The sequence below is a fragment of the Pseudomonas canadensis genome (assembly GCF_000503215.1).
In the GTDB taxonomy this organism is placed as follows: Bacteria; Pseudomonadota; Gammaproteobacteria; order Pseudomonadales; family Pseudomonadaceae; genus Aquipseudomonas; species Aquipseudomonas canadensis.
Window position 1 is genome coordinate 574,824 of record NZ_AYTD01000001.1, and the last position, 47,325, is coordinate 622,148.

Annotated in this window: 46 protein-coding genes (1 of these 46 cut by a window edge); 19 read left to right on the top strand and 27 right to left on the bottom strand. The window is 61.0% G+C overall.

Annotated features, from left to right (window positions below):
• The 6 genes from pbpC to U367_RS0102485 all read left to right on the top strand — a co-directional run.
• Window positions 1-1,193, top strand: the 3' portion of a protein-coding gene (gene pbpC, locus U367_RS0102460) for a peptidoglycan glycosyltransferase PbpC (RefSeq protein ID WP_050587824.1). The gene continues 1,138 nt to the left of window position 1, outside the view; the window shows 1,193 of its 2,331 coding nt (coding positions 1,139-2,331); the start codon falls outside the window, past its left edge; it ends in the stop codon at window positions 1,191-1,193.
• Window positions 1,194-1,334: 141 nt separating this feature from the next.
• Complete coding sequence (locus U367_RS0102465; RefSeq protein WP_016977009.1) at window positions 1,335-1,643, top strand: MazG-like family protein; 309 nt, start codon at window positions 1,335-1,337, stop codon at window positions 1,641-1,643.
• Window positions 1,636-2,385: a methyltransferase gene (locus U367_RS0102470; protein WP_010213471.1), complete on the top strand. Its 750-nt coding sequence runs from the start codon at window positions 1,636-1,638 to the stop codon at window positions 2,383-2,385. The genes U367_RS0102465 and U367_RS0102470 overlap by 8 nt, the downstream gene beginning before the upstream one ends.
• 24 nt (window positions 2,386-2,409) lie before the next feature.
• Window positions 2,410-3,012 carry a DUF4136 domain-containing protein gene (locus U367_RS0102475; RefSeq protein ID WP_016977011.1) on the top strand — a complete coding sequence of 201 codons (603 nt, stop codon included), beginning with the start codon at window positions 2,410-2,412 and terminating at the stop codon, window positions 3,010-3,012.
• Between the two features lie 44 nt (window positions 3,013-3,056).
• Window positions 3,057-3,614, top strand: a complete 558-nt coding sequence (locus U367_RS0102480; protein ID WP_028615587.1) for a DUF4136 domain-containing protein — start codon at window positions 3,057-3,059, stop codon at window positions 3,612-3,614.
• Window positions 3,615-3,718: 104 nt separating this feature from the next.
• Window positions 3,719-5,665, top strand: a complete 1,947-nt coding sequence (locus tag U367_RS0102485) for a pilus assembly protein TadG-related protein (RefSeq protein ID WP_028615588.1) — start codon at window positions 3,719-3,721, stop codon at window positions 5,663-5,665.
• On the opposite strand, the gene U367_RS0102490 is transcribed toward U367_RS0102485, so the two are convergent.
• Both U367_RS0102490 and U367_RS0102495 read right to left on the bottom strand, forming a co-directional pair.
• The gene (locus U367_RS0102490) at window positions 5,662-8,379 is read right to left on the bottom strand and encodes a PAS domain-containing sensor histidine kinase (protein WP_028615589.1); all 2,718 of its coding nucleotides are present in this window, start codon (window positions 8,377-8,379) and stop codon (window positions 5,662-5,664) included. The genes U367_RS0102485 and U367_RS0102490 overlap by 4 nt on opposite strands.
• Window positions 8,376-8,825 carry a TadE/TadG family type IV pilus assembly protein gene (locus U367_RS0102495; protein WP_028615590.1) on the bottom strand — a complete coding sequence of 150 codons (450 nt, stop codon included), beginning with the start codon at window positions 8,823-8,825 and terminating at the stop codon, window positions 8,376-8,378. The genes U367_RS0102490 and U367_RS0102495 overlap by 4 nt, the downstream gene beginning before the upstream one ends.
• Before the next feature lie 72 nt (window positions 8,826-8,897).
• Between U367_RS0102495 and U367_RS0102500 the strand changes: the two genes are divergently transcribed.
• Window positions 8,898-9,347: a prepilin peptidase gene (locus tag U367_RS0102500; protein ID WP_028615591.1), complete on the top strand. Its 450-nt coding sequence runs from the start codon at window positions 8,898-8,900 to the stop codon at window positions 9,345-9,347.
• A gap of 126 nt (window positions 9,348-9,473) precedes the next feature.
• Window positions 9,474-10,262 carry a response regulator transcription factor gene (locus U367_RS0102505; RefSeq protein ID WP_028615592.1) on the top strand — a complete coding sequence of 263 codons (789 nt, stop codon included), beginning with the start codon at window positions 9,474-9,476 and terminating at the stop codon, window positions 10,260-10,262.
• 12 nt (window positions 10,263-10,274) lie between these two features.
• Here U367_RS0102505 and U367_RS0102510 read toward each other — a convergent pair whose 3' ends face one another.
• Genes U367_RS0102510 through cpaB form a run of 8 tightly spaced genes read right to left on the bottom strand, consistent with a single transcriptional unit; the run spans window position 10,275 to window position 17,696 of the window.
• Window positions 10,275-10,544 carry a DUF3613 domain-containing protein gene (locus U367_RS0102510; protein WP_028615593.1) on the bottom strand — a complete coding sequence of 90 codons (270 nt, stop codon included), beginning with the start codon at window positions 10,542-10,544 and terminating at the stop codon, window positions 10,275-10,277.
• 10 nt (window positions 10,545-10,554) lie between these two features.
• Entirely contained in the window at window positions 10,555-11,265 is a 711-nt protein-coding gene (locus U367_RS0102515) for a tetratricopeptide repeat protein (RefSeq protein ID WP_028615594.1), read from the bottom strand.
• Between the two features lie 10 nt (window positions 11,266-11,275).
• Window positions 11,276-12,163 (bottom strand): type II secretion system F family protein, encoded by an 888-nt coding sequence (locus U367_RS0102520; protein ID WP_028615595.1) that lies wholly within the window; start codon window positions 12,161-12,163, stop codon window positions 11,276-11,278.
• Window position 12,164: 1 nt separating this feature from the next.
• On the bottom strand, window positions 12,165-13,046 hold the full coding sequence (locus U367_RS0102525) for a type II secretion system F family protein (protein WP_028615596.1): 882 nt from the start codon (window positions 13,044-13,046) through the stop codon (window positions 12,165-12,167).
• Window positions 13,047-13,056: 10 nt separating this feature from the next.
• Window positions 13,057-14,328, bottom strand: a complete 1,272-nt coding sequence (locus U367_RS0102530) for a CpaF family protein (RefSeq protein WP_028615597.1) — start codon at window positions 14,326-14,328, stop codon at window positions 13,057-13,059.
• Window positions 14,325-15,518 carry a pilus assembly protein gene (locus U367_RS0102535; RefSeq protein ID WP_028615598.1) on the bottom strand — a complete coding sequence of 398 codons (1,194 nt, stop codon included), beginning with the start codon at window positions 15,516-15,518 and terminating at the stop codon, window positions 14,325-14,327. Before U367_RS0102535 ends, U367_RS0102530 begins: the two co-directional genes overlap by 4 nt.
• Window positions 15,515-16,732, bottom strand: coding sequence for a type II and III secretion system protein family protein (locus U367_RS0102540; RefSeq protein WP_028615599.1), 1,218 nt, complete (start codon window positions 16,730-16,732; stop codon window positions 15,515-15,517). Before U367_RS0102540 ends, U367_RS0102535 begins: the two co-directional genes overlap by 4 nt.
• A gap of 19 nt (window positions 16,733-16,751) precedes the next feature.
• Complete coding sequence (cpaB, locus tag U367_RS0102545; RefSeq protein WP_028615600.1) at window positions 16,752-17,696, bottom strand: Flp pilus assembly protein CpaB; 945 nt, start codon at window positions 17,694-17,696, stop codon at window positions 16,752-16,754.
• A gap of 332 nt (window positions 17,697-18,028) precedes the next feature.
• Between cpaB and U367_RS0102550 the strand changes: the two genes are divergently transcribed.
• Both U367_RS0102550 and U367_RS0102555 read left to right on the top strand, forming a co-directional pair.
• Entirely contained in the window at window positions 18,029-18,226 is a 198-nt protein-coding gene (locus U367_RS0102550; RefSeq protein WP_016977026.1) for a Flp family type IVb pilin, read from the top strand.
• Between the two features lie 47 nt (window positions 18,227-18,273).
• Window positions 18,274-18,672, top strand: coding sequence for a response regulator (locus tag U367_RS0102555; protein ID WP_016977027.1), 399 nt, complete (start codon window positions 18,274-18,276; stop codon window positions 18,670-18,672).
• A 28-nt stretch (window positions 18,673-18,700) separates the two neighbouring features.
• Here the strand turns inward: U367_RS0102555 and U367_RS0102560 are convergent, their stop codons facing one another.
• From U367_RS0102560 to U367_RS0102575, 4 genes are all read right to left on the bottom strand, one after another.
• Window positions 18,701-20,383 carry a ShlB/FhaC/HecB family hemolysin secretion/activation protein gene (locus U367_RS0102560; RefSeq protein WP_028615601.1) on the bottom strand — a complete coding sequence of 561 codons (1,683 nt, stop codon included), beginning with the start codon at window positions 20,381-20,383 and terminating at the stop codon, window positions 18,701-18,703.
• A gap of 173 nt (window positions 20,384-20,556) precedes the next feature.
• Window positions 20,557-22,239 (bottom strand): collagen-like triple helix repeat-containing protein, encoded by a 1,683-nt coding sequence (locus tag U367_RS0102565; protein WP_028615602.1) that lies wholly within the window; start codon window positions 22,237-22,239, stop codon window positions 20,557-20,559.
• 301 nt (window positions 22,240-22,540) lie between these two features.
• Window positions 22,541-23,389, bottom strand: coding sequence for a MaoC family dehydratase (locus tag U367_RS0102570; RefSeq protein ID WP_028615603.1), 849 nt, complete (start codon window positions 23,387-23,389; stop codon window positions 22,541-22,543).
• 2 nt (window positions 23,390-23,391) lie between these two features.
• Window positions 23,392-24,735 carry a 3-oxoacyl-ACP reductase gene (locus U367_RS0102575; protein WP_028615604.1) on the bottom strand — a complete coding sequence of 448 codons (1,344 nt, stop codon included), beginning with the start codon at window positions 24,733-24,735 and terminating at the stop codon, window positions 23,392-23,394.
• 114 nt (window positions 24,736-24,849) lie between these two features.
• Between U367_RS0102575 and U367_RS0102580 the strand changes: the two genes are divergently transcribed.
• Window positions 24,850-26,127, top strand: coding sequence for an acetyl-CoA C-acetyltransferase (locus tag U367_RS0102580; RefSeq protein ID WP_028615605.1), 1,278 nt, complete (start codon window positions 24,850-24,852; stop codon window positions 26,125-26,127).
• A 124-nt stretch (window positions 26,128-26,251) separates the two neighbouring features.
• Complete coding sequence (locus U367_RS0102585; protein ID WP_028615606.1) at window positions 26,252-27,151, top strand: PA4780 family RIO1-like protein kinase; 900 nt, start codon at window positions 26,252-26,254, stop codon at window positions 27,149-27,151.
• A 146-nt stretch (window positions 27,152-27,297) separates the two neighbouring features.
• Here U367_RS0102585 and cueR read toward each other — a convergent pair whose 3' ends face one another.
• The 3 genes from cueR to U367_RS0102600 form a co-directional block, all read right to left on the bottom strand.
• On the bottom strand, window positions 27,298-27,699 hold the full coding sequence (gene cueR, locus U367_RS0102590) for a Cu(I)-responsive transcriptional regulator (RefSeq protein WP_028615607.1): 402 nt from the start codon (window positions 27,697-27,699) through the stop codon (window positions 27,298-27,300).
• Window positions 27,696-29,897, bottom strand: a complete 2,202-nt coding sequence (locus tag U367_RS0102595; RefSeq protein ID WP_028615608.1) for a heavy metal translocating P-type ATPase — start codon at window positions 29,895-29,897, stop codon at window positions 27,696-27,698. The genes cueR and U367_RS0102595 overlap by 4 nt, the downstream gene beginning before the upstream one ends.
• A 66-nt stretch (window positions 29,898-29,963) precedes the next feature.
• Complete coding sequence (locus U367_RS0102600) at window positions 29,964-30,344, bottom strand: hypothetical protein (protein ID WP_028615609.1); 381 nt, start codon at window positions 30,342-30,344, stop codon at window positions 29,964-29,966.
• 147 nt (window positions 30,345-30,491) lie between these two features.
• On the opposite strand from U367_RS0102600, the gene U367_RS0102605 reads away from it, so the two are divergent.
• Window positions 30,492-30,689, top strand: a complete 198-nt coding sequence (locus U367_RS0102605) for a heavy-metal-associated domain-containing protein (RefSeq protein WP_016977037.1) — start codon at window positions 30,492-30,494, stop codon at window positions 30,687-30,689.
• An 85-nt stretch (window positions 30,690-30,774) separates the two neighbouring features.
• Window positions 30,775-31,968 carry a multidrug effflux MFS transporter gene (locus U367_RS0102610; RefSeq protein ID WP_028615610.1) on the top strand — a complete coding sequence of 398 codons (1,194 nt, stop codon included), beginning with the start codon at window positions 30,775-30,777 and terminating at the stop codon, window positions 31,966-31,968.
• Window positions 31,969-31,976: 8 nt separating this feature from the next.
• On the opposite strand, the gene U367_RS0102615 is transcribed toward U367_RS0102610, so the two are convergent.
• From U367_RS0102615 to U367_RS0102625, 3 genes are all read right to left on the bottom strand, one after another.
• Window positions 31,977-32,159 (bottom strand): hypothetical protein, encoded by a 183-nt coding sequence (locus tag U367_RS0102615; protein ID WP_016977039.1) that lies wholly within the window; start codon window positions 32,157-32,159, stop codon window positions 31,977-31,979.
• 146 nt (window positions 32,160-32,305) lie between these two features.
• The gene (locus tag U367_RS0102620; RefSeq protein ID WP_028615611.1) at window positions 32,306-33,319 is read right to left on the bottom strand and encodes a zinc-binding alcohol dehydrogenase family protein; all 1,014 of its coding nucleotides are present in this window, start codon (window positions 33,317-33,319) and stop codon (window positions 32,306-32,308) included.
• A 22-nt stretch (window positions 33,320-33,341) separates the two neighbouring features.
• Entirely contained in the window at window positions 33,342-33,635 is a 294-nt protein-coding gene (locus tag U367_RS0102625) for a putative quinol monooxygenase (protein WP_028615612.1), read from the bottom strand.
• 117 nt (window positions 33,636-33,752) lie between these two features.
• Between U367_RS0102625 and U367_RS0102630 the strand changes: the two genes are divergently transcribed.
• Both U367_RS0102630 and U367_RS0102635 read left to right on the top strand, forming a co-directional pair.
• Window positions 33,753-34,679 carry a LysR family transcriptional regulator gene (locus tag U367_RS0102630; protein ID WP_028615613.1) on the top strand — a complete coding sequence of 309 codons (927 nt, stop codon included), beginning with the start codon at window positions 33,753-33,755 and terminating at the stop codon, window positions 34,677-34,679.
• Window positions 34,680-34,816: 137 nt separating this feature from the next.
• Complete coding sequence (locus U367_RS0102635) at window positions 34,817-35,506, top strand: ArsR/SmtB family transcription factor (protein ID WP_028615614.1); 690 nt, start codon at window positions 34,817-34,819, stop codon at window positions 35,504-35,506.
• Window positions 35,507-35,530: 24 nt separating this feature from the next.
• Here the strand turns inward: U367_RS0102635 and U367_RS0102640 are convergent, their stop codons facing one another.
• Window positions 35,531-36,484, bottom strand: coding sequence for an adenosine deaminase (locus U367_RS0102640; protein ID WP_028615615.1), 954 nt, complete (start codon window positions 36,482-36,484; stop codon window positions 35,531-35,533).
• A 194-nt stretch (window positions 36,485-36,678) separates the two neighbouring features.
• Here U367_RS0102640 and U367_RS0102645 point away from each other — a divergent pair, with 194 nt between their 5' ends.
• Window positions 36,679-37,770: a calcium:proton antiporter gene (locus U367_RS0102645; protein WP_016977045.1), complete on the top strand. Its 1,092-nt coding sequence runs from the start codon at window positions 36,679-36,681 to the stop codon at window positions 37,768-37,770.
• Here U367_RS0102645 and U367_RS0102650 read toward each other — a convergent pair whose 3' ends face one another.
• The 6 genes from U367_RS0102650 to U367_RS0102675 form a co-directional block, all read right to left on the bottom strand.
• Window positions 37,771-39,126 carry an 8-oxoguanine deaminase gene (locus U367_RS0102650; protein WP_028615616.1) on the bottom strand — a complete coding sequence of 452 codons (1,356 nt, stop codon included), beginning with the start codon at window positions 39,124-39,126 and terminating at the stop codon, window positions 37,771-37,773. It lies immediately after the preceding gene.
• 145 nt (window positions 39,127-39,271) lie between these two features.
• On the bottom strand, window positions 39,272-39,958 hold the full coding sequence (locus U367_RS0102655; RefSeq protein ID WP_028615617.1) for an SDR family oxidoreductase: 687 nt from the start codon (window positions 39,956-39,958) through the stop codon (window positions 39,272-39,274).
• 35 nt (window positions 39,959-39,993) lie between these two features.
• Window positions 39,994-40,575 (bottom strand): IMPACT family protein, encoded by a 582-nt coding sequence (locus U367_RS0102660; RefSeq protein ID WP_028615618.1) that lies wholly within the window; start codon window positions 40,573-40,575, stop codon window positions 39,994-39,996.
• A 12-nt stretch (window positions 40,576-40,587) separates the two neighbouring features.
• Window positions 40,588-41,247: a TetR/AcrR family transcriptional regulator gene (locus U367_RS0102665; protein ID WP_028615619.1), complete on the bottom strand. Its 660-nt coding sequence runs from the start codon at window positions 41,245-41,247 to the stop codon at window positions 40,588-40,590.
• A gap of 87 nt (window positions 41,248-41,334) precedes the next feature.
• Window positions 41,335-42,729, bottom strand: coding sequence for a uracil-xanthine permease family protein (locus U367_RS0102670; RefSeq protein ID WP_028615620.1), 1,395 nt, complete (start codon window positions 42,727-42,729; stop codon window positions 41,335-41,337).
• A gap of 80 nt (window positions 42,730-42,809) precedes the next feature.
• Entirely contained in the window at window positions 42,810-43,730 is a 921-nt protein-coding gene (locus tag U367_RS0102675) for a LysR family transcriptional regulator (RefSeq protein WP_028615621.1), read from the bottom strand.
• Between the two features lie 125 nt (window positions 43,731-43,855).
• Here U367_RS0102675 and U367_RS0102680 point away from each other — a divergent pair, with 125 nt between their 5' ends.
• Both U367_RS0102680 and U367_RS0102685 read left to right on the top strand, forming a co-directional pair.
• Window positions 43,856-45,205, top strand: a complete 1,350-nt coding sequence (locus U367_RS0102680) for an aspartate aminotransferase family protein (protein WP_028615622.1) — start codon at window positions 43,856-43,858, stop codon at window positions 45,203-45,205.
• Between the two features lie 39 nt (window positions 45,206-45,244).
• Window positions 45,245-46,741, top strand: a complete 1,497-nt coding sequence (locus U367_RS0102685; protein ID WP_028615623.1) for a CoA-acylating methylmalonate-semialdehyde dehydrogenase — start codon at window positions 45,245-45,247, stop codon at window positions 46,739-46,741.
• Window positions 46,742-47,325: the final 584 nt, after the last annotated feature.

Below are 47,325 nucleotides of genomic sequence, written 5' to 3' on the forward strand. Positions count from 1 at the left end.
CTGGCGCGGTGCCGGCGAGTACGGCGCTGTCGAGTTCGCTCAACCTGCCGGCGGTGCAGTTGCTCGAGGCCTATGGGCCCAAGCGCTTTGCCGCCGAAATGCGCATCGGCGGCGTGCCTCTGGCGCTGCCGGCGTTGGCCGAACCGAACCTGGCACTGATCCTGGGCGGTGCAGGCAGTCGTCTCGAAGACCTGGTAAGCGGCTACAGCGCCTTCGCACGGGACGGCAGGAGCGCCGCTATTCGATTACAGCCGGACGATACGCTCAGGGAACGACCCTTACTGTCGCCAGGGTCCGCCTGGATTGTGCGGCGTATCCTCAGCGGCCAGGCGCGGCCCGACCGTGACCCGCGTGCCGAACTGGTGCAACGCCCGGTGCTGGCCTGGAAGACTGGCACCAGCTACGGTTTTCGCGATGCCTGGGCCATTGGCGTGGGCCCGCGTTATCTGATCGGCGTGTGGATCGGCCGCCCGGACGGCACGCCAGTGCCGGGCCAGTTCGGCCTGGCCTCGGCAGCGCCGTTGATGTTGCAGGTGCACGACGTGCTGACTAACCGCGACAGCCAGCGCGGTATCAGCGCGCCCGTGAAACCGGTGCCGGCCAATGTCGGCGTGGCGGCGATCTGTTGGCCGCTGGGCCAGCCCATGAGCCGCAGTGACCCCAATTGCCGCCGCCAGCGTTTTGCCTGGACCCTGGATAACACCACGCCGCCGACGTTGCAGGCACTGGATCAGCCGTTGAGCGTGGGCTTGATGGAAAGCGTGTGGGTCAATGCCAAGGGCCTGCGGGTCGACGCCCATTGCCCCGGCGCCGAGCCGAAAAACATCGCCTTGTGGCCCGCACCGCTGGAACCCTGGCTGCCACGGGCCGAACGCCGCGAAGCGCGCATCCCGGCCGCCGACCCCGATTGCCCGCCTCCGGCATTGGCCGCGTCGTCACCGCTGTCGATTGTCGGCGTGCGCGAAGGTGACCAATTGCGCCTGCCCGCCGCCAGCCAACAGGCCCTGCGCCTGAAAATCTCCGCCTTGGGAGGGAGTGGGCGGCGCTGGTGGTTCCTTAATGGTGCGCCGTTGGGGGACAGCGCCAACCAGGACTTTATCAACGCCAGTTTCGAGCGCCTGGGCCGCTACCAGCTCAGCGTCCTCGATGAAGCCGGGCAAACGGCCCGGCTTGAGTTCAGCGTCGTCGATTGAATCGCTATCGCCGGCAAGCCGGCTCCTACAAGGGAACGCATTCCAGACTGTAGGAGCCGGCTTGCCGGCGATAGCGGCCTAAAGGTTCACTTGCCTTCAAGGCTAATCCCCCCGAAGCTATCCACCTTCAGGAGCCCCCGCATGAACCTCGAACACCTCACCGAACGCCTGCACCGCATCCGCGATAACAATGACTGGAAGCAGTTCCACAGCCCGAAAAACCTGGCCATGGCCGCCAGCGTGGAAATGGCCGAACTGGTGGAAATCTTCCAATGGCTGACCGAAGACCAGTCGCGCCAGTTGCCGGCCGACACACTCGCCCATGCCGGGCAGGAAGTCGGCGATATCGTGTTGTACCTGCTGTTGCTGTGCAGCGAGTTGGGTCTGGACATGAACGAGGTGGTGCGCGCCAAGTTGGCCGACAGTGAACGGCGGTTTGCCCATGAGTGATCGTCATTTCGACCAACTGGCTACGCGTTTCGCCGAAAAAATCTACGGCGGTGCCAAAGGCGCGATCCGCCTGGCGGTGCTCCAGGCCGACCTGACCGAAGCGCTGCCGAAACGCCCTTTGCGCGTGCTGGATATCGGCGCGGGCCTGGGCCATATGTCGCTGTGGTTGGCCGAACAAGGCCATGAGGTCACCCTGGCCGAGCCCGCTGAGCCGATGTTGGAAGGCGCCCGTCAACGTTTCGCGGATGCCGGGCAAACCGCCACCTTTATTCATGCGCCGTGGCAAGACCTGCTCGGCCAACTCACCGAACCCTATGACTTGGTGTTGTGCCATGCCGTACTGGAATGGCTGGCCGAGCCCCATGCAATCCTGCCGGTTTTGCACCAACTCACGGTACCTGGCGGCTGGCTGTCGCTGGCCTTCTACAACCGCGATGCGCTGATTTACCGCAACCTGCTCAAAGGCCACTTCCGCAAAATGCGCAAGAATGACATGGCCGGCGAAAAGCAGAGCCTGACGCCGCAACAACCCCTCGATCCCCGTGAGTTGGCGGCGCAACTCGAAGGCCTTTGGCAGGTCGAAAGCCAAAGCGGCGTGCGGGTGTTCCACGACTATATGCCGGTAGAATTCCAGGCCCGCGCCGATTTGCAGGACCTTTTGGAGATGGAACTCGCTCACCGTCGTCACCCAAGCTTTGCCGGACTTGGGCGTTATTTGCACTGGATTTGCCGTCCGGTTTAAGCGGCCCAGTCTGCGGAGGTCGAAATGCGTCGTCTCTGTTTGATCCTGTTGTCCCTGGGTTTGGGCGCGTGTTCCAGCCCAAACCCCTATGTTGCCGCTTCGGCGCCGATTCCTCCGGCGCCGCCCCAGGCGGCCAACACCTTTGATGCCAGCGCCTACCCGGCGCCCGTGCGCGACTACGGCGCCTACCGCAATTGGGCCTGGCGCAACGGCCAGTTGCCGGCGGGCACGGCCTGGGCGGATTCGGCGCAGATTGCCGAAGCGGTCAGCGGTGCCCTTGATCAACGCGGGCTGCGCCCGTTGCATGACAATCGCCCGGCAGACCTTTTTGTCAGCGCCGATGTGCGCCTGGAGAAGCGCCTCAAGCAGGTCCAGGATGACTACGGCTACGGTTATGGCGGCTACAACCGCTATGGCAATGGTTACGGCATGTACAACTCGGTGCCGATCGTGCGCACCTATGAAGTGCAGGTCGTGGTGGTTCGCGTCAATCTGTTCGATGCCCGCACCGGCCAGCCGGTGTGGAGTGCCAGTGCGGAAACCGGCAGCCAGGGAAGCCTCAGTGAGCGGGGAGATGCCTTGCGCCAGGCGGTGCAAAAGGCAATGACGGCGTATCCTCCCAGTTAACAGCTATTCTCATCTTTAGCGCGGTCGCTCTTTGGAGAAAAACCATGTTTCGTCGTATCGCTACGCTTGCTCTTGTAGTGCTGCTGGGCGGTTGCCAGACCAGCCAGGTCAACCACGATTTCGACGCCAGCCGGGATTTTGGTGCCTACCGCAGTTGGGCCTGGAAAGACCCGGCGTTGCAATATCGTCCGGATGATCCGCGCATCAAGAGCGACCTGACCGAACAGCGCATCCGCCAGGCCGTGGGTGAACAACTCGACCAGCGCGGCCTGCGCCCAGCGGCGCCGGGCAGCAAGGCTGACCTGAACGTGCAGGCCTACCTGATCGTGGAGGACCGCCAGCAGCAAGTCACCACCAACTACGGCGGCGCCTGGGGCGGCCCATGGAACGGCTATTGGGGCGCGCCGATGTACAACGAGACGCGCAACATCACCTACAAAGTCGCCACCATCCAGATCGACCTGCTCGACGGCAAGGACGGCAAATTGGTGTGGCGCGGCAGCGACGAACAGATGATGGCCACTTCGCCCAACCCCCAGGACCGTGACAAAGCCATCCGCACCACCGTCACCCGCGTCCTCTCCAGCTACCCTCCACACTAGAAATACCTTCCGCCAGTCGTCAATGTGGCGACTGGCCAGCGCACACCTGAAGCCTTGTCTACACTCCAATTCAATTACGGAGAGTAAGCGCTAAGGAGTGCCTGATGTCTCCCCGACTTGGTTCCCGGCAGCGTGGTGCGATTGGCTTGATGGCGGCAGGCACCTTGGCGGTGGCCATGGTGTTCATGCTGTTGGCGCTGGACAGCGGTCGCCTGTACCTGGAAAAGCGCAGGTTGCAGTCCATCGCCGACACAGCGGCGTTGGAAGCCGCCGGTCGTGGCGGCCAGTGCACGCCCACTTCCACGGCCAATGACTACGCCAAGGAAAACGCCGCGCGCAACGGCTTTACCGTGGTCGCCGGCGACAACAGCCGGGGCCTGGCCGTGACCTGCGGCACCTTGCCCACCAATGCCAGCAATATCCGTGTGTTCGTCGCCGACGCGACCAAGAACGACGCCGTGCGCGTGGTCGCAACGCGCAGTGTGATGACCAGTCTCGCCAACGGCATCTGGAACATGTTCAGCGGTGCACCGGTTGCCGCCCAGACGATATTGAGTGCCACCGCCGTGGCTGCGGCTGCGCCCCCGGTAGCGCAACTGACCATTCGCAGCGGCCTGGCCTCCGTGAATTCGGCCAATTCCCCGTTGCTGAACATGGTTGTCGGCAATCTATTGGGCGGCAGCCTGTCCCTGACGGCCGCAGGCTGGAATGGCTTGCTGACGACGAACGTGAACCTGCTCAGTTATCTGGATCAGTTGGCGATTCAGTTGAACGTGAAGGCGGGTGACTACGACGCACTGCTGAGTACCGCCGTTTCCGCCAGCCAGTTGCTCGACGCCGCCGTGAAGGTCCTGCAAAAAAACGGCGCGGTCGCCACGGCGGTCATCAACGATCTGATTAGCGTGAAAGCCATCGCGCCGAATACCCAGCTCTTGACGGTTGGAGACTTGCTGAAAGTCGCCACCGGAACGCCGGCGGCGGCCTTGAATACCAGTGTGCAGTTGTTTCAGTTGCTGGAGACCGTGGCGCAGCTCTCCAGCAGCAAAAGTGCGGTCAGTGCGGCAGCCCAGGTGAATATTCCGCTGGTAGGCACTGTCTCGATCCAGACCAAAGTCATTGAACCCCCGCAATTGTCGGCGATTGGCAATCCACTAAAGGCCAAGGCGGGGCTGTTGAATAATCCGCCGACGGATCAGATTTTTGTTCGAACCGCCCAGGTACGCACCTTGGTCACGATTGATGCGCCGATCATCAAGGTGGTGTCGGGGGTTTCATCGATTCTGAGCGGGCTTGCGACGCCGGTATCCAAGGTGGTCGGTGGTTTATTGAACTTGAATCTTCTGGATGTGGTGGCCGGTGTCGTGTGCTTAGTGGGGTGTAATGTCGCTGACGTGGATATCACCCAGACCTTGTCCATCTATATCGAGGCGGCCAGTGCAGAGAGCCACGTCACAGACTTCAGTTGCGCCACGCCGGCCACCAAGTCGTTGACGGTGCAGGCCACCACTTCACTCGCCACCTTGGGCGTGGGTTATGTTGATCCGGTGTCGGCATTTTCATCGTCTGCGCCAGTGAATGTGCAGCCGGTGAGGCTGATCGACTTTGGCCAACGCTTTTGCCTGCTGACGTTGGTGTGTGGTCCGCGCACACCCGGCGTTGGCGGCGGCCTGAATCTGAGAGCGTTGTCCACCATAGGCGCGCAAACCAATACGTTGGTGTTTAATCCGGTGAATGACATCAACGCGGCAACGATCTACAAAAAACCACCCGGCACTGCCGATATCCTGTTTAGCCTGGGCAATACCCTGAACGGTCTGCAGGTCACCTACGTGCCGCCCAGCGGCAGTACACCCAACCCGGCGAATGGCACCGTTACCAGCGCGCTGGCGACCATCACCAGTTCGGTGGTGGGCCTTGTCCAAAACGTCCTGTCGCCGATACTCGATCCCATCGTCAACACACTGCTCTCGGCGTTGGGCATCAGCCTGGGCAACGCCGAAGTCGGCGCCAATCTCAGTTGCCACATGGGTCGCGCCTATCTGGTGATCTAACCCACCGGCAACTCCACACAAAACCTCGCGCCGTGCTCGCCATTGGCGACGCTGAGGCGTCCGCCCATGTTTTCGACGATCCCATAGCTCACCGACAAGCCCAACCCCGTGCCCACGCCGATGGGCTTGGTGGTGAAAAACGGCTCGAAAATCCGCTCCAGCAACCGTGGGTCAATGCCGCCACCGTTATCTTCAACCCAGATGCGCACATGCCGGCTGTCATGCTCGCAGTGCAGGGCGATCCACGGGCGGAACCCGGGATCCTTTTCGCGCTTGCTCAACAGCGCATCACGGGCGTTGACCATCAGGTTGATCAGCACTTGCTCAAGCTGGTCGACATGCCCTTTGACCTGCACCTTGAAGTCCGCAGGTGTGATGCGCAGCTCCACGCCCTTGCCGCGCAGGCCTTCACCGAGCAGCGACAAGGTGCCTTCCACTGCCTGCGACGGGTCGAAGGGCTGTTGTTCGATTTCCGAGCGGCGGCCGAACACGCGCATGTGGTCCACCACCCGCGCCGCGCGCTGGACCTGGGTGTCGATGCGCTGGAGCTTTTCGGTGAGGTAGTCGACTTGCGCATCGCCGTTGCTCAGGCGCTTGAGCACATTGACGATGGCCATGCGCATCACGTTCAGCGGCTGGTTGATCTCATGGGCCAGGCCGGTGGCCATTTCGCCAAGGGTGGCCATCTTGGCGCTTTGGGTCAGTTGCTGCTGGGAGCGGCGCACTTCGGTGTTGTCGCGGCCCACCGCTTGCACCTCCACCAGTGTGCCCTGTTCGTCGAACACGCCACGGTCCGACCACACCCACCAGGCATGTTCGCGGCCGGGCAATTCCAGGCTGATCTCGGCGGTGCTGACCGGGAATTCCGGGGTCAGTTGTTCGATGCGCTGTACAAAGGCCTGGCGTTGTTCGTCCGACAGCCAGTGCCCCAGGTTCAGCCCCGGTAATTGCGCCGGCAGGCATTCCAGGTAGTTGGCCAGCGGTGTATTGCCGAAGGTCAGGGTCAGGTCAGGGCGATAGCGACAGATCATCGCCGGAGAGTCCTCGACCAGGATGCGGTAGCGTTCTTCGCTCTGTTTGATCTGCTCGGCCGCCAGGGTCGCCTCGGTCACATCCAGCCATAAACCGACGGCTTCGACCGGCAGGCCGAGGTCGTCGCGCAACAGCTTGGCTTCGTCCAGCAGCCAATGGTAATGGTCTTGTTTATCACGCAGACGGTAGCGGCTGCGTACGCTGCCTTCGCGCAGGAGTTGGCGGCTGCGCTCGAAGTACAGCTCGCGGTCTTCGGGGTGGATCAGTGATGCCAGGTTGTCAGGGGTGCAGTCGGCCAGGGTCCAACCCAGCAGCGGCAGCAAGCTGTCGCTGAAGAACGCCGGGAGCAGGGCGCCGCTGACATAACGTTGCACGTAGATCACCGCCGGCGAGCTGGCGATCAGGTTGTCCAGGCGCGCATGGGCGGCGTCGGCTTGCAGTTGCTGGTTCTTGATGTCGCTGATGTCGAGCATGAAGCCGATCCAGCGCCGGTTGTCACCCACGCCCAACACCTGGCCCTGGACGCGATACCACAGGGGGTTGTGCTCGGCGTCGGTACGCTGCAGGCGCACGCTGGTCAGCAAGGGTTTGCCCAAGGCTTGCAGGTCGTGCAGGCGGCTGTTGAGCGCCTGGCGGTCGGCGGGATGGATCAGTTCAAGCCACTGGTCCAGCGGCTGGCGGGTCGGGCCGTCTTCCAGGCTGAGATTGTGCAGCAACTGCGGGGCCAACTGGATCTCCTGAGTGGCCGGCAGCAGTTCCCACCAGCCGGTGCCTAGCAGGCCTTGCAGGGCTTCCATGCGGTCAAGCTGTTGGTGGTTGCGTTGCTCGCGCAGGCGACTCAGCAGCGGGGCGGCGAGGGCGGCGGTGAGGTTCAACCAGTCCCGTTCGCTAGTGTGTTGCTGGCCGCTGTAGAACCCGCAGAGCAACCACGCGGCGACGCCCTGGCTGTCACGATAAGGCACCAGGAATCCATCGGCATTCCCGAAAATACTCTGCAGCCGCGGGTTGTCACTGCGCTCCTGGGCCAGGCTCAACGGCGTATTGCCATTGGCACTGTCCAGGCTGATGCCCAAGGACTGGCCGGTCTGCCACAAGGTGGGCGCATCGTGGGCGGCGTAGTGGCTGTAGATCCGCCAGCCCTGGTCTTCTTCATCGAGCAAGGCCATGGCCACGCAGGGGATCCGCCAGCGCTGGGCCAGGCTGCGCAGGTGTTCGTTGAACACCTCGGGCAGGCGGGTCAGGCTGCATACCCGCAGTTGTTCGCTCATCTGGCAGGCGAGTTGATGGTTCTGTTCGCGGTGCTGGGCCAGTTGCCGGCTGGCCAGCAAGTCGCTGACGTCCTGCAGGCGCAAGCACCAGCCATCACCCTCGGGTTCGACCCAGCCACGGGTGTGCAGGATCTGGCCGGCGGCGCCTTGAAAGTCCAGGTCCAGGCTCTGGCGTTGCCAGTCGGCGGGGGGGCCTTCGATGCTCAAGGCGCTGCTGGCACATAACAGCTCGCGCAGCAGAGGTCGGGCTTCATGCGGCGCGAGCAGTGAGCGCAGGGTGCCGTTGATGCCCAGCACGTGGCCCAGCGCGTCCAGTTGCAGGTGCAGCCCTGGCGTGGGGGCGCCGGGCATGTCGAGTGTGAGCGCGCTGCTGCGGCCGAGCAGTCGCCCGAAGAGCTTGTCCCCCGAGGTCAAAGCTGCAGACTCGAACTGACCAACAGGTTCGCCGGCAGATTCGGCACGGTGCCAATGACCGGCAACACCAGCGCCGGGAACACCGAATAGAGGCGGCTGGAGGGGTATTTGATCGTGACTTTCAGCGTGGTGCCGGTGCCGGCGTAGGTGGCGGTGACCAGGTCATCGGTAAACTGGAAGCTGGTCGGGATCCATTGCAACTGTTTTAAGGCGGTGGTTTTGGCGAGGGTGGTCACCTGGTTGGTATAAGCGGAACCGGCAGCTACCGGGTCCACCGACATGGCCTGGCGCACGCCCTCAGCCGCCGCCTGGTTGAACGACTGCAACATCAGCAACGGCAGGCTATAGCTGATCAACCCATAGAACACCGCAAAAAAGATCCCGAAGACCAGGGCGAACTCAATCGCCGCTGCACCTTTTTGCTTTCTAGGGAGGCCTGTTTTCATGACTGCGTCTACCCTGACGGCTACTACTTGATATCAGCATAGAATCAATCAGCGAAAAGGGATGTTTTTTACGTGATTCATAGCGCGGTGATACTGCTCTGGCTGGGGCTCTGTGCGTTGCAGGACATGCGTCAACGGCAAATCGCCAACAGCTTGACCCTTGGAGTGGCGCTGTTGGCGTTGATTTACCTGTTGTGGAGGGGCACGACCTGGCTGGGGGCACCCGCTGGCGACGGAGGCTGGGCCTTTGCCGTGGCCCTGCTGCTGACCTTGCCGGGCTATGCACTGGGCCGCTTTGGCGCGGGGGATGTGAAGCTGTTGGCCGCGCTGGCCCTGGCGAGCAATCTGGATGCTTTGTTATGGTCGTTGATCGGTGCCGCCGTGTTCCAGGGCGCCTGGGTGCTTATCCATCAAAGGTTTAGCGCGCACCGAGAGGTACCTTCACCGGGCGTGTCAACAAAGCAGCCTTTTGCCCCCTTTGTATTGACAGGATTTGTGCTGTACTGGCTTTGGATCCATTAGTCGCACAAGGCCTCTATCGCTATGTACATAGTCGGAAAGTAGGTCTACGTTTATTGAGTAGATGTGTAGGATTCTTCGTCAAAAAGGATAGGTCAATCTTTTGGCTGGCCAGGCATGGAGTAACGCGTGAACAAGCTTACCTCGGCGGTAAAAGTGCTCGTGGTCGACGATCAGCCATTGATCGTGGAAGAGCTCTGCGAATTTCTTGAAGGCAGTGGTTATCGCTGCGTCCCTTGTGAGTCCAGCCGACACGCCTTGCAGCGCTTCAGCGAAGACGCCGAGATCGGCTTGGTGCTGTGCGACCTGCACATGCCGGACATGGACGGCATCGAGCTTGTAAAGGCCATGCAAAAGGTGGCAGGCAAGGCGCGGGCATTCGAGGCGATCATGCTCACTGGCCGCGCCGATAAACAGGACGTGATCAAGGCCCTGCGTGCCGGGATCTCGGACTACTACCAGAAGCCGATCAGTCTCGACGAATTGCTTGAAGGCCTCCAGCGCCAGGAAGCGGCGCTGGAAGACCGGCGCAAGGAGCTGCAACTGGGGCACCTGAACCAGAAGCTGCAATACCTTTCCGAATCCATCAACGACCTGTACCAGGACCTCGACAAAGTGCGCCGCAGCCCAGGTGCCGGCGTGGCGGATGAGGCCGATCTGGTCGCCGATGAAGCCGGGCCGGTGGAAATTCCGACCATCTTCAATCAGCTGTCACCGCGCCAGTTGGACGTTGCACGCCTGGTGGGCAAGGGCCAGACCAACTACCAGATCGCCTGCGAACTGGGGATCACCGAGAACACGGTCAAGCTGTACGTGTCCCAAGTACTGCGCCTGACCCATATGCATAACCGTACCCAACTGGCACTGGCCTTGTCGCCGAGCAACTCGGCGATGCGCCAGCGAGTGACGGCGCACTGAAGCGCCAGGACCTCATTGACTCTGGCCGCCTTTAGAGTCCCCACTGGTGCCCGTTTCGAAAAACTCTGGAATCGGATATTTGTAAGTGTCCAGCCAACGCTGCGAGGCCTGCTCCCGTTCCGCGGGCGTGGCCCTTTGTGGCGTCGGCGAAGCGGCTCGCCCGTTGATCTGCAAGACCATCCAGTTTTCCGTTTCCGCCTGCTGCGGGGACGACGGGCCGGGTTCGATGGCCATGGCGCCCAGCGGTAACAGCACCAGGCCGATCAGGTAATGTGCTTTCATCGATCACTCCTTACTTGAGGCTCACCGGCAGGGCATCGCGCACTGTCGCGACTTTGCGCGCCGCCGTCCGGGCGCCCTTGAGTTTTTCTGCGCGGGCCTGGGCATCGGAGACTTGCTCGCGGCTCAGGCCCAACTGACTGACGACCTTGGCCGCTTGCCCCCAGTCGTCCTGGTAGATCAACAGCGTGACCAGATTGACGGCGGCCAACGGGTCGCCCTGCTTGAGTTCGATGGCCGTCATGAATTCAAAGCGGGCTTCTTCCACGCGCAATTGGTTGAGGTAAACCACGCCCAAGTCATTGCGGATTTTCTCATCAGTGGGCGCCAGCTGCGCCGCCCGCTGCAGGTGGGCCATGGCCAGGGCGCTGTTGCCCTTCGCGGCCGCCAATTGCCCCAGGCCGTGCTCGCCTTCGGCGGTCATGCAGGTGCCGAGCAGGCTGCGGTACAACGGTTCAGCTTCGCTGCGCCCGAGCAGGCGGTAAGTGCGGGCCTTGCGCTGGCGCACTTGGGGCAAGGCTTCGGGCAGGCTTTGCAGGTTGGCCAGGCTGGCGTGCAGCTTGCCTTCGTTGGCCAAATCATCAGACAGGTTGAGCGCCAGTTCCTGTTCCGAGCTTGGCTTGGCGCAACTGCCCGGTGAGGTCAACGCTGCCCAGGGTGATTGGCCATTGGTGGCGCAGCCGCCGAGCATCAGCATGGCCAAGCCGGCAATCATTACTCTCATCAAGGTCTCCTCAAAAGTTGGCCATCGCCCGTGCGATGCCGATAAAGGCCGGGCCGCCGAGCACGATCAGCAAAGCGGGGAACAGAAACACCATCATCACCACCGACATTTTTGCTGACATCTTTGAAATGTATTCCTGCAGGCGGGTCAGGCGTCGGTCGTCGAGCAGTTGCTTGAGGGCCAGCAAGGACTTCATCGCGCCGCCGCCCTGATGGATCAATTGTTGAAGGATGATGCAGGTGTCGGTGAACTCATCGACTTCCAGCAAACGCGCGGTCTTGCCCAGTTCTTCGCCCAGTTCCAGGCCGGAATCGACCCGCGCCAGAATCAGGCGCAGCTCATGCGTCAGCGCGGGCAGCAAGCGCTGGGCTTCGGTGCCCAGGACGCGCAGTGACTGTTCAACCGCCATCCCCGATTCGAACAGGATGCGCAGCAGCGGAATGAAGGTCGAGATTTCCTTGGCGATAGTTTGCTGACGATGTTTGGCGGCGGCGGCGAGCACGCGTTTGGGCAGTAGGTAGCCAATGCCCAGGCCAAACAGGGGCGCAATCCACGCGGGGTCCATTTCAGGGAAAAAAACCTGCTGGCCGATGACGGTTAGGCCCAGGAACACGATGGGCAAGCCGATCTGAAAGGCCGCAAACAGCGAACGTTGGCTGGCCTTGCGCCAACCAATGCGGTTGAGCAGTATCTGGGTCTCGTTGTCCAGGCTGACCGAACGCTGGGCCAGGGTGCTGGCGCCGAGTTGACGCATGAACGTGCCGAGCTTGGCATCGCCGCCCATACGCCCTTGCAGGCGCTCAGCCACCCGGCGGTCACGTCGGCGATTCTCGAGCAATTGGCCGCCGAACAATACCAAGGCGGCGAGCAACAACAAGACACAGGCCAGCAGCGCCATCTCAGACACTCCTCAGCATGCGCCACATGAGCAAGGTGCCGCTGATGTCCATGACCAGCGCGCTGAACAGCATGATGCGTCCCGTATCGTCGTTCCACATGTTCATCAGGTAATCGGGATTGACCAGGATGAAATACCCCACGATCAGTATCGGCAGCCCGCCCAGCACATACGCGGTCATGCGGGTTTCACCCGTCATGGCCTTGAGTTGACGGGCGCCCTGTTCCCGTTCGCGGATCATCTTGATCAGGTTTTCCAGCAGCTCACTGGCATTGCCGCCGTAGCGGTGATTGACCTTCAGGCCCAGGGCGAACAGGCGGAATTCATCCTGTTCATAGAACTCGGCAAAGTCGCTGACCGAGTCCGGCAGGCTGACGCCCATGCGCACATTGCGTTGAACGCGGCCCATGGCTTCCTTGAGCGGATCTTCAGTGCTCTCGACACCGCCCAGTACTGCGTCGGCCAAGGTTCTGCCGGATTTGAGGCTGCGCACGCTGTGGTCGAGCAATTGGGGTAGTTGCTCGACCATACGTTGCACGCGGCGTTGATAACACCAACTGATGTACACCCGCAGAAACAAAGGCGGTCCGACGATCATTGTGATCAGGCCCAACCCGTCGGCGAACAGCCAGCCCAACAGTACGCCGATCACCCAGGCGCTCAGCCATAGGCCAAGGCGGTCCGTGGGTTTGCCCAGCCCGGCACGTTGAAACATCCGCTCAAGGCCCGTCCAACGCGTGTCGGTGTCCTGTACTTCGGGCTGACCGTCGCCGAGACGTTCGAGCACGCGGTCCGTCTGGGCCTTGCGCAGGCCGTGCTGAAATTGCCAGAACGACAGGCCGATCAGCAGCAGGCAGATAAGGAGCAACACAGGTCCGATCATCTGGCGCTCCCTAGGATTGCAAGGCCGATTCGCGGCGCAGTTTGTCGCCGGCCGGGTTGATGGCTTCGCGCAGGAAACCGAAGCCGGTGCGCCGGTCCAGGCGGAACAGGGTGTTGGTGACATACACGTCTTCGCGCACGCCGACCACTTCCACCACTTCACTCACACAGCGGCGTCCATCGGGCATGCGTGTCAGTTGGATAATCACGTCCAGCGCGGCGCAGATCATCTGGCGCAGGGTTTTTTCCGCGACCACACGGCCGGTCAGACCCACCAGGGTTTCCAGGCGCAGCAACGCATCCTGGGCATTGTTGGCATGCACGGTGCTCATGGAACCGTCGTGGCCGGTGTTCATGGCGGTCATCACGTCGAGCACTTCCACGCCACGGATTTCGCCGAGGATGATGCGGTCCGGGCGCATCCGCAGGGCGTTGCGGATCAGGTCGCTGGAGCGTACTTCGCCATGGCCTTCGGCGTTGGGCGGGCGGGTTTCCAGGCGAACCACATGGGGGTGGCCTAGTTGCAGTTCAGCGACGTCTTCGATGGTCACCAGGCGCTCATGGGGGTTGATCAACTGGCTGAGGATGTTCAGCAGCGTGGTCTTGCCGGTGCCGGTGCCGCCGCTGATCAAGATGTTGCAGCGCTTGCCCACGGCCTCCTGGAAGAACTCGAAGATGCTTTGATCAATGGTTTGCATGGCAACCAAGTCGCTGCTCTTGAGCATGTCCTTGCGGAATTTCCGAATCGACAGGCACGGCCCGTCCAGGGCAATCGGCGGGATGATTGCGTTGACCCGGCTGCCGTCGGGCAAGCGCGCATCCACCATCGGCGAGGATTCATCCAGGCGCCGGCCCAATGGCGCGAGGATGCGTTGCATCACGCGCTCCACATGGTGGTCGTCGATGAAACGCAGGTCACTCTGGTGCAGCAAACCATCGCGTTCGATAAATACACGGTGCGGCCCGTTGACCAGGATTTCTGTCACCGCAGGGTCACGCAGCAGCACTTCCAGCGGGCCGAAACCGGTGAGTTCGTCGACGATCTCTTCGGCCAGGCGCTCTATCTCATAACGCGAGATCGCCAGGCGCATGCGCGTGATGTATTCGGAAACCTTGTCGATGACAAATTGCGCCAGGGACTGGCGTGTGCCTTCGAGCAGGTTTTTACCCGACTCCTCGATGGCGTCGATGATGTAGCGGTGCAGCACCAGCTTCAGGCCATCGTGATCGCTGTTGCCGCCAGCGGCGCGGGCTGGGCCGCCAAACAGTTTTTCGCCGTTCATCGTCCTGACCCCAGGAAGCGTTCAAACCAGCGCATCGACGGCTTCGCCAGGCCCTCGGAGCGTTTTGCCAGGCGCTCGCCCAAGGTGCGCACGGCTTGGGTCAAAGGTTCACGGGGGGCCAGGGCAAACAGGGTCTGGCCTTGGTTTTTCACATTCAGGCGCAGCTCGGCGCTCAGCGGGAGTACGGCGATGCACTCAAGGCCGAAGCTTTTTTCCAGGGCCTCGGTGTCGGGTGCGCAGGCCTTGATGTAGCGGTCCACCACCAGCTTGGCGTGATCCAGCTTCATGCCTTTTTCGCGCCAGCGGTTGAGTATTGCCAGGTTGCGGCGACAGTCCAGTACGCTCTGGTCGGTGCACCACAGCAGTTTGTCGCAGTGGCTGACAAAGGTGCGCAGGGCCTCGCTGTCGGGTTGCCCGGTAATGTTCACGACGATGTGCTGGAAGTGCTGGCGCAGTGCACTGAGCAACATGAACAGCTCGGCGGCACTGGTGAGTTTGAGCGGTTCGTCACCGGTGGCGTAGGCCAGGATGCGCAGCCCGTCCAGGGCGGGGGTAAAGGCGCTGTTGATCAGGGTGGTATCGAGGCGGCGCAAGTGTCGCAACGCGTCACCGAAATTGAAGGTGCTTTGCAGACCCAGCAAGGCCAGGCTGTCGCTGCGCGGCAGGCCCAGGTCGAGCAACAAGGTTTGCTGGCCGCTTTTCTGCACGACCAGCGCCAGGTGGGTGGCCAGCATCGCCCCATCGGCATTGCTCTGGGTGCCAAAGAGCACGGTCAGGCCACCCAGTTGTGCATTGTTGGTGACGGTGGGCAGGCGCTTGCTCAAGCGTCGCACCAGGCCCGCCACTTCACTGGAGCGCGAGCCGTAGGCCACGAAGTCGCGGGCGCCGGCCCGCATGGCGTTCAGCACAAGCTGGTTGTCCATGCCATCGCCCAGGGCGACGACGGCGAGCATCGGCTTGGCTTCCAGGGCGCCTTCGATCAATGCGCTCTGGGCCACGACGTTTTCGCGGTCCAGGCCGACGAACACCAGGTTGGCGAAGGTCACATCCACCAGCGCCAGCAGTTCGTCCAGGCTGCCGGTGCCGGCGCTGACGACTTGGCCAAGCGGCGCCAGGGCGCCCTGCAGCCACTCCAGGTCAGTGGTGTTGCGGGTGATGGCGAGAAAGGTCTGGCTCAGGCTATCGCTCATTGGGAAAGTCCACTGCGACGGTCAAAGTTGCCGTTTTCCAGGAAGAACAGCCGGTACCAGTTTGGGTCGTAGCTGCGTAGTTTCTCGCCGGGCAAGGAGGGCAGTTGGGCGTTGGCCGCCAACGGTTGCACCAGATGCGGCGTGACGATCATGAGCAACTCTTTTTCTTCGCGGCTGATATTGGAGTCGCGGAAAAACGCCCCGAGGATCGGGATGTCGCCCAGCCCCGGAAACTTGCTGATGGTGGATCGGTTGTTGCTGCTGATCAGACCGCTGATCACAAAGCTTTCGCCATCGGCCAAGGACACGCTGGTGTCGGTACGGCGGACGGTCAACGCCGGCACCTGAATGCCTTCGATCTGCACCGCGTTGCTGTAGTCCAGTTCGCTGACTTCTGGTGCCACCTTGAGCGAAATGCGATTGCGGTCAATCACCGTGGGGGTCAGGGTCAGGCGGATGCCGAACTCCTTGTATTCGATGGAAATCGTGTCGCTGCCCGCGCTGGGCACCGGGATTGGCACCTCGCCGCCCGCCAGGAAGGAGGCGCTCTGGCCGCTCATGGCCACCAAGCTGGGACGCGCCAGGGTGTAGGCAAAGCCGCTGCGTTCCAACGCGTTGATCATGGCCGAAACCCGCCCACCGCCAAAACCGACGTTGAAGCTTTGTGTGTTGACCGGCAATTTGAACACGCCTTCCGAAGGGGACAGCAGGTTGGGACTGCCGAGGAAAAAGTTTGCACCCGTGCCCAGCAGCCGGGTGCTGGCTTCCTTGAGCTTGGTACGGCTGACCTCGACAAAGCGGATATCGGTCTGCACCTGGCTGGGCAACAACGGGTCTTCCGACGGCGGCAGCGACACGCTGGTCAGCGCCGACGTGGCCTTGCCCTTGACGAACACCATGCTTTGGCGCGGCGCGCTGGCACAGGCGGTCCATACCATCAGGCTGGTAGCGCCGGACGAGACACCGGTCAGCAGAAAGTTCCGGTCACCGTTGACCCGCACATCGGCGATTTTCGGGTCGCCGATGGCCAGGCGCGTAATGGCCACCGGTGATTGCAGCTCTTGTTGCAGGCCTTCTCCCACCTCGACCACGGCGGGTAACTGACCCAGGGCACCGCAGTTGCCCGGCGCTGCCAAAGCCATGCCGACCGGCAGGCTCGACAGCATCAGGGCCCAGGCCATGTGCGTGAACAGGGGTGCGTAGCGATGGCTCATTCAAGGCATCCTTGCTCGATCACGGAGTTTGTGGTGCCGCTTGGGCACCGCGAATCACTTCAATGCCACGGCGTACGCCAGGCCCAGCGGTGCTGGCTTGGACGACGCGTTTGGGCGGGCCGGTCAAGGCCAGTTGGGTGAATTGGTAGAGGTTGCGGTTGGCGCTTTCCAGTCTCTCTGATGCGTCGCTTTCGCCAGCCCAATAGCGACTGAGCAGTTGTTCATCGGCGCTACGTACCGCCAGGCGCAACACGCCGGCTTGCGCCGCGAGCATCAGTCGGCTTAGCAGTGGCTCCGGCACGGCCAGCACCACGGTGCGTGCGCCGTATCGACGTTGGGCGGCTTGGGCGCGTTCTTCAGGCGTGACCGGGGGTGGCACAGCGGGTTTGCCATCGTTGGCCAGGCCCAACTGGTCACCGACGCTGAGCAGGCGCATGGCCGGAAGGACGATCTGCGCCGACTGCTCGACGTTACCGACATCCTGGCGCAGGAACAGCAGCACATCCACGTAATCGCCTGGCGTCAGTTGGCCCCCAGCGCCGCTCACCTCATCCACGGCCACGGCCAGGGCGCGCTCATTCGGGCGAATCATGCGGGCGAGCGGGCCGCCGGCGCTGAAGCTTTCTTCGGTGAGCCAAGTGCCTGCGCCCAAGGTCCGCAGGGGGATGCGACCGATGGCTTGATCGAGCTGGGTGAGGCTGCCGGCGGGCGCGGTGCGCAGTTTTTCCAGGATCAGGTCGGCGTCGGTCAGTGGCACAAAAGCGGGCACGTCATGCGCCAGCACCACCACCGGTTGGCGGGTCTGGTCTTCCACCGCAGCGACAGTGTTATCAACGGAAACGACAGGTACGGCGGGGGCTGCGACAGGCTCCGGAGCGCGGCTTAAAACAAGCCCCCAGTACCCGGCGATCAAGGCCCCGATCAGCAACAAGCCGGCCAGGACCATGCTGATGCGACTGTTCATGACGGCTCTCCCTTTCCCGTTGCACTGCACACCCGATTAATTCGAATGGGTTAATCCGCAACCTGGCTGTGATGAACATCTAACGATTTGGCTATTTGAAGGTAGCTCAGCTAGGACGAAATGCCATTACCCTGGAGAAAAATTATGTGAGCTTATAAACGCTGCCTTTATACGGCGCGTTTATAGGGGCTGACGTTACGACTAATACTTTATGATTAATTCGTTATTACAGTTGTGAGGCTGGGGTTTGTTGACAATGCTCTAATGGCACGCCGCGATTATCTGGTACTAGAGCCGTTCCGGCTTCCAGTGGCGTTTTAGGGAGAAGTCTTATGTTCCTTGACCTGGTGTTGAAGCTGTATGTCCAAACCCAACTATTCTTCAGTCGCAAAGAAGGAGCCTCAGGCATCGAATACGCCATTGTCGTAGCGTTGGTAGCGCTCGTTATAGTGGGTGCCGGGACGGGGCTTGGAACTAAGGTAAAAACCATTTTCACCAATATGACCACTAATATGCCGACCGGAACATGATTTAGTTGTGGTGGCCGTTATGATGATCCCCTCTTGAAGGTGATGCCATGAGCGCGTCTTCACGCCAGCAAATTCTATTGGTGGACGATGAAGAGGACGCCTTGATCGAACTCGCCGAATCCCTCGAAAACGAGGGATTTGTCTGTTTTACCGCCACCTCCGTCACCTTCGCCCTGCAAGAATTGACACTTCACCCCGACATCGCCTTGGTCATCACCGATCTGCGCATGCCCGAGGAAAGCGGTATCTCCTTGATCAAGCGCCTGCGCGAACACACCTCACGCTCACACCTGCCGGTGATTGTGATGTCGGGCCACGCCGAAATGGACGATGTGAGCGACATGCTGCGCCTGCAAGTGCTGGACCTGTTTCGCAAGCCGATCTATCTGGTTCGGTTGATTGATACGTTGAACAATCTGTTTCCCCTCCCGAAAACCAGGCTTTAGGCGCCCCACTAGCGCCTAAAGGGTAGGATCAGAGCTGATAACTGAAGCTCAACGTATACCGTGGCCGCCGGTTGAAACTGTCCAGCGCGATATCCGACATCGGCTTGGCCGCTTCCAGGGCGATGTTGTAGTACTTGTTGTCCCCGAAGCGCAGCCCGAGTGCAGCCGATGACAGGTCGCTGCTTCTGACAGGCAGATCGTTGAACCAGGTCTTGGCGCGGTCGAACACAATATAGGGCTGCAGAATCCTCACCCAGTCGCCAGCGCGGTTGTAGCTGTAGTTGACCTCATACGCCAGCCCCCAGCCCTTGTCACCGGAACCCTGGTCGTCAGGGTAGCCACGACCGAAGTTCTGCCCACCGAACGTGGCGCGTTCGCTGTCCGGCAGGGTGTCATTGCTCCAGTAAAAGGCTCCGGACAGGACGCCTTGCCAATTATCGAAGAACTTGTCGCTTTGTACGCCGGACAGGCGCAGACGGAAGAAGTCCAGGTCGGGCTTGAGCCCTTCGAAATCACTGTGGGTTCTGGCGCCCATGCCGTTGATGCCCTGGTACAGACCGGCGCTGACGATACGCAGTTGGCGGGTGTCGGACTTGCGCCAGTCACCCTCGAAGGCCAGGGCGCGCAGGTTGGTTTCAACGTCGAAACGCTGGGGGTAGCCCAAGAGTTTGTAGCTTGTGGTTTGGTCCACTGCGTAGAGGCGCGTGCCGAGGGTCAGCGATTCATTCGGTGAGGCTATCAGCGGGTGGCTGAGGCCGATGGAATAGCGATCGATGGACTGGTGCGGCTTGAGCTCGAAGCCGCCGTCCAGTTGCACGTTGGTTTTGGGGTCGGCGCGGTAGCGTTCGGCGGCGAGCGCCAGCTGGGTGCCTTCGGCATTGATGAACTGGCTGTAGCCCACACGGTAGTAGTGCTCTTTATCTTCGCCAGGCGGGAACAGCCCGCTGACGTTGAGTTGCTCGCCCATTGAGGTCTGGGAGTTGCTGGTGCCGGTAAGCAGGGCCTGCAGGCCTCCGCGGCTGTCATCGGTCATGCTCATGCTACTGGTGAAGGGCTTGCGGCTGGCAGTGATCTGCATGTGTGTGCCACCGTCGGTGGTGCCCGGCGCGGGTACTTGCGCTTGCAGTGTGACGCCGGGGATACGGCCCATGAGCGTGGTATAGCGCTCGAAGGTCTTGCGGGTCAGAGGGCGTTCGGTCAGGAGTTTATTGGCCAGTTTGTCGACGTAAGCCGAGACCGAGCCGATATCGCCAGTTTGCTGGTAGTCCTTGATATAGCCTTCCACCAGAATCACGCGCACCAGGCCATTTTCGAAGCTCTGTTGGGGCAGGAATGCGTAGGACAGCAGGTAGCCGTCCTGCTGGTAGCGACGGGTAACGCCACGGGTGGCTTCGATCAGTTGCGCCAGGTTGGTCTCATGACCAAACAACGGTTCGTAGGCCTTGGCGGTTTCGTCGAGCGGGTAGATGGTGCCACCCTCGATCTGCAGCTTGCGAATCGTGACCTTGGTGTCCATCAACAGCGGCTGGCCCTGAGTAGGCGGTGTTTCGGGCACCTGGGTCTGTGGCGTGGCCGGTCGATAGGCGTCGGCGGGAAGGTTGGGCACTGGCAGGTTGCGGATGGTGTCGTTGCTGTTGAGGAAGCTGGGAAGGGTCTCGGCTTGGGCGTAGGCACTGAGAGTAAGCAATAACAACGGCGTCAACACGCGCATAGGACACTCCATGGTCAACTGCAGCAGCGTTTCGGGCCCGCCGGGTTCTGGGACTCGGTTCGGGTGGGGCATGTTCCAGGCCCCATAAAAAAGACGAGAGACTTATTGGGGTCTCTCGTCTCAACCAAGCGTAGGCGCTGTAGGGGAGGCCGTCTAATCGGCCAGGTGCAATTCTATTTTTTGCCGGTCAGGCCGTTCAATAAACCGCCCAGGCCGCCGCCGGTATTTGCATTCGCGCTGCCACCCGCCGAGGCGTTGGCGCCTACGTTCAGTCCGCCAAGCAGACCGCCGCTGGTGCCGGTACCGCCTGTGACCAACCCACCGACCGAGCCTACGGTACTGCCCACCGCACTGACGGTGCCGCCGAGGGCATTGGTGATCGGGTTGGCGTTGGCCGCCGTCAGGTTGGCACCGATACCGCTGACGGCGCCACCGACTTGAGTCACCAGGCCATTGACCGGAGCGCCGATGCCCGTGGTGTTTCCGATGTTTTGCGTCAGGCTGGCGACACCGGAGGTCACTGGGTTAACGGCCGCGCCGACGTTTGTCGCCAAGCCGGCAACGGGCGACGTCGCTGCAGTATTGGCGACGCCATTGCCGCCAATGATTGTGCCGAGAGAAGCGACAGTGCCACCCAATGCTCCACCGGTCACGCCTGCCGCGCTCACGGTGCCATTGGTGTTGCCGGCATTCAGGCCATTACCGACGTTGGCGACCAGGCCACCCACCAACTCAGGCAGGCCGGGTTTCGAAGCGCCGCCCGCTGGGGCGACATAGCCGCCGGACTTGTCGAGCACGCCACCGACGCCGGTCAATGCACCGCCCACGATATTGGTCACCGGGTTGCCGGTACCCCCTGCGCTGGCAACCTGACCACCCAGGCCGGTCACAGTGGAGCCGACTTTATCCAGCAGACCATTGACCGGGTTGCCAAGACCGGTGGCCTTGCCGAGGTTGCCCGTGGTGTTTTCCACCAGCGAGACCACAGGCACCAACACTTTACCGCCGACCGTGTTAGTGAGAGAACCCAACGGCCCGGTGGTGCTGGCAGTGCTCAAGGTATCGCCGAGCATGGTGACGGTCTGGCCCACCTTATCGACCACGCCGCCGGCAGCACCGCCTACGCCGCCGGTCAAACCACCCACCACCGGAATGCCGCCCAGTGTGGTCGACAGGGATTTGCCGGTCGTCGAAAGACCGTCGCCCAGGTCGGCAACGCCGTTACCGACCCCCGCGACGGTAATGCCGAGGGAGTTGCTGTTGGTACCCAGAGAGCCCAGTCCGGCATTGACGCCAGTGCCAATGCTGGTGACGGCGTTGCCGGTAGCAGTGACGAGACCGCCAGCCGTAGTGCCAACGATGGGAACGTTGTTCAAGGTGTCGCCAAGGTCGCCGACCGCAGCGCCCACGTTACCGACAGTACCGCCCAGAGTGCCGGCAATCTGGCCAGTCACCAGGGGAGTGGTTGTCGAACCCGTGCCACCACCCGTACCACCACCTGTTCCGCCGCCGGTGCCACCGCCTGTGCCGCCACCAGTACCACCGCCGGTGCCGCCACCCGTACCGCCGCCGGTGCCGCCACCCGTACCGCCGCCGGTGCCACCACCTGTGCCGCCACCGGTGCCACCACCTGTGCCGCCACCCGTACCGCCACCCGTACCGCCACCCGTACCGCCGCCGGTGCCGCCATCTGTGCCACCGCCAGTGCCGCCACCTGTTCCTGCACCCGCATCGGGTGAGGACGATGCCACGCTGGATTTGTGCCCACCACCACCGCTGCTGCAGCCGCCGAGTGCCAGTGCTACGGCCAGGGCCAGCGCGGTACTTGCTTTCCAAAACACGACTTGAGTTTTCATGATTGAGTTCCTTGCACCTGTACAACCTTGGTTGTCTTCAAACACTCGCTACTTCTCGGGGTAGCAATGTGTTTGTCCGTATGGCTATCACAGCCCCGGCGGTGCGTTCGCTCAATGCTCTACTTGGTATTAACGATTTATATACGGCACGGGTGTACCGGTTAAGTAACTAATACCAAGGGTATAAGGCAAGGATGTATCAAGATGTATATGCGTTTTGAATCAATGGCTTGAATAAAAAAGCGGACGTGAAAAAGTCCGCTATTACTTAGGGTGTATATATACAATTAACCGGTTTCTTTCAGGCGATCGGCCACCACTTGCCTACCATATGTTCAATATCGCCCGCGCCTTTTAACCACAACTCACCGCTGGAGCCGGCGGCGCTGGTCAACAACGTCACTTCACCGGGCAGGCGCACGGGTTTTTTGAACTCGACGCTGATCTCGATATTGGCGGCGGGCAGGTGTTCGCCGAGGGCGGCAAGGGTGTGCGCCTTGTTCCACAGCCCGTGGGCGATGGCCTGGTGAAAACCGAACAGCTTGGCAGTGAGGGCGCTGAGGTGGATCGGGTTGTAGTCGCCGGAGACCCGCGCATAACGGCGGCCGATATCGGCGGGGGCTTTCCAGCGGGTCAGTTCGCTGACCTGAGTGGGGGAAGGCTGGGCGTCATCCTCGGGTTCACTTTCGAGCTTTACGCCCCGGCAAAGCATGCGGCTTTCGGCTTCCCACAGCAGGCCGAGGGAGTCCTCGACGGTGGTGATCAGATCAAAGGTCGCGCCCTTGGGATGGGGCTTGAGGTTCTGCGTGTGGACAGCGATGGACAACTCACTCACACCCCCGAGCGGGCGATGGATACGGATGCGGTTACTCAGGTGAATCAACCCCAGCAACGGGAAGGGAAAACTGTCGTCGGTGAGCAACTGCATCTGCAACCCGAACGCCAGGATATGCGGATAAGTCGCCGGCAGGATCGGGCTGTCGGCAAAACCGCAGACCTTGCGGTACGCCGCTACTTGCTCGAAGTTGATGCTCACCCGACAGCGCAACCCCTGCTCGGACAATATGTTGCCGGTGATCTTGCGCTTGAGCGCGGCGCGCCAATACAACGGCAGCAGGAATGGTGTAGTGCCTAGCGTCTTCCATTGCATGTTCATGCTCCCAAGAGGCTTTGCCCACACACTCGCAGCGCTTGGCCGCTAACCGCCCCGGAGCCCGGTTGGGCGAGCCAGGCTACTGCTTCGGCGACGTCCTGCGGCAGGCCGCCCTGGCCCAGCGAACTCATGCGTCGTCCGGCCTCACGCAAGGCAAACGGAATATGCGCAGTCATCTGGGTTTCGATAAAGCCGGGCGCCACGGCGTTGATACTGATGCCGCGCTCCTGAAGCAGCGGTGCCCAGGCCTGCGCAAGGCCGATCAATCCCGCTTTGCTTGCGGCGTAGTTGGTCTGCCCACGGTTGCCGGCGATGCCGCTGATCGACGCCAGCAACACCACGCGGGCGTTGTCATGCAGGGTGCCGCTGTCGAGCAGCGCCTTGGTCAGTACCTGCGGCGCATTGAGGTTGACCGCCAGCACCGCGTCCCAGTACTCCGGGGTCATGTTGGCCAGGGTCTTGTCGCGGGTGATCCCGGCGTTGTGTACCAGAATGTCGAGGCCATCAGGCAGGTGTTCGACCAGTTGGCTGGCGGCATCTGCAGCGCAGATATCCAGTGCGACAGTGCGTGCCCCCAGGCGCGCGGCCAGGGCTTCAAGGTCGGCCTTGGCCTGGGGCACGTCCAGCAAAATCACTTCGGCGCCGTCGCGGGCCAGGGTTTCGGCGATGGAGGCACCGATGCCTCGGGCTGCGCCAGTGACCAGCGCTTTGCGCCCGGCCAGGGGCCGCGTCCAGTCCTCGACGGGTGTGGCGCAAGCCTCCAGGCGAATGACTTGCCCCGAGATATACGCGCTTTTGGGCGAGAGGAAGAAGCGCAGCGCGCCTTCCAGTTGGTCTTCGGCACCGTCGCCCACATAAAGCAATTGCAGCACGCCGCCATTGCGCAGTTCCTTGGCCAGCGAGCGGCTGAAGCCTTCCAGGGCGCGCTGGGCACTGGCGGCGAAGGGGTCGCTGAGGCTTTCCGGCGCGCGGCCGAGGATCACCAGGTGGGCGCTGTTATCCAGGTTTTTCAGCAGCGGCTGGAAGAATTCGCGCAGTTGCTTGAGTTGATCGGTGTGCTGCAAGTCGCTGGCGTCGAACACCACGGCCTTGAGCTTGGGACCGTGACCGGGGATCCACGTCGACGTCTGCGCGCCGTAGGTATAAATCGCGTCGGTGAGCTTGTGGGCAAACGCCTGCACGTTGCCCGCCAGCGCGCCGCCGCCCAGCAGCAAAGCACCTTCCACCGGACGCAGGCGCCCGGCTTGCCAGCGTTCCAGGCGTACCGGTGACGGCAGGCCAATGGCGGCGACCAGGCGATGGCCGAGGCTTGAGTTGGCGAAGTCGATATAACGGTCAGACATGGAACGCTCTCCGAAGGCTGGGGTTCAAAGGGTTGACCACCCCGGGGCGGCAGTCGTTCGATTGAGCCTAGGCTAGGCTGAATGATTCCACCCACAACCTTCAGGGAGCTTTCCATGACTCAATTGCGCCGTGTGGCGATCATCGGCGGTAACCGCATTCCCTTCGCTCGCTCTAATGGCTCTTACGCCACGGCGAGTAACCAGGCCATGCTGACCGCCGCCCTGGAAGGCCTGATCGAACGCTACAACTTGCACGGCCTGCGCATGGGTGAGGTGGCCGCTGGCGCAGTACTCAAGCATTCGCGCGACTTCAACCTCACCCGCGAGTGCGTGCTGGGCTCGCGCCTGTCGCCGCAAACGCCGGCCTATGACATCCAGCAGGCGTGCGGCACCGGTCTGGAAGCGGCGTTGCTGGTGGCCAACAAGATCGCCCTGGGTCAGATTGAATGCGGGATTGCTGGCGGGGTGGACACCACCTCCGACGCTCCGATCGGGGTGAATGAAGGCCTGCGCAAGATCCTGCTGCAGGCCAACCGCAGCAAATCCGTGGCGGATAAATTAAAAGTCCTGTTACAACTTCGTCCCCATCACCTCAAGCCGGAACTGCCGCGCAATGGCGAACCACGTACGGGTTTGTCCATGGGGCAACACTGCGAATTGATGGCGCAGACCTGGCAAATTCCCCGCGCCGAGCAGGACCAGCTGGCGCTGGAAAGCCACCAGAAAATGGCCGCCGCCTATGCCGAAGGCTGGCATAACGATTTGCTCACCCCGTTTCTGGGCCTGACCCGCGACAACAACCTGCGGCCCGACCTGACTCTGGAAAAACTCGCGACCCTCAAGCCCGCTTTCGAGCGCAGCGAAAAGGGCACGCTCACCGCCGGCAACTCCACGCCGCTCACCGATGGCGCCTCGCTGGTGCTCTTGGGCAGTGAAGCCTGGGCTAAAGAGCGCGGTTTGCCGATCCTCGCGTACTTGCGCGATGGCGAAGCGGCGGCAGTGGATTTCGTCAACGGCGCCGAAGGCCTGCTGATGGCGCCGGTGTATGCGGTGCCGCGCTTGCTGGCGAGGAATGGTCTGACGCTGCAGGACTTCGATTACTACGAGATTCACGAAGCCTTCGCTGCCCAAGTGTTGTGCACGCTCAAGGCCTGGGAAGACGCGGACTACTGCAAGACACGCCTGGGACTCGACGCACCCTTGGGTGCTATCGACCGTAGCCGGCTCAATGTGAAAGGCAGCTCCCTAGCCGCCGGGCACCCGTTTGCCGCCACGGGTGGGCGTATCGTCGCCAATCTGGCCAAGTTGCTGGATGCGGAGGGCAAAGGCCGCGGGCTGATATCCATCTGTGCGGCGGGCGGGCAAGGGGTTACAGCGATCATAGAGCGCTGAAACTGGCCTATTGGTTGCATTCTTAAGTGATCAACGGTCGGTAGCCCCTCCCACCGACGCGCTGATTGCCGTATAACGAGTGCCATACGCGTATTTGGTAATAAAGGACCCACAATAAAAGCTGATGAAGACTCCTAAACGCATTGAACCCCTGATCGAAGACGGTCTGGTCGACGAAGTGCTGCGCCCACTCATGAGTGGTAAAGAAGCAGCTGTTTATGTGGTGCGCTGCGGCAACGAATTGCGTTGCGCCAAGGTTTACAAGGAGGCGAACAAACGAAGTTTTCGTCAGGCATCCGAATACCAGGAGGGCCGTAAGGTCCGTAACAGCCGGCAGGCCCGGGCCATGGCCAAGGGCTCCAAGTTCGGCAAGAAAGAAACCGAAGATGCCTGGCAGAACGCCGAAGTGGCGGCGTTGTTCCGCCTGGCCGGTGCGGGCGTTCGCGTGCCCCAGCCGTTCGACTTCCTCGAAGGCGTGCTGCTGATGGAACTGGTGGCCGACGAGTATGGTGATGCAGCACCGCGTCTGAACGACGTCACGCTGGAACCGGACCAGGCGCGCGAATACCACGCCTTCCTGATTTCCCAGATCGTGCTGATGCTGTGTACCGGCCTGGTGCACGGTGACCTGTCCGAGTTCAACGTGCTGCTCACGCCTACCGGTCCGGTGATCATCGACCTGCCCCAGGCGGTGGATGCGGCGGGCAACAACCACGCCTTCAGCATGCTGGAGCGGGACGTAGGCAACATGGCCTCCTACTTTGGGCGCTTTGCTCCGGAGTTGAAGAAGACCAAGTACGCCAAGGAGATGTGGGCGCTTTACGAAGCCGGCACCCTGCACCCGGCCAGTGTATTGACCGGCGAGTTCGACGAGCCGGAAGAGCTGGCGGATGTCGGCGGTGTGATCCGCGAGATCGAAGCGGCGCGGTTGGATGAAGAGCGTCGCCAGGCGATCCGCGCGGCGGATGATGCGCCATCGAGCAAGGTGCCGGACGAGCCACCGCCACCGCCGTGGATGCAGTGATCTCCAGATACATGGAGATCTAAAAATGTGGGAGCGGGCTCGCTCGCGAATGCGGTGGATCAGTCAGCAAATGTATCGACTCTCACCCCGCATTCGCGAGCAAGCCCGCTCCCACATTTGGTTTGTATGTATTCAGATAGACTCTCTCAGGCGCAACAGCTACCGGACGCCAATTCCTTGAGGATTGGGCAATCCGGCCGATGATCGCCTTGGCAGTGCTCTACCAGGTCCTGCAAGGTATCGCGCAGTTGTCCCAGCTCAAGAATCTTCTGGTTCAGCTCATCGATATGCTGGCGTGCCAACGCCTTTACATCGGCGCTGGCCCGTTGCCGGTCCTGCCACAGGGTCAGCAGCTTGCCGACCTCTTCCAATGAAAACCCCAGATCCCTCGAGCGTTTGATAAACGCCAGGGTGTGCAAGTCATCCTGGCCGTACACGCGATAGCCACTGTCGGTGCGATGCGCGGCTTTGAGCAGGCCGATGGATTCGTAGTAGCGAATCATCTTGGCACTCAACCCGCTCTGGCGTGCGGCTTGGCCGATGTTCATGGGCGCTGATCCTCCAGGTTCTTGGGCTTCCACGTCTTCAACAGTAACGCATTACTCACCACGCTGACGCTGGACAAGGCCATCGCCGCGCCGGCCAGTACCGGGTTGAGCAGGCCAAAGGCGGCCAGCGGAATGCCGATCAAGTTATACACAAAGGCCCAAAACAGGTTCTGGCGGATCTTGGCGTAGGTCTTTCGGCTGATCTCCAGTGCCGCAGGTACCAGGCGCGGGTCGCCGCGCATCAGGGTGATACCGGCGGCGTGCATGGCCACGTCGGTGCCGCCACCCATGGCGATGCCGATATCGGCGGCGGCCAGGGCCGGGGCGTCGTTGATGCCGTCGCCGACCATTGCGACAACCCCGGTTTTTTTCAGCTCGGCGACGGTGGCGGCTTTGTCGGCAGGCAGTACTTGCGCGTACACATCGTCGATGCCCAATGCCTCGGCCACCACGCGGGCACTGCCGCGATTATCACCCGTGAGCAAGTGGCTGCTGATGTGCTGGGCCTTGAGTTGCTCCACTGCTTCCAGCGCACCGGGTTTGAGCGTGTCGCCAAAGGCGAACAGTCCAAGCACTCGGGGTTGTGCGCCTTGTTCGATCAGCCAGGACAAGGTGCGGCCTTCTGCCTCCCAAGCCTTGGCGGAGTCGGCCAGATGGCCCGCGTTCAAGCCGCTTTCTTCCAGCAGGCGATGATTGCCCAGAGCCAGTTGCAGGCCGTCCAGCGTGCCGGCGATGCCACGCCCGGTCAGGGATTGGCTGGCGGTCACGTCCGTCACTGTCAGACCTTGTTCCTTGCAGGCGTCCAGCACGGCCTTTGCCAGCGGGTGCTCACTGCCACGTTGCAACGCTCCGGCTTGTTGCAGCAGCAAGGTTTCGTTGCCATCCACGGCTGCCAAGTGCGCAATCTTCGGCGCGCCGGAGGTGAGGGTGCCGGTCTTGTCGAAGACCACCGCGCTCACTTCATGAGCGCGTTCCAGGGCTTCGGCATCCTTGATCAGAATACCGTGGCGCGCGGCAACACCCGTGCCGGCCATGATCGCAGTTGGCGTGGCCAGGCCCAGCGCGCAAGGGCAGGCGATCACCAAGACCGCGACGGCATTGATGATTGCCGTTTCCAAGGGCGCGCCATACAGCCACCAACCCACCACAGTCACCAACGCCAGCACCAGCACGGCCGGGACGAAGACCTGGCTGACTTTATCCACCAGTTTCTGGATCGGAGCCTTGGCGGCCTGGGCGTCTTCCACCAGGCGGATGATCCGCGCCAGTACGCTTTCGGCACCGAGGGCCAGGGTGCGCACCAGCAGCCGGCCTTCGCCGTTGATGGCGCCGCCGGTAACCTTATCGCCGGGTTGTTTTGGCACGGGCAGGCTTTCGCCACTGATCAGGGCTTCGTCCGCATGGCTCTGCCCCTCGACCACCTCACCGTCCACCGGGAAGCGTTCGCCGGGTTTTACCACCACCAGATCATTGAGTTTCAGGGCATTGATGGCGACATCTTCTTCACGGCCCTCAATCACCCGAATCGCCCGCTCCGGACGCAAGGCTTCCAGGGCGCGGATAGCGCTGGCGGTCTGGCGCTTGGCGCGGCTCTCCAAATATTTACCGAGCAGCACCAGGGCGATCACCACCGCCGAGGCTTCGAAGTACAGGTGCGGTGCCATGCCGGGATGCGCGGTGAGCCATTCATAAATACTCAAGCCATAACCGGCGCTAGTGCCGATCGCCACCAGCAGGTCCATATTGCCAGCACCGGCACGCACGGCTTTCCAGGCGGCGACATAAAAGCGTGCGCCAAAGATGAACTGCACGGGGGTGGCCAGGGCGAATTGTGCCCATGCCGGCAGCATCCAGTGCAGGCCGAAGGGTTCCACCAGCATCGGCAGCACCAATGGCAATGCCAGCAGGATCGCCAGCATCAGCGACCAACGTTCGCGGTGCAGGCGCTGGGCTTGGTCCGCGTCGGTGGCGGTTTCGCTCTGGGGCAACGTGGCGGTATAGCCGGCTTTGTCGACGGCTGCGATCAACACGCCGGGGTCCATCTGGCCGAGCACTTCGACATGGGCGCGTTCATTGGCCAGGTTGACGCTGACGCTTTGCACCCCCGGCACCTTGCCCAGCGCCCGCTCGACCCGGCCGGCACAGCTGGCGCAGGTCATGCCGCTGATCGGCAGGTCAAAGGTGGTGGATCCATTCATGGGGCAGTCCTCCAAGAGAAGTTGCCCCTAGGATCAACCTTGACCTGTGGGGAAGGTCAAGCGTCTTTAATATTCCAATTCGGCAGCTTTCAGGTACATCCCATCCGGGCCCTGGGCAATGCGCAATTTGCGCACGTCACCGGCCTTGAGCGTGATGTTCTGCGCTGGCGGCGCCAACATCCCCGGCAGGCAGCCAGGGGATTGGCCTGGCAGCAGCTTCAGGCGCAACGAAAGATTGCCCGCCGGCAAGTTGAACGATGTGGCCTGTTCCTGGAACAGCCTACCCGCGAGTTGGTCATTCAGGTACAGGCCGATTTCGCAGTTGGTCGGCACTTCCAGGCGTTCCCGGGAAATGATCAGCACCGCATAGTCTTCTGCGGCGAAGGCTTGGGGCGCAGCGGCCGACAAGCTCATCAGGCCAGCAAGGGCAAAAAACGACCAGCGCATGGCGAATGCTCCGTGGTGTGAATCAAAGATGGGTGAAGCTTGGCCTTTGAAGCGGCCAAATACTAGCCCGGCAGAAATTTCCGGAACTTGACCTTGCCATCGTGGCAAGGTCGAGACTGGGTCCAACCTCATCAAAGGAGTCATGTCATGCAAGTATTCAGCGTTGAAGGAATGACCTGCGGCCATTGCGTTCGAGCGGTGACCCAGGCAGTGCAGAGCCAGGATCCGGCGGCCAGTGTGAAGGTCGACTTGGCCGCGAAGGAAGTGGGCGTCGAAAGCCGCTTGTCTGCCGAACAGGTGATCGAGGCGATCACCGAAGAGGGCTACAGCGCCAAGCTTGCCTGATACAGGTAAATAGTTAGCGAGCTATCGTGTTCAATGCACCCAAGCGCGGCTAGACTATCGGGCTGCCGTCTCACTTGGGTGCCCGATGAACCTCCGCATAATCCTGATTCTGGGTGCCTTGAGCGCCTTCGCGCCCTTGGCGATCGATTTTTACCTGCCGGGCTTCCCGGCCATGGCCAAGGCCTTCGCGACCGACGAAAAACACATCCAACTGACCCTGGCGGTGTATTTCGGTGGCCTGGCCATCGGCCAATTGATCTATGGCCCACTGGCTGACCGCTTTGGCCGACGCGGCCCGCTGCTCAGTGGGGTCACGCTGTTTACCCTGGCTTCATTTGCCTGCGCCTTTGCGCCTTCCCTGGAATGGCTGATCGGCGCGCGTTTTGTGCAGGCCCTTGGTGGCTGCGCTGGCATGGTGATCTCCCGCGCAGTGGTCAGTGACAAATGCGACGCGGTCGGCTCAGCCAAAGTGTTTTCCCAGTTGATGCTGGTCACAGGCCTCGCGCCGATCCTTGCACCGCTGGCCGGTGGACTGATGGTGGGAATATGGGGCTGGCAGTCGATTTTCCTCGCCCTGTCGATCTTCAGCGTGATGGCGGCCATCGCCGTGGCCGTCGGGCTGCCGGAAACCTTCCCGGCCCATCAGCCGCGCCAGCCGTTGTCCGGGTCGCTGCGTCGCTATGCTGCGCTGCTGTCGGACCGGGTCTACCTCGGCTATGCCCTCACCGGTGGTATCTCGATTGCCGGGATGTTTGCCTACATCGCCGGTTCACCTTTCGTCTTCATCCAGCTCTACGGCGTGCCTGCCGAGCATTACGGCTGGCTGTTCGGCTCCAACGCTGCGGGCTTTATCCTGGTGGCGCAGGTCAACGCGCGGTTGCTGTCCAAGCGTGGCCCGGCGTTCCTGTTGTCGCGCAGTGTGTGGGTCTACCTGCTGGCCGCGTTGAGCTTGCTGGGTATCGCGGCGCTGCGCACCGATGCGTTGTGGCCGTTACTGGTGCCGCTGTTTATTTGCATCGCCAGCCTGGGCTGCATTTTGCCGAATACTTCGGCCTGTGCCATGAGCGGGCAGGGTGCACGGGCCGGTAGCGCTTCGGCGTTGCTCGGTTGCATTCAGTTTGGCGTGGCGGCGGGGGCGGCGTCGTTGGTCGGAGTTTTGCACGACGGCACGGCGATGCCGATGGCGATGGTCATCAGCTTGTGCGGTGTGTTGGCGGTGACGATCGCAATGTCGACCCAGCGCCTGCAACGCAAACGGGCCTTGCAGGCGCAGGTCTGAACAGCGGATCAGCCAGCGGCGGAGCGTTGCTGGCTGCTTGGAAAACGGTGGGGCGCCTGGATACGGGCTTGCAGGGTGTCGGCAAAGGCACGGGCCTCTGCCTCGGTGCGGAAGGTGAAGGCGTCCTGGTCGAGACGGACTTGCCATTTATTGCCTGCGGATTTTGCTAACGCTTTTATCAGGATTTTCATTGCTGACTTCCTCACGTAAAAGAATCGTGGCAAAGGCGGCCAATATAAACCCGAATACCCTCAGAGATATGACAAAGGTCAACTGTCTGACTAGCGGTGTCGTCCATTACTTACATGAATAATGGACGACCCTGACAGCTATTTTTTCAGAAGCCTTCCAGCACGATCTTGCCCTTGGCCTTGCCGCTTTCCAGCAGTGCATGGGCACGGCGCAGGTTCGCCGCATTGATCACACCGAAGTGCTCACCCACCGTGGTTTTCAAGGTGCCGGCGTCGATCAGTTCGGCTACGCGATTGAGCAGGTTGTGCTGTTCGATCATGTCCGGGGTCTCGAACATCGAACGCGTGTACATGAACTCCCAATGCAGCGACAGGCTCTTGCGCTTGAGTTTGCTGACGTCCAGCGCCTTGGGATCGTCAATCAGCGCCAGCTTGCCTTGGGGTTGTAAGGCCTCCACCAACTGGTCCAAGTGATGATCGGTCTGGGTCAGGCTGGCGACGTGGGTCACTTGCGGATGGCCAGCGGCTTTCAGCGCTTCGCTCAGCGGTTGGCTGTGGTCGATCACCAGGTCAGCGCCAAGGGCCTTGGTCCACTCCTGGGTTTGCGGACGCGAAGCAGTGCCGATCACTTTCAAGGCGGTGAGCTGGCTGGCCAGTTGGGTCAGGATCGACCCCACGCCACCGGCAGCGCCGACGATCAGCAGGCTCTGGCCTAGGTCTTGTGTCCCTTCCTGCACTTGCAGGCGTTCGAACAGCAATTCCCAGGCGGTGATGGCGGTCAGCGGCAACGCGGCGGCTTCGGCAAAACCCAGGCTTTTCGGCATATGCCCGACGATGCGCTCATCCACGGTGTGCAACTCGCTGTTGCCGCCTGGACGCACCAGGGAGCCGGCGTAGAACACCTTGTCGCCGGCCTTGAACAGCGTCACGTCGCTGCCGACGGCCTTGACCACACCGGCCACATCCCAGCCCAGTACCTTGGCGGCGCCATTTTCCGGGGCGACGTTCTGGCGAACCTTGGTGTCCACCGGGTTGACCGAGATGGCTTTGACGTCCACCAGCAAGTCACGCGGGCCGGCGACAGGCGCAGGCAGTTCGATGTCTTGCAGGGCGTTTGGATCGTTGATCGGCAGTGAGGCGTAGTAAGCAATGGCTTTCATGATGGCTCCAGAAAAGGCGGGATCAGGCGAGAAATTTCAGGCGCTTGAGCTCGAAGTGTTCGAGCACATCAGCGGCCTTGGCGCGAAAGCTCTGGATATGTGCGCTCTGGTCGTGGTCGGCCAGCGCCGCGTCGTCGCTCCAGCGTTCGAGCATGTAGAAGGTTTCGGGGTGTTGCAGATCCTGGTGCAGGTCGTACTGCTCGCAACCGGCCTCCAGGCGAGTGGGTTCCAACAGGCCGCGCAGCAAGGTTTCCAGGGTGGCCTGTTGGCCGGGTTTGGCGATCAGCGTGGCGATGACGTTAAAGGCGGTGGTCATATTCAACTCCAGACACGTGATTAACGGATGCAGAGATGATTGGCTATTTCCTGCGCAGATAAAACCCGCTAAAACAGCAGTCTGTTTCAACAAAACTTTGATAATGAGTGCAAGTGCATGCTGCGTTTTGATGATTTGCAGTTGTTTGTGCGTGCGGCAGACCTTGGCAGCTTGTCCGCTGCGGCACGGGTGATGGACCTGTCGCCTGCGGTGGCGAGTGCGGCACTCAAGCGGATCGAACAGCAACTGGGTACACGCTTGCTGGCGCGTTCCACTCGCAGCCTGCGCCTGACGGCCGAAGGCGAGGGCTTCCTGGAATATGCCCGTGCGGCCTTAAGCTCGCTGGATGAAGGGCGACGCTTATTGGCCAGCGGGCAGGACCATGTCAGCGGTGTGCTGCAATTGTCGGCTCCGTCGGATTTCGGGCGCAATCAGCTATTGCCGTGGTTGGATGAGTTCCAGCGTGACTACCCGCAACTCACCGTGCGGCTGTTGCTGGGTGATCGGATTGCCGATCTGTTCCGCCAGCCGGTGGATATCGCCTTGCGCTATGGTGAGCCTGAGGACTCCAGCCTGATCGCGCTGCCCATCGCCCCAGACAATGTGCGTGTGCTGTGTGCCTCTCCCAGCTATCTCGCACGTTATGGCGAGCCTCGGCACCTGGAGCAACTGGCCCAGCATAATTGCCTGTTGTACATGCTTGGCAGCCGGGTCCACGATCATTGGACCTTTTACGATGGCAAGCGCGAAATCAGCCTGACCGTCACCGGCGACCGCTTCAGTGACGATGCCGATGTGGTCCGCCGCTGGGCGGTGGCGGGTGTGGGCATTGCCTACAAGTCCTGGCTGGATGTGAGTACCGACGTGCTGGCCGGGCGCTTGCGGCTTATCCTGCCGGAGCTGCGGGGTGAGCGCACGCCGCTCAATCTGTTGTGTGCCCATCGTGCGCAACTGAGCAAGCCCATCAATCTGCTGCGGGAAATGCTCGTGTCCCGCTGTACGACATTGACCGCCCAATTGCCAGTGCGATCCAGTGCGACGTAACGGACTCCATCAAAGTAGGAAAATTCACTCAGCTCCTGTCCCTCTCTACGCTGTCAGACGCGATGGAACCGGCGGTTTGCGCCCCTATACTTTGGTGCCTACCTCAGCAGAAAAATAAATCGACAGGGAGTGAAAAGATGGAAGCTGCACCTTGCATCAGTCAGATCGCCAGCTTGCTCGCCGAACCCAAACGTGCCGCCATGCTGTGGGCCTTGATGGATGGCTCGGCCAAGTCGCCCGTCGAGTTGGCAGCACTTGCCGGGTTGTCACCGACCTCTGCCAACGCGCATCTGGCGCGACTGACGGCAAGTGGCGTGCTGCGAGTCGAAGCCCAGCGTGGCAAGCGCTTGTTCCGTGTCGCGGCGCCTGATGTCAGCGCCGCTATTGATGCCTTGGCCAGGACCACCATGGCGTGCGCCGCACGCCGTGGGCCGCAGGCTTTAACGCCGGCCTTGGTTGCCCCGGCGTTGTTACGCCATGCGCGGTTGTGCCATGGCCACCTCGGCGGGGAATTGGGGGCGCAGCTGTATCAGCATCTTTTGGACGCGTGTTGGATAGAGTGCCATGAGCAGCGCGCCGATATCACCGTCAAGGGCGCGCAGCGCCTGGCAAACCTGGGGATTTTTACCCAAGCCCTGGCGTCGCCGCTGGTGTGTAATTGTTTCGATTGGAGCCAGCCCCAACCTCACCTGGGCGGTGCGTTGGGAGCGGGGTTGTTGCAACTGTTTCTACAGTCGAATTGGATCAGCGTGATCAATGACTCCCAGGCTTTACGGGTCAACGCCGCAGGACACAGGGAAATCACCCGATTGGCCATGTCTGTATGACATGGCCAATCCTTTTCTACTCAGTTATGGCTTTACGAGGCGCGCATCCAGGCTGTTCTGCGCCAGGCGTTTGGCCTGGTCCTGGGTCATGCCTAGCGAGGTGTACAGCGCGTGGAAGTTCTCGGTGACATAACCGCCGAAGTACGCCGGGTCATCCGAGTTCACCGTCACCTTTACGCCACGCTCAAGCATGTCGAGGATGTTGTGCTGGGCCATGTCATCGAACACGCACAGCTTGGTGTTGGACAACGGGCACACGGTCAGCGGGATCTGCTCGTCGATGATGCGCTGCATCAGGCGCTCGTCTTCGATAGCGCGCACGCCATGGTCGATGCGCTGGATTTTCAGCAGGTCGATGGCTTCCCAGATGTACTCGGGCGGGCCTTCTTCGCCGGCGTGGGCCACGGTGAGGAAACCTTCGTGGCGGGCACGGTCGAACACGCGCTGGAACTTGCTCGGTGGGTGACCCATTTCCGAGCTGTCCAGGCCCACGGCCACGAACGCATCGCGGAATGGCAGAGCGTGGTCCAGGGTTTTCTCGGCTTCAGCTTCGCTCAGGTGGCGCAGGAAGCTGAGGATCAAGCCGCTGGTGATGCCCAGTTGCTGCTCGCCATCTTTCAATGCGGCAGCGATGCCGTTGAGCACTACTTCGAACGGGATGCCACGGTCGGTGTGGGTCTGCGGATCGAAGAAGGGTTCGGTGTGAATCACGTTCTGCGCTTTGCAACGCAGCAGGTAGGCCCAGGTCAGGTCGTAGAAGTCCTGGGAGGTGCGCAGCACATCGGCGCCCTTGTAATACAGGTCGAGAAACTCTTGCAGGTTGTTGAAGGCATAAGCCTTGCGCAGGGTTTCGACGTCGTTCCACGGCAGCGCAATCTTGTTGCGCTCGGCAAGGGCAAACAGCAACTCAGGCTCCAGCGAGCCTTCCAGGTGCAGGTGCAGTTCAGCCTTGGGCAGGGCGTTGAGCCAATCGTACATTTTCTAAATTCTCATCAGGTGCAATGGCGGCATTCTACAGGCCATGGCCGAAATAATCGGCAAAACCTGACCAGCAGGATCGTTTTCGTTGCATTCGCGCAAGGGCCGCGTGAACTAAGGTGTAACGAAACGTTAGCGGCGTGACGCAGTCTGTACCCCATCAATGACTGATTTGCCGCACTAAAAGGCCCGGAATGCTCACATCTCTCAAGCAAGAAAAATTCATGCTGCTGGCGCTGATTGCTGCCATCGCCGCCTACCCGTTGGAGCACTGGATGCTGCACAGCGGGCAGATCACGGCGTTGTTGGCCGGCGTGGTGCTGATCGGTTTTATCGTGGTGGCGTCGATGCGCGTGGCCCATCATGCCGAGCAACTGGCGGAAAAGGTCGGTGACCCCTACGGCACCATGATCCTCACCCTCGCCGCCGTGCTAGTGGAAGTGGTGATCCTGGCGATCATGATGAGCAACGAGCCGTCGCCCACCCTGGTACGGGACACCATTTATTCGGCGGTGATGCTCGATATCAACGGCATCCTCGGCCTGGCAGCGCTGATGGGCGGCATCAAGCATGGCGAACAGTCCTACAACGATGATTCGGCCCGCACCTACAGCGTGATGATCCTCACCGCCATGGGTGTGTCGATGGTGGTGCCGGAATTCATCCCCGAAGCCGACTGGAAAATCTATTCGGCCTTCACCATTGGCGCGATGGTGGTGTTGTACACCCTGTTCCTGCGCATGCAGGTTGGGCCGCACAGTTACTTCTTCAGCTACAGCTACCCGGAAAAACGCCGCAAGAAGTTGCCGGAAGACGAGCAGGCGCCGCCGGTCAACCTGGCGTTCTCCATTGGTACCCTGGTGTTTGGGGTGATTGTGATCGGTGCGCTGGCCGAGGTGATGTCCAAGACCCTGGACCTTGGCCTGGAAGGCACGGGGGCGCCGCCGGTGATTACGGCGATTGTGGTCGCGGCCATTTCGGCAGCGCCGGAGATTCTGACGGCATTGCGCGCCGCGTTGGCCAACCGCATGCAGTCGGTGGTCAACATTGCGTTGGGTGCTTCGCTGTCGACGGTGATCCTGACGGTGCCGGTGATGGAGGCAATGGCGCTCTACACCGGCCAGCCGTTCCAGATGGCGATGACGCCGGTACAAACGGTGATGGTGTTTATCACGCTGATCGTCAGTGCGATCAACCTCAACGATGGCGAAACCAACGCCATCGAAGGGATGACCCATTTCGTGCTGTTTGCGACCTTTATCATGCTGTCGCTGTTGGGGTTGTAATCAGCCAGCGATCAATTGCCGCGCGGCCTGGGTGTGATCGGCGATCAGGCCTTTCAGGTCCAGGCCTTCGACCTGGCCGTCGATCACGCGCCATTTGCCTGCAATCATCACCCGGTCCGCACGGTCGGCGCCGCACAACAGCAGCGCCGAAATCGGATCATGGCTGCCGGAGAAGCGCAGCTCGTCTAGCTTGAACAGCGCCAGGTCGGCCTGTTTTCCGACGGCCAATTCACCGATATCCGTACGGCCCAGCAACTGCGCCGATCCTTTGGTTGCCCAGCCCAGCACGCCTTCCGGGGTGATCTTTTCCGCGCCGTAACGCAGGCGCTGGATGTACAAAGCCTGGCGCGCTTCAAGGATCATATTCGACGCGTCGTTGGACGCGGAACCGTCCACACCCAGGCCGATAGGCGCGCCGGCCGCGAGAAGGTCCAGGGTCGGGCAGATGCCGGACGCCAGGCGCATGTTCGAGCTTGGGCAATGGCAGATGCCGGTGCCTGCAGCGCCCAGGCGCGCAATTTCATCCGGGTTGAAGTGAATGCCATGAGCCAGCCAGGTACGTGGGCCGAGCCAGCCGACGCTGTCGAGGTAGTCCACGGTGCGCAGGCCGAAGCGCTGCAGGCAGAAATCTTCTTCGTCGAGGGTTTCGGCCAGGTGGGTGTGCAGGCGTACATCCAGGCGGTTGGCCAGTTCGGCGCTGGCTTCCATGATTTCCGGGGTGACGGAAAACGGTGAGCAGGGCGCCAGGGCGATCTGGATTTGCGCGCCGTCACCACGCTGGTGGTATTCGCGGATCAGACGCTGACTGTCTTCAAGGATGACTTGGCCCTGCTGCACCGTCTGTTGCGGTGGCAGGCCGCCGTCGGCTTCACCCAAACTCATGGAACCACGGGTGAGCATGGCGCGCATGCCCAGCTCGCGGACGCTTTCCACTTGTACGTCGATGGCGTTTTCCAGGCCGTCGGGGAACAAGTAGTGGTGGTCCGCCGCTGTGGTGCAGCCCGAGAGCAGCAATTCGGCCAATGCGACTTTGCTGGCGAGAGCGAGCTTTTCCGGGGTGAGTCGTGCCCAGACCGGGTACAGGGTTTTCAACCAGGGAAACAATGGCTGATTGACCACCGGCGCCCAGGCGCGAGTCAGGGTTTGATAAAAGTGGTGGTGAGTGTTGATCAGCCCCGGCAAGACCACATGCTCACGCGCCTCGAACACTTGGGCGCAGGGCAGCGCGGGTTCTTGGCCTTGGGCCAGCACTTCGCTGATCACACCGTCTTGCAGCACCAGGCCGCCACGAGCGTCGAGGCCGTTGGCCGTGAAAATCGCGAGGGGGTTTTTTAACCAGATACGGGTCGCAGGCATTGGCCGGCTCCTCTGAATGATGGGTTCAGGTTTGCCAGCTCAGTGTTGCCCTGTCTGCTGATCCAGGGTCGCCGGTAAAGGCGAGGGGGCAGTCTACGCGCGGATCGTTACCGACGGCAATCGGTCGATAACGATCCTCAGGGTTTTACCAGGCGATGGTGTCGCCTTTGTAATCGATGAAATGATGGCCGCCTTTGCCTGTGTAGGCGTTCACCTGGTCCACCAGGCCGCGCACGCTGGTGTCGACATCGATGTGTGCGTTTTCACCGCCCATGTCGGTCTTCACCCAGCCTGGGTGCAACGACAGCACGGTCAACTTATGGTCGCCCAGCTGGGTAATAAAGCTGTTGGTCATGGAGTTGAGTGCCGCCTTGCTGGCTTTGTACAGCGCCAGGTCGGAGCCGTCGGGGATGGTCACGCTGCCCAGTACCGAACTCATGAAGGCCAATACGCCGCTGTCTTTACGGATTTGCCCGACAAAACGCTGGGCCAGGTTGATCGGCGCTACGGCGTTGGTGAAGAACAGTTGGCCGACTTCTGCCAAGGTGGCGTGGCCCGGCTCTTGATTGGCGGGGCCCTTGACGCCGGCATTGACGAACAGCAGGTCGAAGGTCCGTTCCTTCAGGCGTTGGCTCAGGGCGATCACGGCTTGCTGGTCGTCCATGTCGAGTTTTTCGATCTTTACTGGGCCGACGGCCTTCAGGGCATCGGCCTTGCTCGGATCGCGCACGGTGGCGGTCACGTCCCAACCGTCCTGCAATAGTTGCTTGACCAAGCCAAGGCCCAGTCCGCGCGAGGCGCCGATGATCAATGCGGTTTTTGGCGTAGACATGAAAAGCTTCCTTTTAGAGTCGCGGTTCAGGGTGTTCAGCGTTGTAGCAGGATACGCCCACGGCTGAGGTCGGCGAGTTGAATTTGCAGGGTATCGATATGTGCTTCGCCCAAGGCGAGCTGCAACTCGACGCCGTTGGCGGTGAAGGTTTCTTCGACCACCAGCCCGCCCAGTTCAGCGACGCGCAGTTTAACCAGGTTCAGCTCGGCGAAAGCGCAGGCGCAACTCAAGGGCACGCGGCTGATCAGTTCGATGCGTTCGGCATTTTGCAGGCATTTATTGGCGCCTCCGCCGTAGGCGCGGGCCAGGCCGCCGGTGCCCAATTGGATGCCGCCGTACCAGCGAATTACCAGCACCGCGACCTGATCAAACCCTTGTGCCTCGATGGCCGCCAGAATCGGCCGTCCAGCGGTGCCACCGGGTTCGCCGTCGTCATTGCTGCGGTATTGGTCAGCGAGCTTCCAGGCCCAGCAGTTGTGCGTGGCGTTCAAGTCGCTGTGCTGCTCGAAAAACGCCTGGGCATCTTGTGGGCTGGTGATGGGGCCGGCGAGGGTAATGAATCGGCTTTTGCGTATTTCTTCACGAAACTCGCAAAGGCCGGTGAGCGTGAAAGGCATAAGTCGCTTCGTTTAATAGGCGGGCTTGACGCCACAGCCTTTGAGAATGATGTGGATCAGGTTGGTGCCGGCGTCTTCCATATCCTGCTTGGTCAGCTTGGTGCGACCGGTGACGCGGCAGATCTGGGTGGCGAAGTCGGCGTAGTGCTGGGTGCTGCCCCACAGCAGGAAGATCAAGTGCACGGGGTCGATCGGGTCCATCTTGCCGGCGTCTATCCAGGCTTGGAACACTGCCGCGCGGCCACTGAACCAGGCGCGGTAGTCCTGGCTGAAATATTCGGTAAGGCATTCGCCGCCGCTGATGATTTCCATCGCGAAAATTCGCGAGGCCTGGGGTTGGCGGCGCGAAAACTCCATCTTGGTACGGATGTAGCGGGTGAGGGCGACGGCCGGGTCATCTTCGGCGGTCAGCGTGTTGAAGGTGCTGTCCCACAGTTCGAGGATGTTGCTGAGCACCGCAATGTACAGGCCCAGCTTATTGGTGAAGTAGTAATGCAAGTTGGCCTTGGGCAACCCGGCACTGGCAGCGATGGTGTTCATGCTGGTGCCTTTGTAGCCATGGCGCGCGAACTCATCTTCAGCAGCCTGGAGAATCGCTTGTTCGTTCTTTTGCCGAATGCGGCTGGCGGGCTTACCGGCGTGGTTGCTGTGGGCAGGAACTTCGAGGCTCATGGAGGTTTCCGTGCTGATCGATAGAGACGACGTGTGCACAGATAACCCACCCTCAAGCCTCAGACAAGTCCTGATGCAATAAAACCGTCAAAGCGGTTCCAGGGTGTCGCTTTCCGGAGTGTGGTTTGCGGCAGTCGCAGTTGCTTTGGCTTCGGGTAATAACAGGCACAACACAATCGCGGTCAACCCGCCGCTGGTGATGGCGGAGTCGAACAGGTTTTGTACCAGCGTCGGCATCAGGTGCAGCAGGTTCGGTTGCGCTGCGATGCCCAGGCCGACGCCAAACGAGGTGGCGATGATCAGCATGCTACGCCGGTCCAACGGTGCCTGGGCAAGGATGCGCACGCCGGCGGCGGCCACACTGCCGAACATCACCAGGGTGGCGCCGCCCAATACGGGTTTGGGGATTTGTTGCAGTATCGCGCCAATCAATGGAAACAAGCCGAGGCAAAACAGCACCACGCCGATGTATAGGCCGACGTAACGGCTGGCCACGCCGGTAAGTTGGATCACGCCGTTGTTCTGCGCAAAGGTGGTGTTAGGGAAGGCGCTGAATGTCGCAGCGATCATGCAGCTCACGCCATCGCCGAGTACGCCACCTTTAAGCCGGCTTATATAAGAAGGGCCGCTGATGGGCTGGCGGGCGATCATGCAGTTGGCGGTGAGGTCGCCGACGGTTTCGATGCTGCTGATCAGATAAATCAGCGCAATCGGCAGGAAAGCGCTCCAGTCGAAGTTGAAACCGAAGCGAAACGGAATGGGCAGGCTGACCAGAGGCAGGTCGGGCAGGGCTTGAGGCACGAGTTTGCCGCTGAACCAGGCGGCGAGACTGCCGAGGGCCAAGCCGATGATAATGGCCGAGAGGCGTACCCAAGGTGTGTTGGAGCGGTTGAGCAGAATGATCGTCAAAACGACGAACACGCCCAGCGCAAGGTTGGTGGGCGCGCCGAAGTCGGGGGCGTTGAAGCCGCCGCCGAGATCAGTGATACCGACCTTGATCAAGCTGATGCCGATCAGGGTGATGACAATCCCGGTCACCAAGGGCGTGATGACTCGACGCAACTGGCCGATAAAGCGGCTCAGCACGATCTGCACTACAGCGCCGAAAAAGCACACCCCAAAGATCATCGCCATGATGTCTTCCGGGCTGCCACCACGTTGTTTCACCAGGAATCCGGCCGATAGCACTGCACCGAGAAACGCAAAGCTGGTGCCTTGCAGGCAGATCATCCCGGCGCCGATTCCAAATGGCCTACGCGCCTGAATGAAGGTGCCTACGCCGGAGACCATCAGCGCCATGCTGATCAGGTAGGGCAAATGGGCAGTGAGGCCCAGGGTGGAGCCGATGATCAGCGGCGGGGTGATGATGCCGACAAATGCAGCGAGCACATGTTGCAGTGCGGCGAGAAAAGCCGGGGCAGGTTTTGGGCGGTCGTTGAGGCCGTAGATCAGGTCGCTGCTGTTGGACGTTTCTGGTGGCATGGCGGGCAAACTCAAGGTCTATGTCCTTGGGTTATTGCAAAAAGCTGTCCAACTGCTCAGCTTTTAGCTGCTAGGCCGAGTTAGCGGGTTGCCGCGAGACTTTCCAGGAAGCTTTCCAGCACCAAATGGGGGCGTCGGCCCTTGCGCGTGACCGATGCGAGGCTTAAATCGTAAAAACGTGTAGTCGGTTTCAGCGCACGCAGTCGTCCTTGTTGTACCCACAGGCTGGCGTAATGGTCGGGCAGGTAGCCGATATAGCGGCCGGTGAGAATCAGGAAGGCCATGCCTTCGCGGTCCGAAGCGCTCGCGGTGCAGTTGAGGGCCTGGTAATGGGCCTGAATCTCGGCGGGCAGGCGGAAGGTTGGGGCGATCGCGTCTTGGGCATCGATGCGTGCGTCGCCCAACTGCTTGTTGTCGGCGTAGAACAGTGGGTGCCCAACGGCGCAGTAGAGCAGTGAACGCTCACTGTACAGCGGCTGGTATTCCAATCCCGATAGGGCGCTGGCCTGGGGCACCACGCCCACATGCAGGCGGCCGTCGAGTACGCCTTGCTCGACTTCGTTGGGGGCGATCATGCGGATCTGGATTTGCACGTCCGGTCCGCGCTCTTTGAGCTGTGCGAGCGCATGGGTGATGCGCATGTGGGGCAGGGTGACGAGGTTGTCAGTGAGGCCGATGATCAACTCGCCGCGCAAGTGCTGGTGCAAGCCGTTGACCTCGGTGCGGAAGCTTTCCAGGGCACTTAATAGTTGCAGGGCGGATTGGTAGACCTCGCGGCCCTCTTCGGTCAGCGAGAAGCCGGCGCGGCCGCGTTGGCACAGTCTTAATCCGAGCCGTTGTTCGAGATCGCTCATTTGCTGGCTAATCGCCGAGCGCCCGATGCCCAGCACGGTTTCCGCCGCTGAGAAGCCGCCGCATTCGACCACACTGCGAAAGATGCGCAGCAGGCGGATATCGAAGTCGCTGACTTGAGCCAGGGGATCGGGTCGACGGCTGCTCATAGTTTAGTGAAGGCCTGACTGAAGGTTAGAAGAGTTGAATTTCACCGACTTTATCGCCATGGCAATTTAGCTGCAACAACGCTTTTCAATCCCGACGCTGCCTTTTGCCCCGCGAGGTTTTGCTGATGAACATGCCCGAAAACGCCCCATCGTCCCTGGCCAGCCAATTGAAGCTGGACGCGCACTGGATGCCGTACACCGCCAACCGTAACTTCCAGCGTGACCCGCGCCTGATCGTGGCGGCCGAGGGTAGCTGGTTGACCGATGACAAGGGGCGCAAGGTGTACGACTCGTTGTCGGGGCTGTGGACCTGTGGCGCCGGGCATACCCGTAAGGAAATCCAGGAAGCGGTGGCCAAGCAATTGGGCACTCTGGACTATTCGCCAGGCTTCCAATACGGTCATCCGTTGTCCTTCCAACTGGCGGAAAAGATCACTGACCTGACCCCTGGCAACCTGAATCATGTGTTTTTCACCGACTCCGGCTCCGAGTGTGCCGATACCGCGGTGAAGATGGTGCGGGCCTACTGGCGTCTGAAAGGCCAGGCGACCAAGACCAAAATGATCGGTCGCGCCCGTGGTTATCACGGCGTGAACATCGCTGGCACCAGCCTGGGCGGCGTTAACGGCAACCGTAAGATGTTTGGTCAGGCGATGATAGATGTTGACCATCTGCCGCACACCTTGCTGGCGAGCAACGCCTTCTCCCGTGGCATGCCGGAGCAGGGCGGTATCGCGCTGGCGGATGAGCTGCTCAAGCTGATCGAGTTGCATGACGCATCGAACATCGCCGCTGTCTTTGTCGAGCCAATGGCAGGTTCTGCGGGCGTGCTGGTCCCGCCAAAGGGTTACCTCAAGCGTCTGCGTGAGATCTGCGACCAGCACAACATCCTGCTGGTGTTTGACGAAGTGATCACCGGCTTCGGCCGTACCGGTTCGATGTTTGGTGCTGACAGCTTCGGCGTGACCCCAGATCTGATGTGCATCGCCAAACAAGTCACCAACGGCGCGATCCCGATGGGTGCGGTGATTGCCAGCAGCGAGATCTACCAGACTTTCATGAACCAAGCCACGCCCGAGTACGCGGTGGAATTCCCCCACGGCTACACCTACTCGGCGCACCCTGTCGCCTGCGCCGCCGGCTTGGCGGCATTGGACCTGTTGCAGAAGGAAAACCTGGTGCAGAGCGTCGCTGAGGTCGCACCGCACTTTGAGAATGCGCTGCATGGCCTGAAGGGCGGCAAGAACGTGATCGATATCCGCAACTACGGCCTGGCCGGTGCGATCCAGATTGCCCCGCGTGACGGCGATTCGATCGTGCGCCCATTCGAGGCCGGCATGGCTTTGTGGAAAGCCGGTTTCTATGTGCGTTTTGGCGGTGACACCCTGCAGTTCGGGCCAACCTTCAACAGCAAGCCACAGGACCTGGATCGCCTGTTCGATGCGGTCGGCGAAGTGCTGAACAAGATCGACTGATTTCTCCTTCTATATAGAACAACTTTTCAGGAGCCCCGCATGAGCCTTATCCAGCATTTGATCAACGGTGAGTTGGTCAACGACAGCGGTCGCAGTGCCGACGTGTACAACCCGTCCACCGGCCAGGTGATCCACCAAGTGCCGTTGGCCAGCCGTGAAACCATTCAACAGGCAATCGACTCGGCCAAGGCGGCGTTCCCGGCCTGGCGTAATACTCCAGCGGCCAAGCGTGCCCAGGTGATGTTTCGTTTCAAGCAATTGCTGGAGCAGAACGAAGCGCGTATCTCGCAGTTGATCAGCGAAGAGCATGGCAAGACCTTGGAAGATGCCGCGGGTGAACTGAAGCGGGGGATCGAAAACGTCGAGTACGCGTGCTCTGCGCCGGAAATTCTGAAGGGCGAGTACAGCCGTAACGTAGGACCGAATATTGATGCTTGGTCGGATTTTCAACCACTGGGCGTAGTCGCTGGCATTACGCCGTTCAACTTCCCGGCGATGGTGCCGTTGTGGATGTATCCGCTGGCGATTGTCTGCGGTAACTGTTTCATCCTGAAACCATCGGAGCGTGATCCGAGCTCCACACTGTTGATCGCGCAGCTTTTGCAGGAAGCCGGTCTGCCTAAAGGTGTGCTGAGTGTGGTGCACGGCGACAAGGGCGCAGTGGATGCGCTGATTGAAGCGCCGGAAGTGAAAGCGTTGAGCTTCGTGGGTTCGACGCCGATTGCCGAGTACATCTATTCGGAAGCGACCAAGCGTGGCAAACGCGTGCAGGCACTGGGTGGTGCGAAGAACCATGCGGTGCTGATGCCGGATGCGGATTTGGATAACGCCGTCAGCGCGTTGATGGGCGCTGCTTATGGTTCTTGCGGTGAGCGCTGCATGGCGATCTCGGTAGCCGTGTGCGTGGGCGACCAGGTAGCGGATGCGTTGATTGCCAAACTGGTGCCGCAGGTCAAGGCGCTGAAAATCGGTGCGGGCACTTCCTGCGGCCTGGATATGGGGCCGCTGGTGACAGGGCAAGCCCGAGACAAGGTCAGTGGCTATATAGAAGACGGCGTGTCGGCGGGTGCCCAACTGGTGGTTGATGGTCGTGGCTTGAGTGTTGCCGGACATGAAGAGGGTTTCTTCCTCGGTGGCAGCCTGTTTGATCGTGTGACGCCAGAGATGCGTATCTATAAGGAAGAGATCTTTGGGCCCGTGCTGTGCGTTGTGCGGGTGAATAGCCTGGAAGCGGCGATGCAGCTGATCAACGATCACGAATATGGCAACGGCACCTGTATCTTTACCCGAGATGGTGAAGCGGCGCGTTTGTTCTGTGACGAGATTGAAGTGGGCATGGTCGGCGTGAACGTTCCTCTGCCCGTGCCGGTGGCGTATCACAGCTTTGGTGGTTGGAAGCGTTCGCTGTTTGGTGACCTGCATGCATATGGGCCGGATGGGGTGCGTTTCTATACCCGTCGCAAAGCGATCACCCAGCGCTGGCCGCAGCGGGCCAGCCATGAAGCGTCGCAATTTGCTTTCCCTAGCTTGTCTTAAGGCAAGCTGAAAGCCGGCCCCTCGGGGCCGGCTTTCGCGTTTTTGGGGCTTTTCTGACTTATATGACAGAAATATGAAGAAAGGCATTGACGGCAGATTCTGGATGTCTATAATTCGCCCCACTTCCGGCGCAGTCGAAACGGAAAACTCCTTGGTAAACAATGAGTTATGTAGGTTTCGGCAGCGGGTTGCTTCAGCTCATCGAAGCCAAAAGGAAGTTGAAAAAGAGGTGTTGACAGCAGCGTGTAACGCTGTAGAATTCGCCTCCCGCTGACGAGAGATCGGAAGCGCAAGTGGTTGAAGTTGTTGAAGAAATCTTCGAAAGCTTCTGAAAATAATCACTTGACAGCAAATGAGGCTGCTGTAGAATGCGCGCCTCGGTTGAGACGAAAGATCTTAACCAACCGCTCTTTAACAACTGAATCAAGCAATTCGTGTGGGTGCTTGTGGAGTCAGACTGATAGTCAACAAGATTATCAGCATCACAAGTTACTCCGCGAGAAATCAAAGATGTAACCAACGATTGCTGAGCCAAGTTTAGGGTTTCTTAAAAACCCAAAGATGTTTGAACTGAAGAGTTTGAT

Excerpts from the sequence above, each read along its gene's own strand:
- U367_RS0102465 (WP_016977009.1), top strand. The coding sequence starts at position 1,335 with ATGAACCTCGAACACCTCACCGAACGCCTGCACCGCATCCGCGATAAC.
- U367_RS0102470 (WP_010213471.1), top strand. The coding sequence starts at position 1,636 with ATGAGTGATCGTCATTTCGACCAACTGGCTACGCGTTTCGCCGAAAAA.
- U367_RS0102475 (WP_016977011.1), top strand. The coding sequence starts at position 2,410 with ATGCGTCGTCTCTGTTTGATCCTGTTGTCCCTGGGTTTGGGCGCGTGT.
- U367_RS0102480 (WP_028615587.1), top strand. The coding sequence starts at position 3,057 with ATGTTTCGTCGTATCGCTACGCTTGCTCTTGTAGTGCTGCTGGGCGGT.
- U367_RS0102485 (WP_028615588.1), top strand. The coding sequence starts at position 3,719 with ATGTCTCCCCGACTTGGTTCCCGGCAGCGTGGTGCGATTGGCTTGATG.
- U367_RS0102495 (WP_028615590.1), bottom strand. The coding sequence starts at position 8,825 with ATGAAAACAGGCCTCCCTAGAAAGCAAAAAGGTGCAGCGGCGATTGAG.
- U367_RS0102510 (WP_028615593.1), bottom strand. The coding sequence starts at position 10,544 with ATGAAAGCACATTACCTGATCGGCCTGGTGCTGTTACCGCTGGGCGCC.
- U367_RS0102515 (WP_028615594.1), bottom strand. The coding sequence starts at position 11,265 with ATGAGAGTAATGATTGCCGGCTTGGCCATGCTGATGCTCGGCGGCTGC.
- U367_RS0102520 (WP_028615595.1), bottom strand. The coding sequence starts at position 12,163 with ATGGCGCTGCTGGCCTGTGTCTTGTTGTTGCTCGCCGCCTTGGTATTG.
- U367_RS0102525 (WP_028615596.1), bottom strand. The coding sequence starts at position 13,046 with ATGATCGGACCTGTGTTGCTCCTTATCTGCCTGCTGCTGATCGGCCTG.
- U367_RS0102530 (WP_028615597.1), bottom strand. The coding sequence starts at position 14,328 with ATGAACGGCGAAAAACTGTTTGGCGGCCCAGCCCGCGCCGCTGGCGGC.
- U367_RS0102535 (WP_028615598.1), bottom strand. The coding sequence starts at position 15,518 with ATGAGCGATAGCCTGAGCCAGACCTTTCTCGCCATCACCCGCAACACC.
- U367_RS0102540 (WP_028615599.1), bottom strand. The coding sequence starts at position 16,732 with ATGAGCCATCGCTACGCACCCCTGTTCACGCACATGGCCTGGGCCCTG.
- cpaB (WP_028615600.1), bottom strand. The coding sequence starts at position 17,696 with ATGAACAGTCGCATCAGCATGGTCCTGGCCGGCTTGTTGCTGATCGGG.
- U367_RS0102550 (WP_016977026.1), top strand. The coding sequence starts at position 18,029 with ATGTTCCTTGACCTGGTGTTGAAGCTGTATGTCCAAACCCAACTATTC.
- U367_RS0102555 (WP_016977027.1), top strand. The coding sequence starts at position 18,274 with ATGAGCGCGTCTTCACGCCAGCAAATTCTATTGGTGGACGATGAAGAG.
- U367_RS0102560 (WP_028615601.1), bottom strand. The coding sequence starts at position 20,383 with ATGCGCGTGTTGACGCCGTTGTTATTGCTTACTCTCAGTGCCTACGCC.
- U367_RS0102565 (WP_028615602.1), bottom strand. The coding sequence starts at position 22,239 with ATGAAAACTCAAGTCGTGTTTTGGAAAGCAAGTACCGCGCTGGCCCTG.
- U367_RS0102570 (WP_028615603.1), bottom strand. The coding sequence starts at position 23,389 with ATGCAATGGAAGACGCTAGGCACTACACCATTCCTGCTGCCGTTGTAT.
- U367_RS0102575 (WP_028615604.1), bottom strand. The coding sequence starts at position 24,735 with ATGTCTGACCGTTATATCGACTTCGCCAACTCAAGCCTCGGCCATCGC.
- U367_RS0102580 (WP_028615605.1), top strand. The coding sequence starts at position 24,850 with ATGACTCAATTGCGCCGTGTGGCGATCATCGGCGGTAACCGCATTCCC.
- U367_RS0102585 (WP_028615606.1), top strand. The coding sequence starts at position 26,252 with ATGAAGACTCCTAAACGCATTGAACCCCTGATCGAAGACGGTCTGGTC.
- cueR (WP_028615607.1), bottom strand. The coding sequence starts at position 27,699 with ATGAACATCGGCCAAGCCGCACGCCAGAGCGGGTTGAGTGCCAAGATG.
- U367_RS0102595 (WP_028615608.1), bottom strand. The coding sequence starts at position 29,897 with ATGAATGGATCCACCACCTTTGACCTGCCGATCAGCGGCATGACCTGC.
- U367_RS0102600 (WP_028615609.1), bottom strand. The coding sequence starts at position 30,344 with ATGCGCTGGTCGTTTTTTGCCCTTGCTGGCCTGATGAGCTTGTCGGCC.
- U367_RS0102605 (WP_016977037.1), top strand. The coding sequence starts at position 30,492 with ATGCAAGTATTCAGCGTTGAAGGAATGACCTGCGGCCATTGCGTTCGA.
- U367_RS0102610 (WP_028615610.1), top strand. The coding sequence starts at position 30,775 with ATGAACCTCCGCATAATCCTGATTCTGGGTGCCTTGAGCGCCTTCGCG.
- U367_RS0102615 (WP_016977039.1), bottom strand. The coding sequence starts at position 32,159 with ATGAAAATCCTGATAAAAGCGTTAGCAAAATCCGCAGGCAATAAATGG.
- U367_RS0102620 (WP_028615611.1), bottom strand. The coding sequence starts at position 33,319 with ATGAAAGCCATTGCTTACTACGCCTCACTGCCGATCAACGATCCAAAC.
- U367_RS0102625 (WP_028615612.1), bottom strand. The coding sequence starts at position 33,635 with ATGACCACCGCCTTTAACGTCATCGCCACGCTGATCGCCAAACCCGGC.
- U367_RS0102630 (WP_028615613.1), top strand. The coding sequence starts at position 33,753 with ATGCTGCGTTTTGATGATTTGCAGTTGTTTGTGCGTGCGGCAGACCTT.
- U367_RS0102635 (WP_028615614.1), top strand. The coding sequence starts at position 34,817 with ATGGAAGCTGCACCTTGCATCAGTCAGATCGCCAGCTTGCTCGCCGAA.
- U367_RS0102640 (WP_028615615.1), bottom strand. The coding sequence starts at position 36,484 with ATGTACGATTGGCTCAACGCCCTGCCCAAGGCTGAACTGCACCTGCAC.
- U367_RS0102645 (WP_016977045.1), top strand. The coding sequence starts at position 36,679 with ATGCTCACATCTCTCAAGCAAGAAAAATTCATGCTGCTGGCGCTGATT.
- U367_RS0102650 (WP_028615616.1), bottom strand. The coding sequence starts at position 39,126 with ATGCCTGCGACCCGTATCTGGTTAAAAAACCCCCTCGCGATTTTCACG.
- U367_RS0102655 (WP_028615617.1), bottom strand. The coding sequence starts at position 39,958 with ATGTCTACGCCAAAAACCGCATTGATCATCGGCGCCTCGCGCGGACTG.
- U367_RS0102660 (WP_028615618.1), bottom strand. The coding sequence starts at position 40,575 with ATGCCTTTCACGCTCACCGGCCTTTGCGAGTTTCGTGAAGAAATACGC.
- U367_RS0102665 (WP_028615619.1), bottom strand. The coding sequence starts at position 41,247 with ATGAGCCTCGAAGTTCCTGCCCACAGCAACCACGCCGGTAAGCCCGCC.
- U367_RS0102670 (WP_028615620.1), bottom strand. The coding sequence starts at position 42,729 with ATGCCACCAGAAACGTCCAACAGCAGCGACCTGATCTACGGCCTCAAC.
- U367_RS0102675 (WP_028615621.1), bottom strand. The coding sequence starts at position 43,730 with ATGAGCAGCCGTCGACCCGATCCCCTGGCTCAAGTCAGCGACTTCGAT.
- U367_RS0102680 (WP_028615622.1), top strand. The coding sequence starts at position 43,856 with ATGAACATGCCCGAAAACGCCCCATCGTCCCTGGCCAGCCAATTGAAG.
- U367_RS0102685 (WP_028615623.1), top strand. The coding sequence starts at position 45,245 with ATGAGCCTTATCCAGCATTTGATCAACGGTGAGTTGGTCAACGACAGC.